Source organism: Pseudoalteromonas sp. G5_S1_14_S5, assembly GCF_054968605.1.
Map to the genome: position 1 here is coordinate 1 of NZ_JBQKUM010000037.1, position 50,837 is coordinate 50,837.

The 50,837-nt window shown below is 45.1% G+C and carries 48 protein-coding genes; 18 read left to right on the plus strand and 30 right to left on the minus strand.

Annotated features, from left to right (window positions below; genetic code table 11):
- The 14 genes from ACTRWI_RS12460 to ACTRWI_RS12525 form a co-directional block, all read right to left on the minus strand.
- Positions 1-494: flagellar basal body-associated FliL family protein (locus ACTRWI_RS12460; protein WP_499131798.1), on the minus strand; the 494-nt coding region annotated here is incomplete at its 3' end.
- Positions 495-516: 22 nt separating this feature from the next.
- Positions 517-1,398: a flagellar hook-length control protein FliK gene (locus ACTRWI_RS12465; protein ID WP_499131800.1), complete on the minus strand. Its 882-nt coding sequence runs from the start codon at positions 1,396-1,398 to the stop codon at positions 517-519.
- A complete protein-coding gene (locus ACTRWI_RS12470) occupies positions 1,395-1,715 on the minus strand; it encodes a hypothetical protein (protein ID WP_499131802.1) in 321 nt (106 codons plus the stop codon). Before ACTRWI_RS12470 ends, ACTRWI_RS12465 begins: the two co-directional genes overlap by 4 nt.
- A complete protein-coding gene (gene fliS / locus ACTRWI_RS12475; RefSeq protein WP_150896197.1) occupies positions 1,699-2,085 on the minus strand; it encodes a flagellar export chaperone FliS in 387 nt (128 codons plus the stop codon). Before fliS ends, ACTRWI_RS12470 begins: the two co-directional genes overlap by 17 nt.
- 19 nt (positions 2,086-2,104) lie before the next feature.
- The gene (fliD, locus tag ACTRWI_RS12480; RefSeq protein ID WP_499131803.1) at positions 2,105-3,442 is read right to left on the minus strand and encodes a flagellar filament capping protein FliD; all 1,338 of its coding nucleotides are present in this window, start codon (positions 3,440-3,442) and stop codon (positions 2,105-2,107) included.
- Between the two features lie 482 nt (positions 3,443-3,924).
- Complete coding sequence (lafA, locus tag ACTRWI_RS12485) at positions 3,925-4,848, minus strand: lateral flagellin LafA (RefSeq protein ID WP_499131805.1); 924 nt, start codon at positions 4,846-4,848, stop codon at positions 3,925-3,927.
- A 226-nt stretch (positions 4,849-5,074) separates the two neighbouring features.
- The gene (locus ACTRWI_RS12490) at positions 5,075-5,872 is read right to left on the minus strand and encodes an EAL domain-containing protein (protein WP_499131807.1); all 798 of its coding nucleotides are present in this window, start codon (positions 5,870-5,872) and stop codon (positions 5,075-5,077) included.
- Complete coding sequence (flhA, locus tag ACTRWI_RS12495; RefSeq protein WP_499131809.1) at positions 5,865-7,955, minus strand: flagellar biosynthesis protein FlhA; 2,091 nt, start codon at positions 7,953-7,955, stop codon at positions 5,865-5,867. The genes ACTRWI_RS12490 and flhA overlap by 8 nt, the downstream gene beginning before the upstream one ends.
- 30 nt (positions 7,956-7,985) lie before the next feature.
- Complete coding sequence (gene flhB / locus ACTRWI_RS12500; protein ID WP_063525595.1) at positions 7,986-9,113, minus strand: flagellar biosynthesis protein FlhB; 1,128 nt, start codon at positions 9,111-9,113, stop codon at positions 7,986-7,988.
- Entirely contained in the window at positions 9,110-9,886 is a 777-nt protein-coding gene (gene fliR, locus ACTRWI_RS12505) for a flagellar biosynthetic protein FliR (RefSeq protein WP_063525596.1), read from the minus strand. The genes flhB and fliR overlap by 4 nt, the downstream gene beginning before the upstream one ends.
- On the minus strand, positions 9,886-10,155 hold the full coding sequence (fliQ, locus tag ACTRWI_RS12510; RefSeq protein WP_499131810.1) for a flagellar biosynthesis protein FliQ: 270 nt from the start codon (positions 10,153-10,155) through the stop codon (positions 9,886-9,888). Before fliQ ends, fliR begins: the two co-directional genes overlap by 1 nt.
- Positions 10,156-10,164: 9 nt before the next feature.
- On the minus strand, positions 10,165-10,896 hold the full coding sequence (gene fliP / locus ACTRWI_RS12515) for a flagellar type III secretion system pore protein FliP (RefSeq protein WP_499131868.1): 732 nt from the start codon (positions 10,894-10,896) through the stop codon (positions 10,165-10,167).
- 55 nt (positions 10,897-10,951) lie between these two features.
- Positions 10,952-11,320 carry a flagellar motor switch protein FliN gene (gene fliN, locus ACTRWI_RS12520; protein ID WP_499131811.1) on the minus strand — a complete coding sequence of 123 codons (369 nt, stop codon included), beginning with the start codon at positions 11,318-11,320 and terminating at the stop codon, positions 10,952-10,954.
- The gene (locus ACTRWI_RS12525) at positions 11,317-12,135 is read right to left on the minus strand and encodes a FliM/FliN family flagellar motor switch protein (protein WP_499131813.1); all 819 of its coding nucleotides are present in this window, start codon (positions 12,133-12,135) and stop codon (positions 11,317-11,319) included. Before ACTRWI_RS12525 ends, fliN begins: the two co-directional genes overlap by 4 nt.
- Before the next feature lie 401 nt (positions 12,136-12,536).
- Here ACTRWI_RS12525 and ACTRWI_RS12530 point away from each other — a divergent pair, with 401 nt between their 5' ends.
- The 13 genes from ACTRWI_RS12530 (at position 12,537) to ACTRWI_RS12590 (ending at position 27,811) form a co-directional block, all read left to right on the plus strand.
- Positions 12,537-13,469, plus strand: a complete 933-nt coding sequence (locus ACTRWI_RS12530) for a MotY family protein (protein ID WP_499131814.1) — start codon at positions 12,537-12,539, stop codon at positions 13,467-13,469.
- Positions 13,466-14,800, plus strand: a complete 1,335-nt coding sequence (locus tag ACTRWI_RS12535) for a sigma 54-interacting transcriptional regulator (RefSeq protein WP_499131816.1) — start codon at positions 13,466-13,468, stop codon at positions 14,798-14,800. The genes ACTRWI_RS12530 and ACTRWI_RS12535 overlap by 4 nt, the downstream gene beginning before the upstream one ends.
- A gap of 14 nt (positions 14,801-14,814) precedes the next feature.
- Positions 14,815-15,168: a flagellar hook-basal body complex protein FliE gene (gene fliE / locus ACTRWI_RS12540; protein ID WP_499131818.1), complete on the plus strand. Its 354-nt coding sequence runs from the start codon at positions 14,815-14,817 to the stop codon at positions 15,166-15,168.
- Positions 15,169-15,171: 3 nt separating this feature from the next.
- Positions 15,172-16,908, plus strand: a complete 1,737-nt coding sequence (fliF, locus tag ACTRWI_RS12545) for a flagellar basal-body MS-ring/collar protein FliF (RefSeq protein ID WP_499131820.1) — start codon at positions 15,172-15,174, stop codon at positions 16,906-16,908.
- Positions 16,871-17,890 carry a flagellar motor switch protein FliG gene (locus tag ACTRWI_RS12550; protein ID WP_499131821.1) on the plus strand — a complete coding sequence of 340 codons (1,020 nt, stop codon included), beginning with the start codon at positions 16,871-16,873 and terminating at the stop codon, positions 17,888-17,890. Before fliF ends, ACTRWI_RS12550 begins: the two co-directional genes overlap by 38 nt.
- Before the next feature lie 4 nt (positions 17,891-17,894).
- Entirely contained in the window at positions 17,895-18,650 is a 756-nt protein-coding gene (gene fliH / locus ACTRWI_RS12555; protein ID WP_499131823.1) for a flagellar assembly protein FliH, read from the plus strand.
- Positions 18,651-18,654: 4 nt separating this feature from the next.
- On the plus strand, positions 18,655-19,995 hold the full coding sequence (gene fliI / locus ACTRWI_RS12560) for a flagellar protein export ATPase FliI (protein WP_499131825.1): 1,341 nt from the start codon (positions 18,655-18,657) through the stop codon (positions 19,993-19,995).
- Between the two features lie 8 nt (positions 19,996-20,003).
- Positions 20,004-20,444, plus strand: coding sequence for a flagellar export protein FliJ (fliJ, locus tag ACTRWI_RS12565; protein ID WP_150896210.1), 441 nt, complete (start codon positions 20,004-20,006; stop codon positions 20,442-20,444).
- A 325-nt stretch (positions 20,445-20,769) separates the two neighbouring features.
- Positions 20,770-23,145: a S8 family serine peptidase gene (locus ACTRWI_RS12570; RefSeq protein ID WP_499131826.1), complete on the plus strand. Its 2,376-nt coding sequence runs from the start codon at positions 20,770-20,772 to the stop codon at positions 23,143-23,145.
- 9 nt (positions 23,146-23,154) lie between these two features.
- The gene (locus ACTRWI_RS12575; RefSeq protein WP_499131828.1) at positions 23,155-23,520 is read left to right on the plus strand and encodes a hypothetical protein; all 366 of its coding nucleotides are present in this window, start codon (positions 23,155-23,157) and stop codon (positions 23,518-23,520) included.
- A gap of 108 nt (positions 23,521-23,628) precedes the next feature.
- Entirely contained in the window at positions 23,629-24,675 is a 1,047-nt protein-coding gene (locus tag ACTRWI_RS12580; RefSeq protein WP_499131830.1) for a hypothetical protein, read from the plus strand.
- Between the two features lie 241 nt (positions 24,676-24,916).
- A complete protein-coding gene (locus ACTRWI_RS12585) occupies positions 24,917-25,975 on the plus strand; it encodes a hypothetical protein (RefSeq protein WP_499131831.1) in 1,059 nt (352 codons plus the stop codon).
- Positions 25,976-26,407: 432 nt separating this feature from the next.
- A complete protein-coding gene (locus ACTRWI_RS12590; protein WP_499131833.1) occupies positions 26,408-27,811 on the plus strand; it encodes an SPFH domain-containing protein in 1,404 nt (467 codons plus the stop codon).
- A 210-nt stretch (positions 27,812-28,021) separates the two neighbouring features.
- Here ACTRWI_RS12590 and ACTRWI_RS12595 read toward each other — a convergent pair whose 3' ends face one another.
- Positions 28,022-29,713 (minus strand): glycoside hydrolase family 13 protein, encoded by a 1,692-nt coding sequence (locus ACTRWI_RS12595; protein ID WP_499131834.1) that lies wholly within the window; start codon positions 29,711-29,713, stop codon positions 28,022-28,024.
- 60 nt (positions 29,714-29,773) lie between these two features.
- Positions 29,774-30,793: a LacI family DNA-binding transcriptional regulator gene (locus ACTRWI_RS12600; protein WP_499131836.1), complete on the minus strand. Its 1,020-nt coding sequence runs from the start codon at positions 30,791-30,793 to the stop codon at positions 29,774-29,776.
- A 303-nt stretch (positions 30,794-31,096) separates the two neighbouring features.
- On the opposite strand from ACTRWI_RS12600, the gene ACTRWI_RS12605 reads away from it, so the two are divergent.
- The 4 genes from ACTRWI_RS12605 to ACTRWI_RS12620 all read left to right on the plus strand — a co-directional run bounded on the left by ACTRWI_RS12605 (position 31,097) and on the right by ACTRWI_RS12620 (position 35,889).
- Positions 31,097-32,452: an ABC transporter substrate-binding protein gene (locus tag ACTRWI_RS12605; RefSeq protein WP_499131837.1), complete on the plus strand. Its 1,356-nt coding sequence runs from the start codon at positions 31,097-31,099 to the stop codon at positions 32,450-32,452.
- A gap of 103 nt (positions 32,453-32,555) precedes the next feature.
- A complete protein-coding gene (locus tag ACTRWI_RS12610) occupies positions 32,556-33,566 on the plus strand; it encodes a carbohydrate ABC transporter permease (protein ID WP_499131839.1) in 1,011 nt (336 codons plus the stop codon).
- Positions 33,566-34,765, plus strand: a complete 1,200-nt coding sequence (locus tag ACTRWI_RS12615; RefSeq protein WP_499131841.1) for a carbohydrate ABC transporter permease — start codon at positions 33,566-33,568, stop codon at positions 34,763-34,765. Before ACTRWI_RS12610 ends, ACTRWI_RS12615 begins: the two co-directional genes overlap by 1 nt.
- A 32-nt stretch (positions 34,766-34,797) precedes the next feature.
- Positions 34,798-35,889 (plus strand): ABC transporter ATP-binding protein, encoded by a 1,092-nt coding sequence (locus ACTRWI_RS12620; protein ID WP_499131842.1) that lies wholly within the window; start codon positions 34,798-34,800, stop codon positions 35,887-35,889.
- Between the two features lie 162 nt (positions 35,890-36,051).
- Here ACTRWI_RS12620 and frdD read toward each other — a convergent pair whose 3' ends face one another.
- From frdD to frdA, 4 genes are read right to left on the minus strand one after another with little or no spacing between them, the layout of a single operon-like run.
- Positions 36,052-36,429 carry a fumarate reductase subunit FrdD gene (gene frdD, locus ACTRWI_RS12625; protein ID WP_499131843.1) on the minus strand — a complete coding sequence of 126 codons (378 nt, stop codon included), beginning with the start codon at positions 36,427-36,429 and terminating at the stop codon, positions 36,052-36,054.
- 12 nt (positions 36,430-36,441) lie between these two features.
- On the minus strand, positions 36,442-36,825 hold the full coding sequence (frdC, locus tag ACTRWI_RS12630; RefSeq protein WP_499131845.1) for a fumarate reductase subunit FrdC: 384 nt from the start codon (positions 36,823-36,825) through the stop codon (positions 36,442-36,444).
- Position 36,826: 1 nt separating this feature from the next.
- Positions 36,827-37,606 (minus strand): succinate dehydrogenase/fumarate reductase iron-sulfur subunit, encoded by a 780-nt coding sequence (locus ACTRWI_RS12635; protein ID WP_499131847.1) that lies wholly within the window; start codon positions 37,604-37,606, stop codon positions 36,827-36,829.
- Entirely contained in the window at positions 37,606-39,456 is a 1,851-nt protein-coding gene (gene frdA / locus ACTRWI_RS12640) for a fumarate reductase (quinol) flavoprotein subunit (protein ID WP_499131848.1), read from the minus strand. Before frdA ends, ACTRWI_RS12635 begins: the two co-directional genes overlap by 1 nt.
- A gap of 417 nt (positions 39,457-39,873) precedes the next feature.
- On the opposite strand from frdA, the gene epmA reads away from it, so the two are divergent.
- Complete coding sequence (epmA, locus tag ACTRWI_RS12645) at positions 39,874-40,848, plus strand: elongation factor P--(R)-beta-lysine ligase (protein ID WP_102478593.1); 975 nt, start codon at positions 39,874-39,876, stop codon at positions 40,846-40,848.
- 61 nt (positions 40,849-40,909) lie between these two features.
- Here epmA and ACTRWI_RS12650 read toward each other — a convergent pair whose 3' ends face one another.
- From ACTRWI_RS12650 to ACTRWI_RS12695, 10 genes are all read right to left on the minus strand, one after another.
- Complete coding sequence (locus tag ACTRWI_RS12650) at positions 40,910-41,797, minus strand: DMT family transporter (protein WP_499131849.1); 888 nt, start codon at positions 41,795-41,797, stop codon at positions 40,910-40,912.
- Positions 41,798-42,099: 302 nt separating this feature from the next.
- Positions 42,100-42,906: an ETEC_3214 domain-containing protein gene (locus ACTRWI_RS12655; protein WP_499131851.1), complete on the minus strand. Its 807-nt coding sequence runs from the start codon at positions 42,904-42,906 to the stop codon at positions 42,100-42,102.
- Between the two features lie 2 nt (positions 42,907-42,908).
- The gene (locus tag ACTRWI_RS12660; protein WP_499131853.1) at positions 42,909-43,079 is read right to left on the minus strand and encodes a hypothetical protein; all 171 of its coding nucleotides are present in this window, start codon (positions 43,077-43,079) and stop codon (positions 42,909-42,911) included.
- Positions 43,080-43,157: 78 nt separating this feature from the next.
- Positions 43,158-44,651 (minus strand): transglycosylase SLT domain-containing protein, encoded by a 1,494-nt coding sequence (locus ACTRWI_RS12665; RefSeq protein ID WP_499131854.1) that lies wholly within the window; start codon positions 44,649-44,651, stop codon positions 43,158-43,160.
- An 84-nt stretch (positions 44,652-44,735) separates the two neighbouring features.
- Entirely contained in the window at positions 44,736-45,347 is a 612-nt protein-coding gene (locus ACTRWI_RS12670) for a lipoprotein (RefSeq protein WP_499131856.1), read from the minus strand.
- Positions 45,348-45,350: 3 nt separating this feature from the next.
- On the minus strand, positions 45,351-46,358 hold the full coding sequence (locus ACTRWI_RS12675) for a hypothetical protein (RefSeq protein ID WP_499131858.1): 1,008 nt from the start codon (positions 46,356-46,358) through the stop codon (positions 45,351-45,353).
- A gap of 54 nt (positions 46,359-46,412) precedes the next feature.
- Positions 46,413-47,201: a hypothetical protein gene (locus ACTRWI_RS12680; RefSeq protein ID WP_499131859.1), complete on the minus strand. Its 789-nt coding sequence runs from the start codon at positions 47,199-47,201 to the stop codon at positions 46,413-46,415.
- 752 nt (positions 47,202-47,953) lie between these two features.
- The gene (locus ACTRWI_RS12685; RefSeq protein ID WP_499131861.1) at positions 47,954-49,834 is read right to left on the minus strand and encodes a methyl-accepting chemotaxis protein; all 1,881 of its coding nucleotides are present in this window, start codon (positions 49,832-49,834) and stop codon (positions 47,954-47,956) included.
- Between the two features lie 378 nt (positions 49,835-50,212).
- Positions 50,213-50,377, minus strand: coding sequence for a hypothetical protein (locus ACTRWI_RS12690; RefSeq protein WP_499131864.1), 165 nt, complete (start codon positions 50,375-50,377; stop codon positions 50,213-50,215).
- Positions 50,378-50,453: 76 nt separating this feature from the next.
- Positions 50,454-50,642: a hypothetical protein gene (locus ACTRWI_RS12695; RefSeq protein ID WP_499131866.1), complete on the minus strand. Its 189-nt coding sequence runs from the start codon at positions 50,640-50,642 to the stop codon at positions 50,454-50,456.
- Between the last annotated feature and the right edge of the window lie 195 nt (positions 50,643-50,837).

Below are 50,837 nucleotides of genomic sequence, written 5' to 3' on the forward strand. Positions count from 1 at the left end.
GGGGTCAATATAACGTCATCAATATTTCGTACGATGTCAGTTTTATCGAAAGCCGAAAGTAAGGTACTTTTAATCTCAGCTTGTAGGGTGTCGATGGCTCCTGGTTGCTGTAGATCATCGAAGGTTTTGTTACTAAACAGCTTAAGTAATGCGTTCTGCACCATGGGCATATAATCATCGATATTTTTTATGCGTCCCAGACGACGTGTTTCTATGGCAAGTTCTAGCATCACAAAGTGGGTTTGTTTTTTTCCTTTGATGGTTAAAACGACCTTTTCGAGTGGGTGAAAACTGGGTCCACTTTGGGCTGACTCATTGGATGCTAGGAACGCTAATGGAGAGGTTTCTAAAAAGTCATTGATCCCAGTTCCCGACGGACTGGATTCTGCGCTTTTCTTTAGATACCAAACTCCCCCAATGACTGTCGTCGCTGAAACGAGGGCACTGGTGATGATCATGGCGATAAACAGCGTGATCATTTGTTGTTTTGTCATAACCTTTTTCCTCGATGGTTAATTAGGCTTGAGTGTTCAGCCAGTGTTCTGAGTAGTTCGCTGTTGTACCGGATTGCAATGGCTGAGCTTCTCGTGCGGCAAGAATGGTGATTTCATCTGATTCTGGTGTGTGGTGTGAGCGTTCATGACCTTGTTCTGAACCGACGTTCACATCGACATGGACGAAGTTTTGCTCTTGCAGTTCAGCACGTAAACGTTCTGATTCTTGTATTAGTGCTTCGCGTGTTACCGCGTTAGTGGCGTTGATTTGCACGCTCAAACGATCACCTTCAACCCGAACTAATAAATCGAGTTTGCCGAGTTCGGGCGGGTCGAGACGGATTTTTGCTTCTTGCAAGTTTTGTTGCGCTTGTACTGTCACGCGGTCTTGTAGCACTTGCAACATTTGCTCACCCCACTTACCGGAACCGGTATCCACGCGAACGGCGGCCCACTCAACACTTTGAGTTGCAGCAAGTTGTGAGGCTGAATTGGAATGTTGCGTCGCCGGTATTTGCGATAGCATGTTGCCTGCTGATATTAGATCGTGAGTGGGTAGGCTTAGCGACGGTTGCAAATCATAAGTAGAAACTTTAAGTGAGAGTAGTGTGTTCGTTTGAATACCACTTTGGTTGTCTTGTGCAGGGACAGTCGTTACAGGCATGAAAGTTTGCGCTTGCGTGCCTAGGTTCATTGAGGGGGCTGTATTACCGAATAAAAGTTCATCAGAGCTGTCCTCCGTATTGAGCTCAATTGAGCTGACGTCAGATTGCTCCGCTTCCGAGGATGAGACTGGCGTATGTAAGCGAAATCCAGCATTGGTTGGCTTCTGTTGGGTGACCGTGACTGGTTTTGCTGGCGATAAAGAAGGTGAATACGCAGATATTGAGTTAGTGACCATCATTGCGCTAGCTCCATTGTCATCGCGAGTTGATATGTCATGGCACGTTCTTGTTGGTCGTTGACCATGCTCATTGTTTGCTGTAGTTCGCTGGTGGCTTTTGCAAGCACTGCAAATGCAGCGGCATGCACGGCTTTTGCTCGCTGGATTTCCGGTGCGAGTTTCGGATCTTTCAAAAATGGCTTATGGCTGATCAGCAGTTCACGTAACTGCAAATCGTAGCGATTAAGCGCTTGCCAATCGGCTGTATTGGTCGCAACTTGGATCCGTTTTGATAAGTGGCGAAATCGATCCGGCGACACTTTATGCTTGCTGTCCAAAATTCATCCATCCTTCTCGAATGTTGCCCATTACGCGCTCAACGTTGTCTAAACGCAGGGCGTTATTTTGTACACTGGTGTGGTACAGCTCAGCTTGGCAAAAATCATAAAGTTGGCGTAAGTTTTCCGCTACTTCACCACCATTTTCCTCATCTAAGGCACTGGTGAGGCCAATGAGAATGTTCATGCATTTATTAATACCAGCGCCTTTTTCTGCGAGACGGTTAGCCGCAAGGTGGCCGCGTACTCGTTCGACTTCATCAAGTAGGCCATCAATGAGCATCACCACAAGTTGGTGCGGATTAGCTGAGGCGGCTTGTGCATCAAGATCAACCTGCTGGTATGAGTCATAGCCAGAATCCATGAGCATAAATATTTCTCCGTTAGAGTTAACCAAACATCGACATGGTTTGATTCATTTGATTCATTAAGGTATTCATTTGAGTAAATTGCTTGAGGTAGCGGTCGTAAGACATCTCGTATTTTCGTTCAAGCGTTGCTTGCTTATCTTCAACACGATCTAAGTTGGATTGCAGTGCCTCTTTACGCGAATTAAACGTACCTGTTGAGTATTTTAGAAAGGGGTCCATCATGTCATCTAATGAGTCTAATAAAGCGCCTTCACCGTTAAACATTGCTTCTATTGCTGCGCTATTATTTTGCTGAGCAGCATCGAACTTTTCTTGGTCTATGACCATTTTTCCCGAGCGATCGAGGGTGATACCGACTTCACTGAGTCGCATTTCGCCATGCTCTCCGCGCACTAAACTGGTTAGTTGGCTCTCAATTGAGCGTAGAGTTGGGTCACTGGCTAATGCCCCTCGGGCTTTAGTTTCGCTCCCAATTTGAGTATGTTCATCGAGGGTTGAAACGAGCGTGTTGTAGGCTTCAATAAATTGGTCAATTTGTTCTTTTGTGCCTTCCGTATCGGTACCGATCCCGAGAGAAATGGGGGTATCTCCCGTTGATTGAGCCTTATTCACAGTGATGTCAACGCCTTCAATCACACCTTCAAAGGTATTACTTGAATTGGTGAGCTTCAGGCCGCTACTTTCTGCACCTAGCCAGATCACTGCGTCTTGTGGCTTGCTTATTTCTGTTGTATTGCTAAACGCGTTTTCAAACCAGTTCTCTCCTGTACCTGAAGCATTCACGTTGATGGTATTTGCTGTGCCAGTTTCAGTACTCGATAGCATAAAGTGCGTTTGACCATTTGAGCGCACTAAGGTGGCATTAACCCCGGGGTTGTTGGGATTATTGTTGATGGTGGTGACTAAATCGGTCATGGTGGCTTTTCCGTCGCCATCGTTATCAATGGAAGATAAGTCCAGCGTCATCGTTTCGCCGTCAATGGTGACTTCTAATACGCCTGTGGTTGGCACTTCTGTTGTAGCATCCAAGCTTGCAGGCATCCCCGTAGAGATTTGATGTGACGTCGCAACTTGTTCGACAAAAATCTGATAGTTACCTGATATCGCATTAGCATCAGTGTTTGCCGTGAAGTAGCCATCTTGAGAGAGTGTTGCCGAGTTTTTAATGATGCTATTGGTGTTACTGTTGATGTCATTTATTGCAGTACGGAAATCACGTAGTGCGTTTTCCACTTTTCCAAGTGCAGTAAGTTGAGCTTGGTATTTGTCTGCTTGCAATTGGTAGCGCTGTTGAAACGGCTGTACATCGTACGTGGCCAACTGGGTTGCCATGGTTATTGGATCTAATGAACTCATCAGGTCACTCCCTCTCTCATTTATATTTGGCGTATTTATGCCGTCAACTAATCTCTAGAAGCAAGAACTGAGCCTGATACTTAAGTTCTTATTTATCAACATTTTATGTTGATCTCCTGAGCTTGGGCGGAAGCGTTTTTTCCACCTTTACCGTTCCTTCTTTCCCCTTAATAAATAGGGAAGGGGTTACTCAATAAAGGCGACCGAATACAAGAGAATATTTAATCGAGACTCGCTAAAAGTGTATTGTTTTACTTTTTTGTGGAGGTTGGCTTTTACGAGTTACTGTTTAAGGGGAGAAGTTATGTAATACCAAAGGTACCGTAGCGAGTGTTTTGGCTTTCAGTCGATTGAGTCACTTAATTAATCAGATTTTTAATAAGCTTTGATGTTCGTCAGCGATGACGATTGATTTTATCTTCAGCATAAATAAAAGCCTCCCTGAATTTAGAGAGGCTTTAACGATGAATCTAACAGTAAAATTAGCGCAGTAGCGACATAGCCATGCCTGGCAACTGGTTCGTTTGAGAGAGCACCGTTGTGCCGGCTTGCATCAGCATTTGGTTCTTCGTCATATTTGAAGACTCTACGGCGAAATCAGCGTCCATGATACGGCCTTTCGCTGCCGATGTATTTTCTACCATGTTACCTAGGTTGGTCATGGTGTGTTCTAGACGGTTGATGCTCGCACCTAAATCAGAACGAACAGCACCCAATTGACCGATAACACCGCCGTCGGCAGCGCTACCAGCACCACCAGTACCTGAGTCAGAGTTGACTGACAGTGCATCCATCATATCTTGAGGAGAGTGACCAGCACCAGCTGCTGTGAAATCAGCCGTTTTTGCATCAGCAGCAAAAGCTTTCAACGCAGCCAAGCCCTTTTTACTTGCGGAGTCTGTACCACCAGGTGCCCCACCAATGGTCATGGTTTCTGCCTGTGATGAGCCAATTTGGAATGTAATACCTGAACTGATTGCACCAGTCGCATCAAGCAGGTTATTGCCACCAAAGCTGGTGTTGGTGATGATGTTTTCTAGCTCTGTACCTAGGGCTTGGAACTCAGAAGATAGAGACGCCAGGTCAGCGTCTGAGTTTGTGCCATTGGCCGCTTGCGTAGCAAGGTCGTTCATTCGGTAAGCGATGTTGGTCATTTCGTCCATCGCACCTTCGGCTGTTTGCATCATTGAGATGCCGTCTTGTGCATTACGCATAGCGACACTCATCCCGCGAGTTTGTGCTTCTAGGCGGTTAGCAATTTGTAGGCCCGCAGCATCATCGGCCGCTGAGTTAATACGTAGACCCGTACTTAAACGCTCCATGGAAGTATTTAATAGGTCATTAGTTTTGGTGATGTTGTTTTGTGTAACTAGCGAAGCGTAGTTAGTGTGCATTGATAGAGCCATAATCTGTTCTCCTTGATTGTTCAATGTGGGACTATCGCCCCGCTCAATAACTAGAGGCGGTCGGTTAGTTTTAATGATTAATTGGAATATTAAAAATTTTTTCGAAATCGCCTAATTTGATGATTTTTAGTGATATCTATTCCAGAAAATTCGTATTTTAACGCTGCTCAGACATAAAAAAGGGCGAGTACTTATTGCTGAACTCGCCCTTTTTCTTTAGCCCGGTTTAATCATCACCGAACGATTTAAACGACAATGAAGTAGGAATATCACTGAAATAGCCGAAATAATAACTCGCACCAAGTAAGCGGTAACGATTGAGCTCGTTTTGGCTTGCGACTCTACCAGCCATCCAAGCGAACTGATTACGACGTAGGAAGCGTGCGATGGGAAGGAACGCATGCTGATCTTGCTTGTTTTCCATGGTGACAGATAGCTTGATCAGATCGGGTTCAAACTCGGCAATGCGTTCAAAGTGTGTTTGGCTGGTCGCAATTTCAAACCACAAGGCATACGCATTGCCTTTCAGCTGTTCAACTAAAGCAGCAACGCGTTCATGGAGGCACAGAGTTTCATCGGCTTGCAAAGCGGGTACGACATGTTGAAATGCTGCCTTGTGGAATTGAATCGTCTGATTCAAAAAGTGACGCCCTGCTTGCCATAGTAAGGCGTCGACCCGGATAGGCACCACGACATTGCTGATAAGGTCCGAATGAAAGGTATCGAGCTGGAACTGAGTTTGACGCAGGGCTAAAAACAAGCTGTATAAATCTAAGCAATATTGCATTTGCTCAGACAGTTTAAACTGATAAACACTCTGCTCGCCACGCACACCAAAGCGCAAGGTAAGGTGCTGGTATTCCACCTCACCGGTTTTTGTTTTACGGATGGCCTGACAGGCGTGTTGAATGTCTTTGTGTTTGAGCGCATCAAACACCAGTTGGTCGTCGTCTGTGACAATGTGTTGTCGTGCGAGATCGCACAAGTAGTCATACATCGCTTTTGTTGAGATGAGATTAGCCAAGGTTTCCTACTACATTGATCTGTTTATTTTCTGGGATTTCATTATACGACAGTACCGCTAAACCTTGAGTAAAGGTGCGGGCATAACGAGCCAGTAATGGGCGCAGTTGAGGCATGACCAGTAAAATAGGAGGTAAACCTTGTTGCTTCAGTTGCTGGCGAATTAACGGTAAATTTTGTTGGAATTGGTTTAAAACGTTTGGTTCAATCGGGAAGCTATCGAGCATCACAGGCCCTGCGGCTTGGGCTTGCTGCAGCGATGACATCAGCATTTGCTCGAGCTCGTCAGACAATGCATAAACGTTGAGCTCACTCTTCTGCCCAATAACTAAATTAACTAGGGTGCGTTTTAGGGCGCAGCGAATATCCGCAGCAAGCAGAATAGGATCTTTTGTATTGTCTGAAGATTCCAACATAGTATTGGCTATGGTTCGAATGTCTTTTAACGGAACCTGGTCGAGCAACAGTTGACGGTAGACCTTCAGTTGTTGAGCTGGTGTTAATGCGGCCACTAAGGCCTCGGCTAATTTAGGAGCTTGTGCAGAGAGCCGTTGAATCATTGCCTCAACATCATCATGTGTAAATAGTTCAGCTAAGTTGGTTTTTATAATTTTGCTAATATGTGTAGCGATAACGGTGCCATCATCAACCACTTGATACCCCATATTAAGTGCTTTAGCTTTATCTTTATGTTCTATCCATACTGCCGGTAATTGGTAGGCAGGATCACTGCCTAAAATGCCGTCGATTTCACCATAGGTCTCGCCAACGGCAATCGCCATCAAACGTTCTGGTTCAATAAAACCTTGTTCAATCACTTCACCATTGAGAGCAAGGGTGTATTGATTGGGTTTTAGACTGAGGTTGTCGCGGATACGCACTTCTGGTAGTAGGAACCCAACCTGTTCTGAAAGATTTTTGCGAACGCCACGAATACGCTGTGCCAAGGGGGCACCTTGTTCTTTGTTGACTAAGTGCACTAAGCGGTAGCCTAAAGCGAGAGACAAAGTTTGAACATGAGGAATCATATCCCAAGTGAGTGTGGTCTCTTCTTCTTGCATCGTTTGAGAGAGCGCTTCCACTTGATCCATTTGAGGTGTCTGAACCGACCGTTTACTTTGTCGCCAGCCAGCAAAGGCTAGCGCGGCGGCGAAACTAAAAAAGGCCAAATGCGGCATACCAGGCACGATACCAATTACGATCATAATACCTGCAACAGTAAATAAGGTTGCAGGTGTTGCTAGTAGCTGTCTGTGCATGGTTTCTGACATGCCATTGTCGCTATCATTGATGCGGGTCACGATGATCGCGGCGGCTGTTGCCAATAGTAGCGATGGAATTTGCGCGACTAAGCCATCACCAATGGTGAGCAACGCATAGGTTTTGAAAGCTTCTGAAGCGGGCAACCCATACTCGAATACACCAATGCTGATACCACCAATGATGTTGATAAATAAGATCAATAGCCCTGCGACGGCGTCGCCACGAACAAATTTAGAAGCACCATCCATGGAACCATGGAAATCGGCTTCATTGGCGACTTCCTTACGACGTAAGCGGGCGCTTTCTTGGTCAATTAAACCAGCATTGAGATCGGCATCGATCGCCATTTGTTTGCCCGGTAAGGCGTCCAAGGTAAAGCGAGCCGATACTTCCGAAATTCGCTCACCACCTTTAGTGATGACGACAAAGTTAATGATCATCAAAATGATGAAGACCACCATACCGACGACATAATTCCCACCGATGACGACTTCACCAAAAGCTTGAATGACTTTACCTGCCGCATCGCCGCCATTGTGACCTTCGAGTAAGACGATTCGGGTTGAAGCAACGTTCAGCGTCAGCCTGAGTAATGTGGCTACCAACAAAATAGTGGGGAAGACCGAAAAGTCTAGCGGTCGCTTCGCTGTGGTACTGACCAATAATACTAAAATCGCTAACACGATGTTGAAGGTAAACAGCGCATCCAAGAGTAGTGGTGGCAATGGCAAAATCACCATGGCTAAAACCATGAGTAAGACGATTGGAATGCCAATGTAGCCTTTGGTGGAGGTATGAAGTTGTTTTAACCAGCTAAACATGTTGTCGTGTCCTTGGGTAAACGCGGTTGATCAGTGTTGTAAGTGTTTTGGAATTGAAAAGTGAGGCAAAGGTGTCGGTTCTTGTCCTTGCCCTTTACGAAAGGCTTTCAATTGCAAAACGTAAGTCAGAATATGAGCTACTGCGACATAAAGTTGATTTGGGATCGCTTGCTCAATGGCTGTGGTGTGATAAATCGAACGCGTCAGTGGAGGAGCGTTGATGATCTCGATGTCATTATCTCTGGCAATACGTTGAATATGCATCGCCGTCTCATCTACTCCTTTCGCGACGAGAAAGGGAGCGTCTGAGATGGAAGGATCGTACTTTAATGCAACGGCATAGTGAGTTGGGTTCGTGACAATCACATCGGCTGTTGGCACCATCTTGTCAATTTTACGACGTGCGAACTGTTGCTGAATTTGTCTAATACGCTGCTTGACCTCAGGACGACCCTCGTTATTTTTGTATTCCTCTTTAATCTCTTGTTTGGTCATTTTGAGCTCTTTAAGGTGCTCCCAACGCTGATAAGGAATGTCAATGACGCCAAACAGCAATAAGGCAACTCCCATAAGCAAGACACCTTCGAACAAGATCGACATGATTAAAGTAACCCCTTGGTTTAGCGGTAAAGTTTGCATTCCAAGTAGAGACTGAAGATGATTGTCGAGATAGCCATACAGGATTCCGAAAATGACCAGAACTTTAACGGTAGACTTGATCAACTCGACAATCGACCGAGTTGAGAAAATACGTTTAATGCCTGAAATGGGGTTTATTTTACTGAATTTGGGCATGATATTGGCTGGTCGGAATATCCATCCTCCCAGGGCCATAGTACTGCCAAATGTCACGATGATAATGACAATGAACAGTGGTAGCAGCATCTCAATGATGACTGCTAAGCTTTGACCGATATGCTCTACAAGTCGGCTTGGGTTTTCCAAATCAGCTTTGGTCAGGGACATGTTGTAACGAAAGATTCCCGACATACTTTCCCAGATCGCACTTAATTGTGACTGAAAAAATAAAGCGACGGCTAAAAAAATAGCGGCGGTTGTGAAGTCTTTAGCTCGTGGTATCTGCCCTTCTTGGCGGGCTTTTTTTACTTTTTGAGGAGAGGCTTTTTCCGTTTTATCCTGTGATGATTGCTGGCTCATGCGCCCCCCAACATAAAGTTGTTTAAGTAGCGGATAGTGTCATGAACCAAAGCTGTGTAGCGGCTAGGCACGCCAGAAATGGAAATTAATACGCTGAAAAGGCCCAGTAGCATGGTCATAGGAAACCCAAGCGCGTAGACATTTAGAGAAGGAGCGGCGCGATTCATAACGCCAAAGCTCACGTTCGCTAGTAGCATAGAGACGATAGCTGGTAGCGCTAGCGCCAATGCAGAGGCGAACATCCAACCGAAAATACCGAGCACCCCTTTGAGGGAGAGCATAGTGAGCCCTGAGCCAACGGGCCAAAAGACAAAGCTTTGGATAATAATATCAATAACTAATAAGTGACCTTCTAGAGCAAGAAACAATAACGTCGAGAAGATCAAAAAAATACGGCCAAGTATGGCGACAGAAAGGCCGTTGACTGGATCATTCATCATTGCCATACCTAAGCCCATTTGTAGGGAAACGATTTGACCCAGCATGGTAAATACATTGAATAGCATATGAAGGATGAGGCCAAATACCAGTCCCCAGATCGCTTGCTCGAAGGCTAAGAAGAGTGAGGTTAGAGAAAAAAGTTCAACTTCTGGCATCGCAGGCATGAGAGGGGCGGTAATGACGACGATAGAAAGTGCGAGTAAGCTACGAACCCAAACCGGAATGAGCGCATCACCGAAAAAAGGCATAGAGATAAATACGGCTCCAATGCGGAAAAATGGCCACCAAAATTGACCAAGAATCATGGATAGCTCCGCAAACGTGAGCGCCATTAACCTATCATCCCAGGAATGTTATGAAAGAGGTAATCGAACAGGTCCATAATTTTACGTAGCATCCAGTGCCCTGCGAAAATCACCATCAGCAGTGTAACGAGCAGTCGTGGCAAGAAGCTTAAAGTTTGTTCGTTAATTTGGGTTGCGGCTTGAAATACTGCAATACACAAACCAACAATCAGGCCAGGCACAACCAACACGGCCACCATTAAGATGATTAGCCATATTGCGTCAGAAAATAGCGAGACAGTTAACTCCGGTGTCATAGTATATTTCTATCCCCCAAAGCTCGCTGACAAGGTGCCTACTGTCATTGCCCAACCATCGACAAGAACAAAAATAACTAATTTAAAAGGCAGGGATATGATCAAGGGAGATAGCATCATCATCCCCATCGCCATCAACACACTGGCGACGACAAGATCGATGATCAGGAAGGGTATGAACAGCATAAAACCAATTTGAAATGCTGTCTTAAGTTCACTAATGACGAACGCTGGGAGGACAACAGCAAATGAAATATCTGCAACATCTTGATTAACCGGTTCATTCGCAATACGCAGCATTTGCTCTAAAGAGCTTTGATGTGTTTGCGCTAGCATAAAATCTCTAACCGGCTGTTCAGCAACTGAAAAAGCCTGAATTAAAGTGATTTCACCGTTATCGTATGGCTTGAACGCATGCTCGTAGATATCCGTCCAAACTGGACGCATAATCAGAAGGCTTAGTGTCAGGGCAATACCGATTAACACTCGATTAGGAGGACTTTGTTGCAGGCCCAATGCTTGGCGTAAAATGGCTAATACGACAATGATGCGTGTAAAGCTGGTGGCCATCAGAATGAACGCCGGCAAGAAACTGAGAGCGGTCATCAGCAATAATATTTGCAGTTTTACACTGTATTCTTGTTGGGTGTCACCATCGGAAACCGACAAAATGGTCAGGCCGTTATCTGCCGCCATTGCCGGAAACGCAAACAGTAGACTAAGTAAAATGAGCGCGCCCATAGGCAGCCTAATTTGGCTGACGTTCTGAACATTCATGGTACAACCCAATTTGACTCTATCGGCCAACGACATTGAGTGCTGAGTCATAGACATCAATCAGACGAAGTCCATATTTATCATTGATAACAACGACTTCTGCTTGCCCCATAAGAGAGCCATTCACTTTCACATCCAAAGGTTCGCCGTTAAGTTTATCCAACTCAATAACGGTACCTTCACCCGCTTTCATCAAATCACCCAGCGGGATTTCTTTACTTGCAACTTCCAGAGTTACTGTCACAGGGATATGTTTAAAAAAACTTAAATCGCGTTCTGCGGTTTGCTCTACTTTGAGTTGAGTGTCTGCGTCAAAATCATTTAACTGAAAATCATCAAAGTCTAATTCATCGGCGTCGAATGCTTTGTTCTCGTGCGCTTCGCTCATCGCTGAGATTCCTTATCTGGGTTAAAAATCAAAACAAGCTGGCCGTCTTGTTCGGCAATGCGACCAGTGAAAAGAGGATGTGGACCGATACTGACAGGCACGGTGTTTAGCAGTTCTATGGGTAAAATATCGTCTGGTTGTAACTTAACGACATCACATAAAGTCATTGTCTTTTTGCTGAGTACAGCATTGAGACGAACAGGGGTTGACTCTAGAGAGCGACAAAATGGTTGGAAAAGGTCCTTAGCTTTTTGCAACTCCAACTGCTCAATCATGGTTTGAATCATTGTGTTGTCGATTTTTAGATGAATAACACCTTGGTAATCTTCTAATGTAATTGAGAGTTCTGCGTGCAACCCAATGCCGCAAGGTGCTTCATAGTCACAGGATTGCCACATTTCTTGAGGAGCGAGCCAATTAGCGATAATACGGCTGATCCTTTCTTGTAAGCGTAAATCACTCGCCGTCAATAATGGGGTAGGACGTTCTGAATTGGCGCCATAAAAACGGTCAGCTAAGCGGCTGAGAGTTTCGACATTGCTATGGATATAAAGTGTTCCCCCATCTCGGTGTCGATAGGTAGAAGTCTGCGTTTTATCCAGTGATGTTGTACAAAATCGATACAGGTCTAAAGAGGTTAAGCGAGTCTCAATTTTGTTTGAGTTCAGCCATGCTTGCAATTCATCTGTAAGGTTAGAGCACGACTCTAAAATCAATTTTTTGAGCTTTTTTCGAATAATATGGATTGGTTTGCCTAACAACTCAACATCAAGCGATTTTATATGTGAGATTGATTCAGTGACACTGTTTTTCATTTGTATTTTACCGTGCCTTGACATAAGAGAAAATCAAGATTTAATTTTTTATAGGATACACATAAATTTTTCTAACCTTTTAGCTTTAGTTTTTAATATTGTGACTTTCGTTCATATGTTGATTGTAAAGGATGTTCTGGCACTTTTAATATGAAATTTAATTCGTTAATTTTATCTATTGTTCCCCTTGTTAATAATTCAATTATTGAACAGGGTTCATTTGACCTAAATGGTTCTGGTTATTCTTTATTAGAATTTTTTTCTTATTGTTTAAGCTTAATTTTTCTTTTTTCAGTTTGTATATATGAGAGCTTTTAATGATATGGTGCATATTCGATGATGACTAGCTTTTGGCGAGTTAGACGACCGTTCAGGTATGGTTGTTTTATGGTATTAACTCCATGAAAGGCTATGTATTAAGGTTGTTGATTTTAAGTTGCTTTTTATCCATTAATGCAGCGTTAGCTATAGAGGATCTAAAGATTCCTATGGACCTTTCTACTTGGTCATATAAAGGTGAAAAGTTTGAGTGTAACTTGAATCATTCGGATGTTCCGCAGGGGAAGTTTTATTTCCGCTCGGAAGCTGGAGGGCGGAACTTATTTTTTGTTGATGTTAAAGATAGCAAGTGGAATAAGGTACTGCTTGAGGGTAAGAGCCCGCCATGGGAAAAGAAAGTTGTCATAAAAGAGAAAGCATCATATTCATCGACAAGGAAAAATCATCGGATTATCTTTTCTGAAGGTGTCAACTCTCTTATTGAAGATATTAAGTCAGGTAGCTGGATTCAATTATCATTCAGTGGAAATGAATCTTATGTTACTAAGCGTATAACATTACCGACCATTCAGATTCAACAGGCGTTAACTTTCTATCAACAATGCCGTGAAAATTTACCAAAGTTTTCATTTACTCAAGCTCGTGATCAAAACATTTATTTTCAGCTTGGCCAAACGACACTAGAACCTTCTCAGGAAAGCATAATTGCTGATCTATATCGTTATGTTGAAGTTGATGATCGTGTTGCCGCTATTCTGATTGATGGCCATACAGACAATGTCGGGTCTAAGTTTACAAACTTAAATATATCGCGCCAACGAGCTGAGGAAGTCGCTGAGGCTCTGATTCATTTTGGTATAGATCGTAACATCATTCAAATCAGAGCTCATGGCGACCGATATCCTATTGCCAGCAATGCTACTCCTGTAGGGCAAGCGAAAAACAGACGGGTTAGGCTAAGGCTGGTAAGAGACAATGAACGTATTACTGACATAGAGAAATCGGAAGTGAAACAACCCTCACCCCTAAAACAAGAGAAGGTACAGGTTCAATGACGATACCAATGGATATTTTGTTGGTTGAGCCCAATGAAAAACTGGCTCAACCCATGCTGGATATACTTGGGCATGCGGGCTATTCGATACGTTACTGCCGTACCGGCCGCAGTGCGCTTTTAGAAGAGCGTGCAGGCATTACTTTGGTTAGCACAAATTTAACCGATATGTGCGCACGTGAGTTTGTTGCATGCCATCAGAAACAAGCGCAGTTGGGGGTTGTGATTGCTGTTGTCGAGCAGGACCAAGGTATGTTAGCCGCTGAAACTATGCAATCGGGTGCGACTGATTATTTACTTCGCCCATTTGAGTCTAACCAGTTACTCACCTTGTTGAGACGAGTCGAAGATCTAGGTAAACCATTAGCGAATATAGTGACTGAGTCATGGCGGAGTAAACAAGTGCTTCAATTAGCACACCGAGCGGCGCGCACTAATGCGAGCGTACTGATCACTGGGGAGTCCGGTACCGGAAAGGAACTATTGGCACGCTATGTTCATGAGCAATCACCAAAGGCCAATGGTCCTTTTGTGGCGGTAAACTGTGCTGCAATTCCAGAGTCTATGTTGGAGGCTGTACTATTTGGTCATGTGAAAGGGGCATTCACAGGGGCCGTTAATTCTCAACATGGGAAGTTTGAAGAAGCGAATAATGGCACGATTCTTTTGGATGAAATAGGGGAGATGTCTCCTTCGGTACAAGCCAAAATATTACGAGTCTTACAAGAGCGTGAAGTGGAGAGAGTGGGTAGCCATAAGTCGATTCAACTTGATATACGAGTGATCGCGGCAACGAACAAAGACTTACGAGAGGAAGTTCAAAAAGGTACTTTTCGCGAAGACCTTTACTATCGTTTAGATGTTTTACCTTTACACTGGCCGTCGTTACGTGAACGAGAAGAGGATATTCTTCCAATCGCCCAATTCTTTATTGGGAAATACCAAGATGGCAGTCGTTGCCATTTATCACAAGATGCTATGTCTGCACTTTGCCAATACAAGTGGCCAGGAAACATTCGCGAACTCGAAAATGTTATTCAACGAGCCCTCGTGATGCGTCACGGCGATTATATTACTTCGAGTGACTTGATGTTACCGATGGAATCCTCGACATCAGAGCTCTCTTTAGAGCCTGCGCCAAGCTTTAGTCACATAGAAGCTAAAAAGCATGCTGAATTTCAATTCATACTCGAAAAATTACGTCAGTTTGGTGGAAACCGAACTAAAACCGCTAATGCCTTGGGTGTATCGACACGAGCCCTCCGTTATAAGCTTGCAGCTATGCGTGAGCACGGCATTGATTTGCAGTCAGAGCTCGGCTCGGCTGCCTAAAAGGAGAATAATTGATGGTAAGTCAACCTACAAATGCGGTATCAGCAGAGCAATTAATGTTGTCTAAAATGGAGGCCATGAAAACGCAGGCTCAGCCAACAGAATTTGTCGTGAGTGTAAACCCTTTAGACCAAGAGAACACCACCACCTTGTCTTTTTCAAAAGCGATGACTGGTGTTTTGGATACGGTGAACCAACATCAATCGCTTGCCAGCCAAAAAATGACTGCAGTTGAAACGGGCAAGAGTGATGATTTAGTTGGTGCGATGGTCGCTAGTCAGAAAGCGAGCCTGTCGTTCAATGCTTTGATGCAAGTACGTAACAAAGTTGTGATGTCGTTTGAAGATATAATGAAGATGCCGGTGTAATCAATGTCAGAATTAACCACGCAAGTTGCCGGAAGTCCAGTTGCTCATCCCGAGTCTACATATAAAGGTATGGACGAGGTAACCAGTAAGTTGAAACACTTATGGTCGAGTAGTCAGCGTAACCTTGTGTTATCTGCCGTTTTAGCAGCCATAGTCGCCGCGATTATTGTCGTTGCCCTTTGGAGTTCATCTCAGAGCTTCCGTCCGCTTTATAGCCAACAAGAACGTTTTGATATTGGTGAAATCGTTTCTGTACTAGAAACGGAGGGCATTAGTTACCGCATGCAGGAACAAAACGGACAAGTATTGGTTCCAGAAGGTGAAGTCGCACACATCCGTATGTTGCTCGCTTCAAAAGGTGTTAAAGCTAAATTACCGACTGGGCTGGAATCTTTGAGTGAGGACAGTTCACTGGGTACCAGTCAATTTATTGAGACGGCACGTTATCGACATGGACTAGAGGGTGAGTTAGTTCGCACTATCATGTCACTTAATGCGGTATCAAATGCGAGAGTGCATTTGGCGATACCCCGCCAGACCTTATTTGTTCGTCAAAATACCGAAAATCCGTCTGCTTCAGTTATGTTAGAGCTGAAGCCGGGAAATAATTTAAAAAGTGAGCAAGTTGAAGCAATCATTAACTTGGTTGTCGGTAGTGTAACAGCAATGAAACCTGAGTTTGTTTCAGTTATCGATCAATATGGCCGTTTGTTGAGCGCGGATGTCGCGTCTCCCGAAGCGGGTAAGGTCAATGCAAAGTATCTTGAGTATCAAAAGAGTGTTGAAAAGCAAATCATTCGCCGTGCGGCGGACATGTTAACGCCTATTGTCGGTCCGAGTAATTTCCGCGTTCAAGTTGCAGCTGATATGAACTTTAGCCAAGTAGAGGAAACACAAGAGGTTCTCGATAATGCTCCTGTTGTTCGTAATGAACATACCATACAAAATAGTTCGATCGATCAAATAGCGCTTGGTGTTCCTGGCACGCTGAGTAACCAACCCCCAGTCACCGGCGAGACATCAACGAATGATAGCCAAAATTCTAATGCACGTTCCGAGGTGAATCGTCAATATGCGGTGGGCAGCAGTATTCGCCGTACTCAATATCAACAAGGTCAAATTGAAAAGTTAAGTGTCTCCGTATTACTGAATTCACAGGCTGCACCGGATGGCGTCGCATGGAGTGAAGCGGATAAAACGCAAATCTCAGCCATGATCATGGACGCGGTCGGTATCTCAAATGCACGTGGTGATAGTTTGAGCCTGATGAGCTTCAACTTTACACCAATTGAGATTGATGCACCGCCAGCTCTGCCATGGTGGCAAGATGCGACGGTACAACAGCCACTACGATATGTGATTGGTGGAATGCTTGGCTTAGCGATGATTTTCTTTGTTCTACGTCCACTGACTATGCATCTCACCGGAAAGGATATACCGATTCAAGAGCAGAGTTCGACGGAGCCAAAAATCGAACCGGAATACGACAATTTACAGACTCGTGAAGAGCGCGAACGAGAAGAGCGACTTAACCGAAAATTATTAGAGAAAGGGATTGCCGTCTCATCAGGTTTGGATGTCAACAGTGACATGCTTCCAGCTGCGGATTCTCCTCTTGAGACTCAATTGAAGCATCTACAGCTTATTGCTAATGAAGAGCCAGAGCGTGTAGCCGAAATTCTGAAACAATGGGTAAACATCAATGAACACAACACCGTCGACCTCAAAGCAGACGCTTAGTTATGTAGAACAAACCGCACTTGTGTTGCTGGGGATGGGAGAAGATGCGGCCGCGAAAGTTCTTCAGAGTTTCACCCGGGATGAAACCCAGCGTGTGACACGTGCAATGGCTAAGTTGAATGGCATTAAAAGTGACTCAGCTCGTGGTGTCATCCAGAATTTTTTTGACGATTTTCGTGAGCATAGTGGTATTCGTGGAGCATCAAAAGAGTACTTGTCCAATACGTTACGTAAAGCACTAGGTAACGATTTAGCGAAAGGTTTACTCAACCATTTATACGGTGATGAGATTCGAAATAATATGCAACGCTTACAATGGGTTGAAGCAGAGACGTTAGCGCGTTTCATCTTGAATGAGCACCCGCAAATGCAAGCTATCTTTTTAGCGTATTTACCAGCAGATAGCTCCTCAGCTGTTTTGAAACATCTTCCTCAGGATTACCATGATGAGATCCTTTTCCGTATCGCTCAATTACAAGATATTGATCACCAGGTCGCCAACGATTTACATGAACTGGTAGAACGTTGCATTGATAAAGTATCAGCCAGTCAGAGCACACCATTGTCGGGAGTGAAACAAGCCGCTGACATCATTAACCGCTTTGAAGGCGACCGAGCATCGTTAATGGAGATGCTTAAGTTGCATGATGAAAATGTGGTGAATGAGATCGAAGAAAACATGTTTGATTTCTTGGTATTAGGAAGGCAGCGTGAAGAGACGATGGATATATTGGTTCAACAAGTTCCTCTTGACCTGTGGGCTGTAGCACTTAAGGGAGCCGATATTTCGTTGCAGCAAGCGATAAAGCGCTCTATGCCTCAACGTATGATCAAAGCACTCGAGGATGATATGGAGGTACGTGGAGCCGTGGTTTTGAGTCGGGTTCAGCGTGCTCGTCAAGAGATTATGCAGATGGTACGTGAGTTAGATGAGGCAGATGAAATTCAGTTAGTGCTCTATGAAGAGCCAACCTTGGAGTAAGGGTATGGCAGAAAAAGTTAACAGTACGATGCGATTACCACCCAGTGGCTATCGTCTACACCGTTTTCCTCCTTTGGCACAGCCTGTGAATGTTGAAAGTGATCTCACAATGGATAGTCAGAGTTGGCAAAATACTCAGGCTGATGTTCAAGAGCAACTAGAGGCGGGCTTTCAACAAGGCTTACAACAAGGTCATGATGAAGGTTTACGTCAAGGTACTGAACAGGGGAAACAGCAAGGCCTACTTGACGGACAAAAAGAGGGTTTTCAGAAGGGATTTGTCTCTGGAGAGCACTCTGGTAAGCAAGCTTTTGTTGAAGCCGCCAAGCCTGTTCATGAATTATTCCAAGCTTTATCTCGTTGGCAAAGTGAAAAGGAACAGCAACAGCGGCATATGATTTGTGAATTGGTGCAAAAGGTCGCTCAGCAAGTTATTCGCGCTGAATTAACTTTGATGCCACAGCAGATTTTGGCGTTGGTAGACGAAACTCTATCGGCAATGCCAAGCAAAGCAGAGTCGGTGGTTGTGCACCTAAACCCGCAAGATCTCGATCGAATTGTACAAATCAATACCGATCTACCGGCGGCTTGGAAATTGGTGGCGAATGTGGAATTACCCATTGGTGGCTGCCAGCTCGTGACTGAAGATGCGGAAGCTGATGCAAGTTGTGATTCTAGACTACAAGCTTGTATGGATAACGTGAAACAGCATTTGCTTGATGAAGTGACCTTGCCACAGGTAGATGTAGCGAATGAGTAGCTATTTGAATCACGATTTACTCAATGAACGCTTGAGTGATGCATTAGCTTCTCTCGACTCTGTTCCTGTGGCGAAAGTAACGGGTAGGTTGATCAAAGTTAACGGTTTGATGTTACAAGCTGTAGGTTGCCGATTTAAGTTAGAGCAACGTTGCTTAATTGAAACCGCAGAAGGCGATTTAATCGAAGCGCAAGTCGTTGGTTTTGAACATACGGTCGCGTACTTAATGCCAATTCGTCGCTTAGGAGGGTTGTTTGCAGGGGCAAAAGTTATTCCGCTTGAAGGTGACAGTACAATACAACTAAGTTCACACTGGTTGGGTCGAGTTGTTAATGGTTTAGGGGAGCCTTTCGATGATGGTGCACCACTGAAAGGTGGTGATCGCGTCTCTCTTGAGGCTAGACCTATAAATCCACTCAAACGTCGCCCAGTCGACACCCCACTCGATGTTGGTGTTCGTGCCATTAACGGTTTACTGACTGTAGGTAAGGGACAGCGCATTGGTTTGATGGCCGGTAGTGGTGTGGGTAAAAGTGTTTTAATGGGCATGATCACCCAAAATACTCAAGCCGATGTGATTGTTGTTGGTTTGATTGGCGAGCGAGGTCGAGAAGTTAGAGAGTTTATTGAACGCAATTTGACCCCTGAAGCGCGAAAAAAGGCAGTCATTATTGCAGCACCAGCCGATGAATCGCCTTTGATGCGTTTGCGTGCGACTTTACTTTGTCATCGTGTAGCCGAATATTTTCGTGATCACGGTAAGGACGTATTATTACTGATGGATTCACTGACGCGTTATGCTATGGCGCAGCGTGAGATAGCTTTGTCATTGGGCGAGCCTCCAGCATCACGAGGTTACCCACCTTCGGTATTTAGTGTTCTCCCGCAATTGTTAGAGCGTGCTGGCAATAGTGACAACCCTGATGGAAGCTTAACGGCAATCTATACAGTACTGGCTGAAGGGGATGATCAGCAAGACCCTGTTGTTGATTCAGCTCGAGCTATTCTTGATGGGCATGTGGTATTGTCTCGTCAATTAGCCGAGCAAGGTCATTATCCTGCGATCGACATTAATGCTTCTATTAGTCGTTGTATGAATGCTTGTACCCATGAAGCGCACAGCCAGCTTGCTAATAACTTTCGTCAGCTTTACTCCAACTACTTACAAGTCAAAGAATTGTTACCATTAGGGGGGTATCAGCCGGGACAGGACTCCGAGCTAGATCTATCTGTATCTATGTATCCACACCTTCGATCGTACTTACAGCAATCGGCTAGTGAGCCTGTCGACTACTCAACCAGTTTGAGTGCTCTGACCCAAATTTTTAATAGCGATCAATCATGAGGTAAGCTTTGGAATCGAAGTTAAAAGCTGTTGGCAAGCTTTGCCAAGTGGAAGAAAAGCAAAGAGATAGGGTTTGTCAGCAGCTTGATGTCATGCGTTTGCGCCATTCTCATTTAACCTTGCAGTTAGAGCAGCTGTCGGCGCTGAAAGCTAATGTTGGGCAATCGGCAATCACTACTTCTGATCTTAATAGTGCTAGCTTAATGAACTTAAATCGTGTCGATCAGATGCTACAAAAGATGTTATATCATCATGAGCAGGAGCAGGCTGTGATGTTGGCTGAGTGTGCATCGATACAAAAGCAGCTAGAATCCAAGCATGCTCGTGTTAAAGGGTTAGAAAACGTTCTTGAGCGCTGGCGCAATAAGCAAAATTATCAGAAAGCACAACAAGAGCAAAAATTAGTAGAAGATATTATCAATTCACGAGTTAAGCGAAGAAGCTTATAGCCTTTCCCCTCAAATTGAACTCATTAGTGGTCACCCCCTATTGTTATATGAACGTCTGGTAAATGGTTGACCTAGGTCCACGATAGCTCAACTTATGTATCACTATCATAGATTAAGTTTTCTTTCCTGCATTTATTAACAGTTCACTCTTTAAGTTTTACTTGTGATTCTTGATCAAATATTAAGCAATTTAATTTTCTCAGCCTTGATTTGTTTGATTTTTCTACAAATATTGACGAGCCAATTGTGTTTCATGTCAATGATTCACAGGGCTAATGGTTTATTGTCTCAACGATGTCGTTGGGATGCTAAAGGAATAGAGTAGATGCATCAAAATAAAATCAAATTAAAGGGTATGGTTTCATTGTCTGCCGTGGCTGTTGCGATAACATTTTCGCTGTCAGCGCATGCGGTTCCTCTGACGGGGTTCGACGAGTCTCACTTACCGACCAAACACATCGTCAAATTTAGAGAAGACGCGTCCAGTGCTTCCGAGTTAGGTAGAAACTCATTCTGGGGTCCCCGCATCGTGCAAGAGTCGGTTCTAGATCAGCTCAAAGCGCGCAAAGTAGAGAAGCTAGGTAACCGTGCGATTTACAGTGTCGAGATGGAAGACTCGGAGCTGGGAAAACTGCGTAACCGTAGTGATGTGGAATACGTGGAAATTGACCCGCCGCGTTACCTGTTAAGTGAGACTATCCCTTGGGGCTACGAGGCGGTGAATGCTCAGCGCCTGGATGACTCAAGTGCCGGTAACCGCACGGTGTGTATCATAGATTCGGGGTATGATCTGGCGCATAACGATCTCAGTGGTAACCGCGTATCGGGTACAAACGATAGCGGTACCGGTGCTTGGAGTATTCCGGGGAATAACAACGCTCACGGTACGCACGTTGCAGGAACCATCGCCGCGATTTCTAATACGGAAGGCATTAAAGGTGTTTTGCCCAACCAAAAGGTGAATTTGCATATTGTTAAGGTATTCAATGAAGCGGGTTGGGGCTACTCATCGAGTTTGGTAAAAGCGGTACAAACGTGTGCTGACAACGGCGCGAACGTGGTCAACATGAGCCTCGGTGGTAGCCAATCGAGTGTGACAGAGAAAAATGCGTTGCAAACTATCTCTAATCAAGGTGTGCTGTTGATCGCGGCTGCAGGTAACAGTGGTAACACAGAACATAGCTACCCAGCGTCTTACGATTCGGTAATGTCAGTTGCAGCGGTGGATGACAAAGGTGATCACGCGGCGTTCTCTCAAGCGACCGACCAAGTTGAAATTGCAGGTCCGGGGGTAGCGATTTTGTCTACGGTGACGGTGGGCGAGGGTAAGCTGTCAGACATTCGCTTGAACGGTGTCAGCCAGTTTGAACGTGGCATTGTGCCTCATAATCGTTTGACCCAAGCGGGAGGCCGTTATGGGGCAGATCCTGTTGTTGGTTCTATTACGGCGACACTAGCAAGCTGTGACGTAGAAGGTAGCCGCTTTAGTTGTGGCGATATGTCGGGCAAGATCTGTTTGACTGAACGTGTGGGTAACCAATCATCAAGCAGCTACCCAGAAATTGATGCCGTTCAAGCGTGTTATAACGCAGGCGCGAGTGCGGCGATTGTGTATAGTAACTCCGATTTACCGGGCTTGCAGAATCCTTTCCTTGTCGATCAAAACAACGAGGCGCGCATGCTTTCGGTCACGGTGAATCGTGACTTCGGTCAGGAGCTGTTGGGTTACGTTGGTCAAGAAATTACGGTATCGACTACTAAGGGCGAAGACTACGAATACTACAACGGTACTTCGATGGCAACGCCTCACGTAACCGGTGTGGCGGGCTTGGTTTGGAGCTATCATCCAACTTGTACGGCTGCGCAAGTTCGTAGCGCGCTGATCAAAACCGCAACCGACATCGATGTAATGGGCCGTGATAACCGTACGGGTTATGGCCTAGTGAATGCCGACGCAGCCAAGCAATATCTGGATGCTGGCTGTAATGGCCCAGATGGTGGTGGCTCTGGCAATGAGAATGTTTTAGATAACGGTGAGTCGAAATCACCACTGTCTGGCGACCGTCAATCAAGTACGGTATTTGTGTTTGACGTGCCTGCAGACGCAACGCAAGCGACATTCAACATGAGTGGCGGCTCTGGTGATGCAGATCTTTACGTACGCTTTAATGGCACACCAAGTACCAGTAGTTACGACTGTCGTTCATGGGCAAGTGGTAATGGTGAAAGCTGTAACTTGAACGTATCGGGCGCTGGGCAATATGAAGTTTTGGTTTACGGCTACCGCGCTTACTCTGGCGTCTCTCTTGTTGCTACGCATAATGGTTCAAACGATTCATCCGGCGGTGGTTCTGAACCTTCTAGCTATACCAATTCGGATGCCGTTGCTATTCCTGATAATCAAGTGTCTGGCGCAGTGAGTACACTAGATGTATCTCGCTCTGGTGATGCCAGTTCAGTGACTATTGATTTGGATATCACACATACTTACATCGGTGATCTGTATGTCACGCTAACCTCGCCAGAGGGGGGCCAAGTGGTACTGCACGATAATGCTGGTGGCAGCGATAAGGACATCAAAACTCGTCTCCAAGCGGATTTCTCTGGCTTTGAATCGCAAGGCAAATGGGAACTGAAAGCGGTGGACAGTGCTAGAAGAGATACCGGCACCATCAATAGTTGGACTTTGACTTTTGAATAAGGAGTAACGATGAAGAAGTTGACCTTACTTTCTTTGTTTGTCATAGGCGTTAATGCACTATTGGCCATCGGAATGAGCTCAAGCAGCTTGGCTAACAATCAAGGGTTTCCTTTTGTGGATCAACGCCAAGATCAAGCTGAACAGCAACCCGCACGTTACTTCGTTAAGTATTACCAAGGGAGAGAGAGCGAGGTGAGGTCGCTTCTTCGTCATCACAATATTCAAGTGGTTGAATTTCTGGGGGAGCAGCGCGTGTTGACTGTAATCGGTGAAAAGTCGGAAATCGATAAACTTTCCGATTACGATGCAGTGGAATACACCGAGCAAGAGCCGATAAGACAGTTAATGTATCAAAAGGATCATGGCCTGAATTAAGGCGCGTTATTGTGATAATAATTCTCGGCGTGTCTAGAACAAGTTAAATGCATAAATTTTTAACAATAGAGATCAACAGAACCCTACTATTAAAAGGTTACAAACATCATGAAAGAAATGCTGAAAGTCGTTCTATTTGTTGTTGTATTCTTGTTGCCTGGCGTTTCTCACGCTGCGATTGGCAATTATAAAGTCGTTCTTATTCATGGCTTCCAGCCAAGTCAATTACAAACAAAACCTTCACAACCCCAAGTCGCTCTGGAAGGAGCGGAGGTGTGGGAGGATTATTGGCTGCAGTACGCCGATGCTCGTATTGATTGGCCCTCACACGAGCGGATAGAAGGTAAAATTGCCAGCGATTATGTGTGGCCTAAACTTCAAGAGTTATCGAGAGCGGGCACTTGCCAAATGGGGTGTGTTTTTGTGACGCACTCTGCTGGCGATCTGATTGCGCGGTATGTGCTCGATAATCAAGAGAATTGGCTCGTTAACGCGGGTCTGGAACCGCTTAATGTTGTTGCAACGTTTGATTTTGCAGGAGCGGGTGGTGGTTCAGAGCTGGCTGATATTGCCATCAATATTACGGAAGGTGCGGGCTGGGCAAACAGTGCCATGCGCTATGCGATTTCACTTTGGCTAGGGGAAATACCGAGCAAGCGTAACACTGGCGTATTGAACGACCTTAAAGTGTCTAACGCTCGTAAAATCAGCATGTTGTCCGACCATCGTATTCCTAGAATTCGTTTCGTTGGTAATGGCAGTGACTTCCTAAAATCGACGGCGATCTTGCTCCCGGGCAAAGATGATGGTGTCGTTGCCGCTCACTCATCATGTGGGGCGTCAAGATCCGGCTCATTTGATAGCTGTTCAAATCGCCTTGCAATGAATGGCAAGGTGGGTGTTCAGAGTAAAGGTGTGACGAGTTTTATGCCCAATCACTATCCTTTGATTATGGGCGATCATTATAGCCACAGTGAGGTGATTGGGACGCAACATAAAGGCAGAGTGACGTCCGCGAATGCATCAATCACACTAACAGATGGTCGTTCGGTTAGTGTGGATACATACCAGCAAGATGGTTGGTTTGGCGCTCAATACATTTATGTGCGAGGTTCTCAGCAAGATACGCTTTCTGAGATTGCCGCGGGACTGTAATGACGGCGAGCTGATTTTTATGCTCCGATGTTTGGTTTACAGTCGATGAGTTGGTTATTTTTATAAGGCCTCTCTTTTTGACAAGAATGTTTGGTAAGTTTTTGTTCTAAAATCAAACATTCTTGGAAATTGATCGAGATTTATGTCAGCTAGGGTACCCCTTTATCGATTACGATGGATATAAGCCAAGCCATGATTCACTTTCTCATTATGGATTCTAAAGAGGGTTCAGAGGTTTAATATGGAAAACACAATATGGCGAGTAGCAGCTTTAACTATAATCCTGGTTATTATTACTGTTGTTTTAACCCGCTTTGCCGACGAGGATTCTACTGTGCCTTCATCTGTCGTCGCGCAGCCGATAGTACTCAATCCGCCCACCGCTTCAATCCTTGAGCAAACCGGCGGGAAGTCGACGTTAGTCTCGGATAATCCAACGCTTATCCCAATGAGCGAGGAGGTGACACCTGCTCAATCACTGGCACTCATTACGCAACGGCACCAGCAGGTTTTACAGTTCCCCCCATACTCTCGACCTATCATTGATGAAAATAGTCCGTATCTACATTGGAATCATTTCGAGGAGGTCTCTGTTCCCGTTTTGGATGGCCAACACAGTGCCGCGCTGAGCTTAAAGCAGTATCGTTATTTCTATCCCGACGAAATTGAAGTCGGCTTAAAGACCTCTCTTGAAGTCGTGACAGCTTCATTAGATATTGAGGATGTCATCAATCAAAAAACACTCGCGACTTTACCCATAGACAATAATGTCTGGAGGATTCGTCCTGATAATGCTTGGCCTGAGGAGTTAAGGTTAGTCGCACGCATCAGTTTTATTGAGGGTGACGATATTATCAGTGCAGACTTACGGATTTATCATTCTGTCGCAAGTGTCGTCAGTGTCGGCGTTGGAATTCCAGACAATACAGATATGGTCGTGCCGCTCACATTACAAATTGATAAATCGGGCATCTATAGAGTGACGAGCAATCTTTATCAATCGGACGGTTCTGCTATCGCGTCACTGGTTTTCAAGCAACACTTGTCGGAAGGCGAGCAAACCATTGAGCTTAAGGCGTTTCATTCATTGCTACCCAAAAGAGAAGTCGATTATACACTGAGTGATATCGTGATCGAGCGTATGTCTGGTTTTCCGGGAGAGAAGGCGCAATATGGCAAAGACTCCAAGGAGCGTTATCACATTGGTACCTTTGACGGGAGGTTGTTGTCAAATGAGCCTTATCAAGCGAGTGATAGGGAAAAACAACAACTTGAATTTCTACAACAAGCCTTCAATTGATGGGCATGGGAGCAGAACCGCTTCACCCAATCCTATTTTTCGCTTGTTTTCTGTTAAGGAGTTCGAAATTCGCTTGTTCGAATCCAATACCAACTCTGAGTTCTGAACCCGCTATGGCTTAATCAAGCTAAACACTAAAGCGCTGACAACGACTACCCTCACCAATAAGACGAATATGCACGACAGATCACTGCGATTAATCCTGTCACTATGGTTCCCAACAGCGACTCTCGCCTAGCTTGGTTAACCATAAAGCTGTATTCATAAATACAGAGATTGTTTGTATTTTTCGGTAAAACCTTATTTATTCGATGAATCTTTCGATTATTCCTAAGTGTAACAATTTGATACATTAGCACTCGTAGTCGGTGAGTTGCATATCAGTTTGATTTATTTAGATTTAACTCAATGACAACCCTAAAGGAGAATGACATGGAAAATCGAGGCTTAGGAAGAGGTTTGAAAATAGAAGAACGACGTCAGTTACTACATAAAGGGCTGAAGGCGGCAGTATTCGGCGTTCCACTGCTGGCTTTAGGCTTAACAATTAATAGCTCAGTTTTGATGACCGATGCCGGTTACAGCTACGTGCATCAAAACAATATTACTGGTGAGTTGGATGTCTTTACCGAGCCCGGTATTCATTTCCGAATGCCATTTTTATCCAAGATAACCCAGTACGATCAGGTGATTACGGTCTCTTTTGGCAACAGTAAAGGGGAAGATTTTTATCAGAGGTTAGATCCGGTGCAGGTGCGTTTTGCTGATACGTACATTGGTAAGATTCCGGTGACATTCCGCTTTAAGCTCAGTAATGACCCGAAGGCAGTGGAAAAGATGCATAAGGAGTTTCGCAACAACAGTAATTTGATCGATGCATTGTTGGTTAAAAATGCGCGTAATGTGACAGTGATTACGGCGACTCAATACACGGGCGAAGAGTTCTTCCAAGGTGGCTTAAACCAATTCAAATCTAAATTGGGCGATCAGCTACGCGAAGGCATTTACCTGACGGAGCGTCGTCAGGTCGAAGTGGAAGAGTTAGATCTTGCGCCGGTCGGGGTCAATCAATCGAACTCGAATCAATTGCAACGAACCAATCAACTGGTTTGGAAGACAGTGCCGGTGGTGGATAACACGGGTCAGCCTATCCGTCAGGACAACCCGTTATCACAATACGGCATTCAAGTAACCCAGGTCACGATTGGTGATCCGCAGCCAGAGAAGCAACTTGATCAGTTACTGGCGGATAAGAAGCGTTTGGTGGCCGACCGTATCCGTGCGATTCAGGAGCAAGAAACATCAAAGGCGCAAGCTGAAACCGAGCAACTCCGCAAAGAGATTCAGCGTACTCGAGAAGTCCAAGACGCGCAGCGAGGCAAAGAGTTAGCGATTATTTCCCAGCAGAAAGAAGTGGAAATAGCTCGTCAAATTGCTGAACGTGAAATTGTCGAAGTCGAGAAGACTAAGCGATTAGCTGAAGTTGAAAAAGAGAAGGAACTGGCAACCGCAGAAGCCAATTTGGCGATTCAAAAGGCCAATGCATTGTCTGCTGAATTTGAAGCAAGAGCGATTCTTGAAAAAGGTCGAGCGGAAGCGGAAGTGTTGAAAGCGAAATATGCCGCGCTAGGCGCCAACCGCGAGGTGTATCTGGCCGAACTGAACCGTGAGGTCGCTAACTCGCTGTATAACAACCTGCAGAACTTCCAGGTTCAAATGCCACAAAACTACATCGGCGGCAGTGATGAAACGGGTTTGAAAACCAACCTCGATGTCATTACAGGCTTCGGAGCGTTGGGGTTAATGGACCAAACCAAGAAGGTTACACAGCAATAAGATCATGGGTGGTCAAAAGCTCTAATTAACCAGATCTCAGGTTCATTAGTGTTAGCAGTATTAATGGTGGTGTGAGCAATATAAAGGAGGGGGGGGGGGAGCAGTATTGATACTCCCATCCCCCCTTTGTCATCTGAAGGTCTAATCACATACCCACGCATTGATCCTGTTCGGTAGAGTGATACCCATCGTAGTAAATAACGGTTCAATCTAGCTTGTTAAAACCTCGATGACCAGTGCCTGATACGGCTTGAGAACCAGGTTGAGCATAGAGCTTGGAGCGTCATGATAATTATTGATCACCACTTGTTTCAAGCCGTATGGGTAGCTTCTCTCTAGACTATTGGCGGTAAAGTTGGCAATGATTAGTAAAGTGGTTTTACCGTTTGAGCGAAGGTAGGCGTAGACGTCACTGTCTTGCGGGTCGAGCAAGGTGTGATTGCCATAAACCACGACGTCTTTATAAGCGTCGCCTTGGCGTACTTTAATCAGCTGGCGATAATAGTGATAAATGGAAGCGCTATCGTTAACGGCTTGTTCTGCGTTGATTTCCATGTAGTTTTCATTCACTGGTAGCCAAGGTGTGCCGGTCGTAAACCCCGCATGTGCTTGGGTGTTCCATTGCACTGGGACACGGGCGTGATCTCGAGAGAAATGATTTAAGTATGCTAGTGCATCATGATTAGAGACGCCGCGATCCATCATTTTTTGATAGTGGAACTTGGCCATAAGATCATTAAACTCTTCGATACTGTTGAAGTGCATATTGGTCATGCCGATCTCTTCACCTTGATAAATGTACGGCGTGCCGCTCATCATGTGTAAAACCGTACCGAGCATTTTGGCACTGATCACGCGATATTCAGCGGAGTCACACCCATAGCGTGATACGGTTCTTGATTGGTCGTGGTTACTCCAATACAAGCTGTTCCACCCTTTTTGAAACAAGTCATCCTGCCAGCGCGACATGATTTCTTTATACTTAATTAAGTCGAAATCTTTTCTGATGGCATTATGTTCTTCACGATCTATGCTGACGTGCTCAAACTGAAAAATCATATTCAGCTCGTTACGTTTGGGGTGAGAGTAGTAACGACCGTCTAGTGTGGTCGTAAAAGGCGTTTCACCGACGGTCAGTACATCGTAATGTTTCAACACTTTATCGTGCATTTCACGCAAATATTGGTGAGCGAGTAAGTTATTTGACCAATGCTCCCAACCGGCGACTCCGGCATCAAAAATGGTGGCATCTGGATAATCAGACGGTTTGCCAATCATATTGATGACGTCCATTCTAAAGCCGCCGACCCCTTTTTTCAGCCAAAAGTGCATCATGTCGTAGACGGCTTCACGCACCTCTGGATTGGCCCAGTTTAGGTCAGGTTGTTTGTTGCTAAACAGATGCAAATAATATTGGCCTGTCGTTTCATCTAGCGTCCACGCTTGGGGTTTGAAGAAAGACTCCCAGTTATTAGGTGCACTGTTATCCTCTTTGGGATCTTTCCAAATATACCAATCTCGTTTTGGGTTATTGATACTGCTCTTTGATTCGATAAACCAGGGGTGTTCATCGGAGGTGTGATTGACCACCAGATCCATGACGATTTTGATATTGCGTTTATCCGCTTCATGAATCAGCGTTTCCATATCGGCCATAGTGCCAAATTCGGGCGCAATTTCGCGATAGTCAGAAATATCATAGCCGTTGTCATCCATCGGAGATTGGTACACTGGGCTGAGCCAAATGACATTGGCACCAAGACCCTGGATGTAATCCAGTTTTTCTACAATGCCTGGGATATCACCGACGCCGTCGCCGTTAGAATCATTAAAACTTCTTGGGTAGATTTGATAAACGACCGCGTCATGCCACCAACGCTTTTCCAGTTGTTCCGTGCTCATCGCGTGATTCTCCTTAATGATTGATATCGAATAATAAATCGCACCAAAATTCAACAGCTCTTAACTGCTGGTACGAACAATCAGCTTCGTCTCCATTTGTATAGATTCGTAGGGGAGTTGGCCGAGTGCCATTTGTGCGGCGATTCGACCTTTATCTTCAATCGGCTGTTGGATCGTCGTCAGCCCTCGGTCTTGTGATTGTGGTATGTCATCGAATCCAACGATACGAAGGTCCGCATTCACTTCTTTCGCTACATCAATCGCCGCTAATGCAATTTTGTCGCTCATGCACAGCAGGACGTCGATCGATTCTGGGCCGGTCAGCGTACCCCTGAGCATGGTCTTTAATGTGATTTCATCTAATTCGTGTATTTGCCAAACGTTCTGATAGTTCAGTTCGATCCCTTTTTCTGCGAGCGCTTGCTGGTAACCTTCAAATCGACAACGGGAGACGGATTCCTCCAAGGTATACAGATTATCGAGACTGTTGAGTAATAGTGACGTGGAAGGTTCGAGGCGCAGAGCTAGGATGAGAACATTGTCATTAGCGCTATGAATCGCATGCTTAGCAATGTCGTAGCTCGCTTTAATGTTGTCAATGTTCACTGAGGGAACGTCGGGCAATGTGAAATCCACGGTCACTATGGGTTTATGTTGACGCTGTATCAAGTCGAGAACCCCTGTGTCTACGGGTTTACCGTAGATGATAAAACTATCCGGAATGGTTTCAGCTTGGGTAAATTGGTAATTTTCTCTATTGGTTGGTAGCAGCAACATATTGATGTTTGAGTCATCGAGTGTTTTTGATATTCCAGCCAAAAAAGTGGTGGCTACGGTATCGGTAAAGCTGTGTGCAAGGGTGTCTGCCAGTAGGACACCGATGACTGCGGTTTTTCCTGTACGTAAACTTCTCGCGGTGATACTCGGCCCGGTGTATCCCAGCTTTTCACACTCTTCTAGGATTTTATCCCGCAAGGTCTGCGACAATTGACTTGGACGGTTAAACGCATTCGACACCGTCGCTGTTGACACCCCCAGTCGTGTAGCAACGGTTTTTAAATTCGGTTTTTTCCGTTCCATATCGATGTTCTCATTTTTTGTTCGTTCTAAAAATAGTCAAAATTTAGCTAATCCTAAAACGATTAAGTTGTTTTTTTAAAATAAAAGAAGTAATCAATTAAATTTTCATGATCTATATTTGGAAAATGACTGGTCAATTTGTAAGTAAGATGCTCTACATCACAAAAATAAGCATAAACTGTGTATGAAATTTGTACAGGTTATAATTTGTACAATATTAACTTAACCGATTAAGAGGTCTGTGATGACGCTGTAAACGAACCTAAAGATAATTGAATTTCCCTGTTAAATGGAGTTAAAACAATGAAAACCTTAACACTTCTCGCCAGCGCGCTGACATTGTCCGTCGCCGCATCGTCCAGCCTTGCCGCTGATTTGAAATACAAACCTGGAGCCGATGATCGCTTTGACTGGAAGAGCTATGAAGCTTTAAAAAGTACTAATCTAAAGGGTGAAAAAATCACGATTTTTGGCCCTTGGTTAACGAAGGATAAAGATCTTGTTGAGAGCGTGATTGCTTATTTCGAAGAGGCGACTGGTGCGGAAGTCGAGTATTCCGGATCAGACTCTTTTGAGCAGCAGATAGTGATTGATGTCCAGGCCGGGAGTGCTCCTAATATCGCTATTTTCCCACAGCCAGGTTTGGCTCAAGACCTAGCCGCAAAAGGTTTCCTAGCGCCACTCGAGTCTGAGACCGTAGATTGGGTGAAAAATAACTACGCGGCTGGCTCGTCTTGGGTTGACTTGGGCTCTTTTCCTGACAAATCTGGCAAATCACATCTTTTTGGTTTCTTTTATAAGGTAGATGTCAAATCTTTGGTTTGGTATTCACCTGAAAACTTTGAAGATTCTGGATATCAAGTGCCTCAGACTATGGAAGCACTTAAATCCTTGACCGAAAAAATGGTTAAAGATGGAAAGACACCTTGGTGTATTGGTTTGGGCTCTGGTGGAGCGACGGGTTGGCCTGCAACCGACTGGGTAGAAGACTTGATGCTTCGCACACAATCACCGGCTGACTACGATAAGTGGGTGACAAACGAAATGAAATTTAACGACCAAAAGGTGATTGATTCAATCGAAGAGTTTGGTTGGTTTGCTCTCAATGACAAATATGTAGATGGTGGTGCGAGAGCGGTAGCAACGACGGATTTCCGTGATTCTCCTAAAGGCTTGTTTACTTCGCCACCAAAATGCTACATGCACCGTCAGGCCTCCTTTATTCCGACTTTCTTCCCTGATGGTACAGAGCTTGGTCAAGACGTCGACTTCTTTTATTTCCCTGCGTATGAATCTAAAGACTTGGGCAAACCTGTACTGGGTGCCGGGACGATGTGGAGCATTACTAAAGATTCGAAAGGGACTCGTGCTTTCTTAGAGTTCCTACAATCACCGCTCGCTCATGAGATCTGGATGGCTCAGTCAGGGTTCCTTACTCCTCACAAAGGCGCAAATGTTGAGACGTATGGCAACGACACGCTCAAGAAACAAGGAAAAATTCTGCTTGATGCGACAACATTCCGTTTCGATGGCTCTGATTTAATGCCAGGGAAAATTGGTGCGGGAGCATTCTGGACGGGCATGGTTGATTACAGTGGTGGTCAATCTGCAAAAGAAGTGGCTGATGGCATTCAAGAGACTTGGGATGCGCTCAAATAACCGATGACGCTCGGTTATCACTTTGAGTAAACGGTGCCGATAGACCACTCGTTTATCGGCACTTAATAAAAGAGACCGCACTTTATTCTTCAACGAGGTTGCAATGGAACAGCTCTATCCCTCATTACTCATTATGGTGCTTGGTGTGGCAGGGTGTGCCACTTATTTTGTTGGCACTAACTGGCTGTTAGGTATCATTTTTCCTACGAGAAATGTTTCAAATCGAACTATGGCGCGAAATCTCAGGCGAGCGGCCATGTTTAGGCCGTGGCTTTTTCTGGGGCCATCATTAATATTTTTATGCCTCTATTTGGTGTATCCAGTGTTTGATTCATTTTATCTCTCTCTCTATGACAGAAACGGCGATAAATTTGTCGGGCTCGGTAATTACCTTTGGTTGTTTAATAACCCAGAGTTCAGGGAGTCACTGTTCAATAATGTACTCTGGCTGTTGATTGTGCCCGCTGCGTCCACTTTTTTGGGGTTGGTTATTGCGGCGCTGACAGACAAAGTCAGTTGGGGGAATATAGCGAAAAGTATGATATTCATGCCAATGGCCATTTCTTTCATCGGTGCTTCTATTATTTGGAAGTTTGTTTACGACTATCGCGCGCCGGGCTCGGAACAAATTGGTATTTTAAATGCCGTTGTTGAGTACTTTGGCGGTACTGCCCAACCCTGGATCACTTTACCTTTCTGGAACAACATTTTTTTAATGGTCATCCTTATTTGGATTCAGACGGGTTTTGCTATGGTGATCCTGTCTGCGGCGCTTCGTGGTATCCCTGAAGAAACGGTTGAAGCCGCTGTGTTAGATGGGGCCAATGGCGTACAAATCTTCTTCAAAATTCTCATTCCTCAGATCTGGGGCACCATTGCGGTGGTGTGGACAACGATTACGATTCTTGTGCTTAAGGTGTTCGATATCGTATTAGCAATGACGAACGGCCAATGGAGTACTCAGGTTTTGGCAAATATGATGTTTGATTGGATGTTTAGAGGGGGCGGTGATTTTGGTCGAGGTGCGGCGATCGCTGTCGTGATAATGGTGGCTGTTATCCCTGTCATGGTTTGGAATATGCGTCAAGCGAGTGCGCAAATGGAGGGAAGGTGATGTCTGAACAACTTCACTCTACATCGTCTGTGACAGCGAGTGCAGCTCAGTTTAGCTTAAGTCGCTTACGTCGATCGCCGTTGACGCTTCTGTTACATGCATCGGTATTATTGATCGTCATTTTATGGACGCTTCCAACTGCGGGGTTGTTAATCTCTTCTTTCAGAGACAAAGACCAACTCGCATTATCAGGCTGGTGGACGTCGTTGACCGCCTCTGAACAAAATTTAATGGCGCGAACTGGAGGTGCAGATAGACAAACGCAACAAGGGGACCTTTTTGTTTTAGAAGGTCAACTGACCGTGGGTGGTCAAGCTGCAAACGTGCTGGCTTTTGGTTTCTCTTCTAATGAACCCAAAAAGTTTCGTCCTGGTGAGACGGCTGAGATGAAACGAGGCGGCACATTAACCCTGACCGCCAGCGGAGCATATAGGATGACTTCCCTTGAGCCTTTTACAGGCAACCGAGGGAAGCGAATATTTTACACCGCAGTTGTACCGCCTAAATTTGGATTAGACAATTATCAGACCGTGCTTAATGCCGAAGGGATTGGTCGCTCTTTCATTAACTCTCTGACGGTCACCATCCCTGCGACAATTATCCCTATCCTGATTGCAGCGTACGCGGCTTATGCTTTGTCTTGGATGCGTATGCCAGGTCGCAATATATTGATCGCGGTGGTCGTCGGCTTGTTGGTTGTTCCTCTTCAGATGTCGTTGATACCTTTGCTACGCCTTTATAACGATATTGGTGCGTTCTTCGGAGTGGGGGCGAAAACCTATTTGGGGATCTGGCTTGCGCACACGGGGTTTGGGTTACCTTTGGCGATTTATTTGCTGAGAAATTATATATCAAGTTTACCGAAAGAGATCATTGAGTCAGCTAAAGTGGATGGTGCGACTGATTTCGATATTTTTATGAAAATCGTGTTACCTCTCTCTTATCCAGCGCTGGCTTCTTTCGGGATCTTCCAATTTCTCTGGGTTTGGAATGATCTTTTAGTGGCCACTGTATTTTTGGGGACAGGCGAAGAATACATGGTGCTTACGGCAAGATTGCGTGAGCTACTGGGCTCTCGTGGAGGCAACTGGGAAATATTGACCGCATCGGCCTTTGTTTCTATTGCGGTACCATTGATTGTGTTTTTTACGTTGCAACGTTACCTGGTTCGTGGATTACTTTCTGGTTCTGTTAAATAAGCAGGGCCTGATTAAAGGATGGGAAGAAGTAAATGGCAGGATTATCATTAACAAATGTTAAAAAATCGTACGGTGAAACTCAGGTACTGCATGGCATTGATTTGGATATCGGGCAGGGTGAATTTGTCGTATTTGTTGGGCCATCGGGTTGTGGTAAGTCTACGCTGCTGCGAATGATCGCCGGCCTTGAAGACATTACTTCTGGTGATCTGTGTATTGAGGGGGCTCGCGTTAATGATTTGCCTGCTGCAATGCGTGGTATTGCGATGGTATTTCAGACCTACGCGCTTTATCCACATATGACCGTCTATGACAATATGGCGTTTGCGATGCGTATCGCTAAAGAGTCTAAAGAAGAGATTCATGAGCGTGTCATGGAAGCGGCTCGTATGCTGCAACTCGAGCCTTATCTTGATCGATTACCCAAGGCGCTCTCCGGGGGGCAGCGTCAGCGTGTTGCGATTGGTCGAGCGATTGTACGTCATCCGAAGGTTTTCTTATTTGACGAGCCGCTGTCTAACTTGGATGCGGCGCTGCGTGTTCAAACTCGAATCGAAATTGCTCACTTGAACGAAGCGTTAACCGAAACCACGATGATCTATGTGACACACGATCAGGTAGAGGCGATGACACTCGCAGACCGTATTGTGGTTTTGTCTGCGGGTAAGATTGAGCAAGTCGGAACGCCACTTGAGCTCTATACGAACCCCGCTAATGTGTTTGTGGCTCAGTTTATCGGTTCACCGGCGATGAACATCAGTAAAGCACAAATGCAGAGAGCGGGGGCTTTCTCTTTGGTGAAGGCAGAGAGCGGTCATTGTGTGGAAGTGCCGATCGCGTCGGCGTCAGAGTTATCTGGATGCGCATTGCAATTAGGGATAAGGCCAGAAGACTTTTTAGTGGCTGAAGAGTCCGATGCACTCCTCTCAGGAAAGGTGTTGTTTGTGGAATCATTGGGGGAGGTCACTCTGATACATGTCAATGTGGAAGGGTACGACGAAGCTGTTGTGGCGAAGCTCCCCGGCATCCTTGATTTCTATAAAGGTGAACGCATTCACTTAAAGGCGCAACCCGATAAAATCCATTTGTTTAATGAACACGGGATTTCGTTGAAATATCTCTAAATAGAGGGGTTCTTACTCAGAGCCTTGCATTGCAATGTTACTTGAGTGACCCATTCATATCATTAAGCCATGATCGTACGATTCACTTTAAAGCAGAGCACGATGTTATTGCTCTGCTTTTAAGCTCCTGGCATATCGATGACTCGAATCCCGAATCTGCTTTTAGAGCATAAAGATGAAAATCATAGACAATCCGCTGATTAGGCCTGCAAAGAAGTAGCAGCCCACTTTACCAGCAATGCCGACGTGAAATTTCAGGTCGTGCATGCCGTGGTGAAGACGGTGCATAGCATGCCACATTGGCAGTGCCAGCGTAGCGATGATAAACAGTGCACCTATTATGCTGGTGGCAAATTCAGACACACGCTCGTAGCTCATGGCTTCTGCATCGATGATGCCCATCGGTACTAAGATACCCAACACTAAGATAGTGACGGGGGTGATCATCGCAAACCAAGTACCGCCAGCGCCGAATAGACCCCACCAGATCGGCTCGTCAGAACGTTTAGGAGCACGGTTTACTTTGTAGTTTGTATTCATAACGAAGGCTCCTTACACCACAACAAGAACGATTAAAGAAATGAAAGCCACCGCGGCCCATTGAATCAGTACGATGACTCTTTTATCAATCAATTTTCCTTTCAGGCGGATTGGCATGACTTGAGGCATCATGCTGAAGAAGGTTTGAGCATGCATTAAGCTGCCTAGCAGAGCCACGATATTAATACCGACAATGGTAGGGTTCGCCATAAAACTCAACCAACCAGCCCACGCTTCTGGGCCTTTCACTAGGGCACCCAAACCAAAGGTTAGGAATACAGTGAACAGGATCAAAGGCAGTACTGTTGCTTCACGTAGCATGTAGAAGCGGTAGAACGGATGGTTGCTCCACCATGTTCTCTTCATCTCACGAACATAAGGCTTACGATTGCTCATCTCATGCCTCCTCTGCAGTTTTAACTTGGTTCTTGCTAACAGATGTACCGTCTGGCTTGAACATCGAGATAACGAAGTCCATTGAAGACTCAACTTTGCCTTGGTTAACCGCCGCAGCTGGGTCGACTTTCTTCGGGCAGACTTCAGAACAGTAACCCACAAACGTACAGCCCCAAGCGCCGTTTTGACCGTTGATAAGCTTCATGCGCTCATCTTTGCCGTTGTCACGGCTATCTAGGTTGTAACGGTGAGCTAGGGTGAGTGCTGCAGGGCCAATGAACTCAGGGTTTAGACCGAATTGAGGACACGCCGCGTAGCAAAGACCACAGTTGATACAACCTGCGAACTGTTTGTATTTCGCCATTTGCTCAGGTGTTTGTAGGTTAGTACCGTCTTCCGGCTGACGGTCGTTACCAATAATGTAGGGTTTGATCGCTTCAAGACGCTCGATGAACGGCGTCATGTCGACAATCAAATCTTTCTCGATTGGGAAGTTGGCTAATGGCTCGATGGTCAGGCCGTTCGGGTAGTCACGTAAGAAGCTCTTACACGCTAGCTTAGGCACGCCATCAACCATGATGCCGCAAGAACCACAGATCGCCATGCGACAAGACCAACGGTAGGAAAGGTCTTTGTCTTGGTGGTCTTTGATGTAACCAATCGCGTCAAGTACCGACATGGTCTCATCGAAAGGCACTTCGAAAGTCTGCATGTAAGGTTCTGCGTCTTTCTCTGGGTCGTAGCGCAGAATGTCTACTTTTTGGATTCGATTCGCTGACATTATGCATTCTCCTCTTCAAGGCTCTCAGTCGGGGCGACCGTCGCTGCTGCCGCTTTTTCAGCGGCCGCGGCTTTCTCTGCTGCTTCACCGTAAAGGCGTGCTTTGGGTTGAGACTTGGTGATCTTAACGTTGCTGTAGTCTATGGTTGGTGCTGCACCTTCATTGAAGAAAGAGAGTGAGTGTTTTAAGAAGTTCACGTCATCGCGCTCGGTGCAGTTGTCGTCTAGGCGTTGGTGTGCACCGCGAGACTCTTTGCGAAGGATTGCTGAGTGAACCATGGCTTCTGCGACTTCTAGGCCGTAACCCACTTCGATAGCGTAAAGTAGGTCAGTGTTGAACACTTTGCCTTTGTCTTTAATGCTGATTTTCTTGTAGCGCGCTTTCAGTTCAGTGATCTTGTTGATGGTCTCTTGCATCAGGTCTTCTTGACGGTAGATACCACAGCCAGCTTCCATGGTGTGACCCATTTCAGTACGGATATCAGCCCAGTTTTCATCGCCCTCTTGGTTCATTAGCGCTGCGATGCGATCTTCAACCGCTTTTACTTGCTGAGCGATAGACGCATCATTCCAGCCTTTGAATTCTGCTGCGCGTTTCACAGCGTGTTCACCGGCAACGCGGCCAAATACGACGAACTCAGCCAGAGAGTTTGAACCTAGGCGGTTTGCACCGTGTAGGCCAACCGACGCACATTCACCCACCGCGAATAGGCCTTTGATGCGAGTTTCACAAGTACCGTTAGTCTCGATACCCCCCATGGTGTAGTGAACGGTAGGGCGGATTGGGATTGGCTCTTTTGCTGGGTCAACGTTCACGTACGCTTTTGCTAGCTCACAGATGAACGGTAGGCGCTCTTGCAGATACTCTTCACCAAGGTGGCGAAGGTCTAGGTGAACGACATCACCAAGAGGGTGCTTGATGGTGTTGCCTTTTTGTTGCTCGTGCCAGAATGCTTGAGAAACTTTGTCGCGAGGACCCAGTTCCATGTATTTATTCTTCGGCTCGCCCACTGGCGTTTCTGGGCCCATGCCGTAATCTTGTAGGTAACGGTAGCCGTTCTTGTTGACGATGATACCGCCTTCACCACGGCAACCTTCGGTCATCAAGATGCCCGTGCCCGGAAGACCGGTTGGGTGGTATTGAACGAACTCCATGTCACGCAGTGGTACACCATGGCGATAAGCCATTGCCATACTGTCACCAGTCACGATGCCGCCGTTAGTATTGCAGTGGTAAACACGACCTGCGCCCCCCGTTGCTAGAACAACTGATTTTGCTTTGATGGTAACAAGCTCACCTTCAGACATATGAATCGCGATAAGGCCTTGTACTTCGCCTTCTTCAGCGCCGTCTTTGCTCTCCACAAGAAGGTCCACCACAAAGTACTCGTCAAATCGTTTGATTTGATCGTACTTCATCGAAGTCTGGAACAGAGTATGAAGCATGTGGAAGCCAGTTTTATCCGCTGCGAACCACGTTCTCTCTACCTTCATACCGCCGAATCGGCGTACGTTTACTTCACCGTTTTCTTTACGACTCCATGGGCAGCCCCATTGTTCCATTTGGATCATTTCGCGAGTCGCGTTTTCAACAAAGTATTCAACAACATCCTGTTCACATAGCCAGTCGCCGCCACCAACCGTATCGTTGAAGTGGTTGTCTAGGCTATCTTCGTCTTTAATTACCGCCGCTGAACCGCCTTCTGCTGCTACCGTGTGTGAACGCATTGGGTAAACTTTAGAAATCAGTGCTACTTCCAAATCAGGATTCGCTTCAGCTGCCGCAATAGCAGTACGAAGACCAGCGCCGCCTGCGCCGATGACTGCGATATCTGTGGTAATTGTCTTCACAGTGATTCTCCAGTGTGATGCGGAGTCTTCCGCTCGTTATTATTAAAAGCCTATTTAGAGCGCAGTAAACGGCATCAACCGATTATCATCTCTAAGCCTTAAGTGGTAGGTTCAGTGTATGAGAGGGTGTGATTTCAAATATTGATTTAATTAGGTTTTTGCTTCGGTAATGCATGTGGAGGCATAGAAATTCTAGGTTATGTGATTCTAATCACAGCAAGAGTTTGTTCGTTGCAAGAAGTAAAGAAACGTGTCGACAAATGTATCGATATTGAGTGCATTGTTGTTGATGTTGTTAATTGCTATTGACGTTCATCATCAATCTCAGTGTGGTGGGTCGAGTTTAAGAAAAGATGATTTTTGGCTAAACAAACGGTATCTTTCGATCCAGTTATTTCAGTGAGTCATTCTAAAATCATGAACCAAGCTAACTGGCAACCAGCTGCGCCGATCAAGCAGTTAAAACAACGTGCTTTACTGATTCGTCAGATCCGCGATTTCTTTTTTGAGCGTGATGTGTTGGAGGTGGACACCCCAGCCATGAGCCATGCTACTGTGACAGATGTGCACTTACATACTTTCAAAACTGAGTTTGTAGGGCCAGGATATGCGGGTGGGCAAAAGCTGTTCTTCATGACCAGCCCTGAGTTCCATATGAAACGTCTTTTGGCGGCAGGAAGCGGCTGTATTTATCAGATAGCTAAGGCATTCCGCAACGAAGAGAACGGCCGTTACCATAACCCTGAGTTTATGATGTTGGAGTGGTATCGCGTAGGTTTCGACCACCATCAGCTGATGGATGAGATGGATGACTTGTTGCAGCTGGTGCTGAATTCTCGGGCGGCTGAACGAATGACTTACCAAAATGCGTTTCTTGACGTGCTGGGTGTATGTCCATTAGAAGGTTCAATGGAAGCGCTAAAGGTTTGTGCTGGTGCGTTAGGTCTGAGCGATATTGCTGACCCTGAACAAGACAGAGATACTTTGTTGCAGCTACTGTTTAGCATTGGTGTAGAGCCTAAAATTGGTCAAACAGTGCCAGCATTCGTTTATGATTTCCCTGCGTCTCAAGCGGCACTGGCTAAGATTAATCCAAACGACTCGCGAGTAGCTGACCGTTTTGAGGTGTACTTCAAAGGCATCGAGTTGGCAAATGGCTTTCATGAGTTAGATAACCCGCAAGAGCAGTTGCAGCGCTTTGAAGATGACAATGCTAAGCGTATCGAGATGGGCTTATCGCCTCAACCGATTGACCATCATTTGATTGAAGCGTTAAAAGCAGGCCTGCCAGACTGTGCGGGTGTTGCTTTGGGTATCGACCGGTTGATCATGCTTGCTATGGGGCATGATCATATCGATGAAGTCACGGCTTTCCCCTTCCCGCGGGCTTAACATTGGTGAGTTAGCAGAAGTTAGCGAGCAGATCGATTAGCTGACAAGAATACCAGTGCCACTATCTGACTAGAATGCCAGTACCCACTACGGCAACAATGGCTCCGACCCAAGCATAGGCGTTTGGTCTCTGCTTGGTGTACAGCCATAGAATGGGCAGCAACATGATAGGTGTGGTTGAAGAGAGTAGAGCAACCATGCCGACATTCCCTTCCTGCAGCGCATACAAGATAAGCGTCATTCCCACAGCCATCGCGAGAAAGCCATTCACTGCGGTAATCGCGAATATTTGACCATTCATCGGATTCAGTGCGCGTGAAAGCTTAGCCCCTGTTAAACGAAATGCAGAGTGGGCGACAAAGGCGGTGATCATTCGAATCGCAGAGGCGGCTACTGGGTCGATATTGGTTTGCATCACAGGTTTGGCAATAATACCGCCCAATGCTTGGCAGATAGCGGCCGTGATGCCTAGAGCAACACCAATCCACACGGTACCCTTGATGGTTTCAAGCTGGTTGTTGGCTTGGCCTCGACGACCAAAGAAGATCGCAGTTAATACGCCACTAAACACCAAGGCTGAGCCAATAAGCTCGCCTGAGGTCATGCTTTCACTAAACAGGAAATAACCGAGAATCGCAGAGAATACGGCGTGACAAGAGAACAGCAAGCCAGCTTGACGCGGGCCCATTCGGTTCAAACAGGCAAATAGAGCGGTATCACCAATGAAGATACCAATCAGACCAGACAGCATCATTGGCGTGACAAGGCCTGTTTCGACGGTTGACCAGCCACCAGTAAACCAAGCCATGCTTGATAAGATGACCGCTGTGCAGCCCATGCGCCATCGGCTATAGGCAAAAGAACCTAAGTGTTGAGCAGGCTTTACGGACATTAGGCTTGCGATAGCCCAAAGAAAAGCAGCAGCGAGAGCCAACCATTCGAACCCCATCGATTAACAGTCCTTTTGTCTAGGATAAATTAGCTCATCAATATGCATCAAACCGAACTAGAGGACAAAGCGATTCTTATGAAAGAACGAGTTTGTATCAGTTATTAGAGCGTGATGACCTTTAATAAATATGCCAGTACGTATGCTAAAGATATCGCGTCATGATCTGGGAAGTCATGAGCTTGAATAATGATCCTTTATCACCATTAATCCGCTCTAGAAAATTTTCGAACTTTACATTTGCCATAGTACCGTAAATAGAATTCTAGCCTCATAAAAGGCTAGAACTGATGGTTCAATCATTAACTCTTGTTAATTAAATGATACTCAATATTAGACAGAATCGCTTCCTCTAGAGCGCCTAAACCTAATGTGCTGTAACCGTAGAAGTTCGGCTTCGCATTAGCGCGCAAAGACTGAACGCTTTCTACAACGTTCTCATCCATTGTTAAGGCGTCGACCACTTTAGAAAGTAGCTTCCTGTTCTCTTGCGACATCGGAGAAATAAACTCACTGGAACCACTTATTGACGAATACAAGTAGCCAAATTCGCCACCATTATTCTCCTCAATGTAGTAATTGCCAGTTCTTGCAAACGATGCCCTGACTTCATTAACACTCTCAATAGACCTAAACGGCTGAGAAAATAACTCCGAACCACCAGCATGCTCTTGAGTTTCTGGCTCAAAGCCTTTATTAGGGAAAACAAGATAGGCGACGATCGCATTGTCTCGGGTAATTGCAGAAAGAATGAAGTTATCGTCTTGGTAATATTTAATGACATCATCCGTTGAAGCACGCTTAATGTAGACTGGTGCACCAAATGTTTGATCCAATATTTCAGCCGATGAGCGAATATAGATTTTATCCAGCTTTCTATGTGATGGAATATCTGTCATTTGAGAAAGACCAAAATCAACCATCTTTTCAATCGCATCAAAACTATCGTTAAAACCACCCAAAGCAATCGAAATAACCGACACTAAGCCGATAGTGCGGGCTATCCCGCCCTTTTTCTGCTCTTCCAACAGAGACTCTTGAGTGTCTTGAAGTTCTTGTAACTCTTCCTGTATATCTTTTTGAATATCCTTGTTTTGCTCTTCAGACATTTTTAACCTTTGATCTCGTCGATTTTATCCATTAGCGCATCTGTACCGTCTTCAGCTCTCTCTTGAACTCGCTTAAAAGCATCCGTGTCCATGATGCTTTCAATTTCATCGCTGTAATTAAGACCAAGATAGATACCGACACCGATAAATACTAAAGCGAAAATTTTAAACATTGCTACTCTCAATTCATTAACTGGTAAACCAAGTACATGCTAATGACATGTGCTTGGTTGTTTTGCTTACCTGATGTATTACTTATACAAAGCGATACGACTGTTTACTTTCTTCAAGTAATTTTTGGTTTCGTCATACGGCAGATTAACCACTAGCTGGTCATAGACTTGTTGAGGCGTCAGCTGATTGATAATCTTCGACGCTTTGCCAATACTGGTGGAACGATCTTTATTGAACGCTCTAGCCACATTACCCGCACCAGTGTTATATGCGGCAATGACACAGTACAAACGACTTTCGTCATTCTTTATCTTACGAAGATACTTACTGTTTAGGATGTCTAAATAAGCCGTACCTGTTTCTACGTTGATAACTGGTTGATACAGATCCGCCACTTTCATTGGCGCGTCAATATTGCGGACTTGTTTATTAACATCATGACCTGCACTGGTCGGTACCACTTGCATCAAACCAAACGCAGGCACGTGTGATTTCGCCTCCGGACGAAACGCCGACTCCGAGTGCATGATTGCCATAATCAGTGCAGCATCAACTTTCCAGTTTTTACTCTCTTTCTCAGCCAACGCACTGTACTTGCTCGCACGCGCTTTTAAGCTGTTCTCTGGGAGCTTAACTTTGTAACTGATAACCTTTTTCGGCTTAAGCGGTGCCGTCGCAACCTCAACGACTGGCTTAGGCTTTACCACTTCTGGCTGTGGCGTTTTTTCGACGACCTTTTCTACAACTTTTGGCGGCTGCTTCTCTGTTAGTTTTGGCTCTAGTTTGGCAACCTCTTTTGGTACTTCAACCTCTTCTGCTGGCTTTACGACCTCAACTTCTGGCTCTGGTCGTGTAACCTCAATACCATATTGGGCACGCATTTCGTCATACAGTTTGGTTTGCGCCGCAATACGCTCTTGAGCCTTTGCCAGTAGTGCCATTTTCTTATTATGAGCACGCTGGTAAATGAAGGAGTCTGGAATACCAGTATCAGATAGAATCAATCGTTCGGCTTGCACATCTAACTCATTCATCTGGCTTTGCGTCTGCTGGATAACGAAGCTTTTCTCTTCTTGCTCTTTCTCCAAGGAGTAAAGCACCGCGTGGTCTTCTGCTTTGAGCTCCGCTAGCTCAACGTTTTGCCCAGTAACCTCAACCGGAATGTTTTTAACAAGTGCTTTGATCTCTTCAGGACTACTATCTTCATCCACCAATACAGAGACGGTTGCTATATTCGTTTCATAATCGACGGAAGTCTTTACGTGATCGTCTTGAGAATATTCCACCTGTTTAGTTTGAGATGAAACCTCACCCTCTCCCCATGTCTTGATGAGATCGGTTCTACGCTCATCTAAGTTGTTAGTGTATTCATCACGCCACGTTTCGTACTCATCCAAATAAGCATTAACGTAAGCATGAAACTCTTTGATCTTGTCTTCCTGTGACTGGCTCGCTTTGACAACAGCATTGTTTAGCTGCTGCTTTTGATCTTCTGAAACAGCAAATGCCTGAGAACTGATGGCTGCAGAGATAACGACAGCTAACACAGTCTTATTGATCATTTTGTACATAGTTCACTCCCAGAGTGTATAAAGACAAAAGGCCACTCAAATGGCGGCCTTTTTCACTAATACTGATCGCGGTTCCGTTCGCGGTTATTTTTTCAATGCATTGAACGCCGCAGCAAGGTCCGCTGCTGCTTTTTCATTGTTGAACTGATCCCATAAAGCAGAATCTTCACCACCAACTTCATCGATTACTTTATTCATATTCGCGTCGTATGCTGCTTGGTCCATACCAACCAGAACGTACAGGCCACCCGATGGGCTTGCTTGGCTTACGATAACGCGGCTGTTGGTTAGCGTTTTATTTACGACTGTCTTAGTAATGTTCTCGAATGTTTCTTGAACATCTTCAGTTACTAGCGTTACACCTTCAGCTGCTGAAGTAGAAGTCACACCTTCCGTCGCGGCTTGGAATAAATTGCTCACGTCAGTTTCAAACTCAGCGGCAAGGTTCACACGAGCATCATTAACCGCAATTTTGCGCATTACACCCATACCAGCTGCACTCTTCTTAGAGTAGCCTTTTGCCGCTGCAGCGATGTCACTTGGGATCACATCACAAATCCAGCCCGGTGCAGATACGGTAGGTGCATCTGGGAAAGTACATGGTGCAAAGTTTTGTGCTTCCTTAACCGTGGCATTGTTGCTCTGACAGCCTGCTAGCACTGCTACTAATGAGGTTGCGATAAATAATTTTTTCATAAGTTATTGACCTACTGCGTCTAGTAGCGATTTCGAAGTGCAGTCAATATCAAAAACCGGGCAATCTCGGCTTGCTTCGACTTTACCCATTGTGCCTTTTTTCACCTTTAGTGAAACTTCTTCGTCGATCACCACCCAAGAGTACTTTTCAGTGACTGCATTAACCTCATTATTGACAACGTAGCCGTCACCGATTGGGAAAATCTCTGTGTCACCATCCATGTTTTTCATTGCGTTCGAAAATAAAATGTCAGCTCCAGGTTTGATTTTCTTCTGCTTACCCATACCAATACGAACTTGAGTACCGGCCTCACATTGACGCATTTCTACCACAGGAGCACTTGCCGCAAGTAATTTCTTAATTTCTACAGAGTGGTTCACCGCCTCTGAAGCCGCTTTTGCGGCCATTGATTCATAAGTTGCATTGCTTACAGGGCAGCGAGAGTTATTCGTTTCGGTTGATGAATACTCGTCGCCTTCAAGTTCGATTCGTTGGACTACATTCATAGCTGGTAAAGTGACGACTTTTGCAATGGCTTTTACATCAAAGTCATAGCTACATGATGCTGGAATAACCTTAGTTTCACCTTCATCATTTGTATAAGTACGAGATTCACTGAATGACTTGCTCAGATCGGCATGAGTAATTTCAGTGATAATCGCGTAGTCGGCAATTGGCACCCCTTTACTGCTTAGACGGCCGCTCTGCTCTGCTAATTTAATTTCACCCTTAACTTTATTGGCAATTTTACGATCAACAAGATTAGCGCCAGTACCATCGACTTGCGTCTCCAAGGCATTACGTATTGCCGACTTCATTTTTTTTGATGCCGAGTTTTTAAAATCAATATCAACAGGCAGTACGACTACCTTGGTATCTTCTGAAGAAGGAAGTTGCACGTCTGCCTCTTCAATCTCTACACGAGTATTAGGCGGACATACCTCACTCACTGAAGCACACCCAGATAAGGTTGCTAATACAGCAGTAGCCATCAACGTTTTTTTTAACATTTGTTGTCTCCGAATAGATCCGTTTGTTTAGTTATTTATTGGATTAAAGGTGCGCTACTTTATTAGGCCCAGCGCAGTCCAGATCCCTTTTTCCTTGATTTGCTCATCAAAGTGGCGAGCAGCGCCTTCGTCAGCATATTTGTAGCTAATAACTGAGTTACCCGTAGAGATAATTTCGCTACTAGACACTGTTTTTGACTTTTTATTTATAATTTTGATATTAGAGACCAAGGTTGAAATATAAGCATCACCGACTTTGTTTCTTCGACGCTCAGAATCCACTTTCAACACATGAGTTTGGTTTTTATTCTTTGAAGTTGAGGTCGCAATATTGAACTCAGATAACTGGTTCCCCAAGAGTTCAATGGCTTTTCTTGACTCTCTATCAGAGGAGAGGCGGATGTTAATTTGACTGCTGATTTTTTGGTGTGTAATGGTCAGCTGTTCAATTGCGCTAATGTCAGCGTTATAACTAGGCTTCAGAGATGAAAGCATTGCGATACGCACTGAAGCATCGTGTTCAGTTTGATAAACATTACGATTGTCTAACCACCAAAGTAATTTGTCTTCGTGTGAAAGCGCATCAAGCTCGATTTGAGATTTACGGTTTAGGTCTTTTATTTCGCGAATCAGCTGTTGAGTCACGAGTGATTTTTTCACTCTTACTTCGACAAACGCACCAAGATCATTCTCTTCCATTTGTACATATTCGATACCATTCAAGGTCAAGGATTCAGTCTTAGTATTAACTTTGTTATCAACTAGACTATTTGAAAAACCCTTACCATTAGTTTCTCGAACTGTGTCTCTCATGTAGAAAGAAGACTCGACTTGAGTCCACAACTTTTCGTTGACGTTGTTTACAGCAATTTTTTTAGCGTGAGATAAAGTCCTTGCCTGAGAGACCGCATAAATATAGTTGTCATCGTCTGATTGGGGCTTTAGATACCACCCGGGCTTGGTTGATTGACATCCAGAAAGGACGCAGATAGCCAATATCGCTATGAAAAAGCTAGTAATTTTTTTATTTAAAAACATCTGGAACCAATGTCGAAAAATTTTGTCGCCATCTTATATCTTCAAAGTTAAACATTCAAACCAAAAGCTACGCAGCATTTAACTATAGGTTTGGTTAATATGTTACAAAAGACAAATCTTTAACCTGAAAAGTATCCGTATGTTGAATTAATTACAGTTTTATCAAAATATGTGTCTGGTTTTCAATGGCTCCATATAATTTTGAATGTAAACTATACAGGTGGTATTTAATTAATAAAAACGTGAACAAAGTCTTAAAAAAATAACTATTGAATGAAAATTCGCCTTTTAGCCGGAAATAGTGATGTTATTTCAATGAGAATGCGATGTTGGGGCGTGTTGATCTACCGTGAGTGATTTTTTAACAGTATACTAAATGGTTAAAATTTTTTAGCCAAAAGTAAAAACATAACTAATACCATGCCAAGAATTAAGCAATGTCTAATTATTTCAAGTAGGTAAGGTGGAGAGGAATTATGCCAGCATAGAGTCGCTGGCATTTATGGTTATGTCGATGTCGCTTGCTGGTGTGGTTCAGTGACTTTGCTTGGGGCGTGCTAAACCTTAAAGCGCTCCACGTCTTGGCGCATCGACTCTGCAGCATTACTCATTTCATTTGAGCTATGACGGCTGCTTTCCGCTTGTTGGGCGAGGTCGTCAGAGGCATCTTTGATTCCTTGTGTATTGCGACTGATGTCTTCGCTGACTGCTCGTTGCTCCTCGGCTGCGCTGGCTATCTGCAGTGCCATATCGTTGATTTCACTGATGGCTTGCGTGATTTTAGACAGGCTGTCGTGCGCTTGCTCTGCGAAGTCAACACTGTTTTCTGCCAGTTGAGTGCTGGTGGTCATGCTATCCACCGCATGTTCAGTGTTCTTCTGGAGGGTATCGATCATCACACGGATCTCTTCCGTTGAGCCATGCGTTCTTTGGCTAAGCACGCGAACTTCATCGGCGACAACCGCAAACCCACGACCTTGCTCGCCCGCACGTGCCGCTTCAATGGCAGCATTCAATGCCAAGAGGTTGGTTTGCTCAGCAATGCCTTGAATGGTGGATAAGATCTGGTTGATGCTTTGTGCGTTGTTTTCCAGCTCTCGGATCACATTGGCTGCGTCTTCCACTTGGGTCGCAAGGCGAGTGATGGCATCACGGTTTTGTTGAATTACTTCTTGGCCGTCATTACAGGCTGTTGCAGAGGCTTGAGAAGCGGTTGCGGTTAATTCTGCATGGCTCGCTACTTCGGCGGCAGTTGCTGACATTTCATGAATTGCAGTGGCAATCTGGTTGATATCGTTTTGTTGATTTTCTACTCGCATTGAAGACTGAGCCGCAAGTTGGTTGGCTTTCTCTGCATGGTTGTTTAAATCATGGCTGTGCTCAACGACGCCTTTCAGCATGCTCTGCATCTGACTTAAGAATTGGTTCACAAGTTCAGCAAGCTTACCGATTTCATCCATGCGGGTGATATCGATACGTTGAGTAAGGTCACCTCGACCTTGAGCAAGCTGGGTTAGCGCCTCTGACAAGGTTTGTAATGGGTAAAGCAGTCGGTTGATGACCATGGTGCTAGCGATTGAAATCACGATGTACAGAACAAGTGAGGTTAGTGCGATGAATTGAATCGCATCTGTTACCGCAGAGAATGCTAGTTCTTTATCGATAACAATGCCCAGGGACCAATCGGTGTTCGGAACTTTAGCTATGTAAACCATCTTATCTCCCTGACCAGGCCAAGCCAATGTGGTGATAGTTTGGTTCTGAATCAGTTGTGACACTCGATTTGCGGTTAATTCTGGGTTTAAGCTTGTGAGTGGCTTTTGACTTAACGCTTCATCGCTGTATGCAACGATGTTGTTGTTACCATCCACCAAGAAAGCGAAGCCATCGTTATCCAGTTTTACGTTGAGAACTGTATCGATAATGCTTGTCACGGTTAAGTCAGCAGCCAGTACGCCCTGCTTTTGGCCACTGAAGGCTTTCGCAAAGCTGATGACAATACTGCCATCGAAATCTTGATACGGTTCAGTAATGATCAGGTCTGATGCGGCGTTGGCATCTTTGTACCATGGACGGGTACGAGGGTCGTAGTCTGCTGGCCAGCTTTCCGTTTTATCACCATAAGCGCTCGTGCCGTCACTAAAACCCGCATAAACCGATAGGAATTGTCCGGCTTGTTTGGTGAGCAATAACTCACGGTCTGAATTACTGTTGCTTGAAATGGTTGGCTCATTGGCCAACATCATGTCACTGCGAGTCGAAAGCCAATCGGCAATGTAGTTGGTTGTTCCTACACTTACATTTTTCATTTCATGGTTGATCGCGACTTCAGTTTCTTGGGTTAGCTGGGTAACCGATATCCAGGCTTGAGTGCCACTCACGACGGCGATAATGATCGCAATGGCGAGCTGAATCTTAAATTTAATAGTATGTCTCAAGGTCCATTCCTCCTGATTAGACAAAACCTAACTACGGTAACGTACTTAATAATGAATTGAGATGTCTTTGATAGGTGTATAGTGCCGCTCCCAGCCAGTTAAGGAAAGTATTTAAAATCATCAATTCTAAATATATTGATACTGTTTCTTGACCGTTAGTGAAGTGAAATCACAATTGGATGTTAATTTAAATATCAATTAGATACATGTAGTGAAGCGGCACAGCTCGAAAAGCGCTAAATTTACATTTAGCGCCTTAGTCAAGGTTAAAGGGAAGTCTTAGCGTCTATTAGGTGATGATAAACAGGGCGAGGTAGACCAAAAGCAAGCCGACAATACCATCGGCGACTAGCTACAACACATCCCAGTTGATCAGTTTCAGACCTTCTTACCTTTGATGCTTGTCAAAGTGAAGACCGCCAGTGGAATGATAGAGACCACATAGGTGAGCTCTTTTTTAGGACGTACTACTGGACGTCGATAGACAGGTACCACATAACTGCGAGGGCGCAGGGCAAGACGAGTCGTTTCTTTGTCATCCATCACCTTATATTTATCGGCCTATTCTCCTTCCAATTCTGGAGCAGAGAGTTCGATAATTTTGCGTGGAGTAGATCCATCAAAGCGTAGACCGAAAGTGCAGCCCTTTGTCGGAAGTCATCACCAGTTCAACTGCAATGATCAGTATCGAGGTGGCGAAAACCGGAACGGGCTCAAGTACCCAAAGTAGGGCAGCAAGTAGGAATATCGCTAGCAGGCGGTGTTGAATCAGCGTCAGGTCATCGATAGGTATTAAATCTATTGGCATGAATAACACACCCAAGAGAATCGCAAAAAATCAACAGCTTGACCAGAACGCCAACATTGAGTTTAGGTATGTACAAAGACCCTATGAATAAAGCGTCTTCAAATAGAGAAAGTTATCGGAATTTTTGGTACTTGGAGACGGGGTGGAAAGTCAAAAATTTATTTAAAGTTTCGGCAAATGTTTTGTTTTTGGTCC

Bases quoted from the DNA above. Each gene is read 5' to 3' on its own strand.
- ACTRWI_RS12615 (WP_499131841.1), top strand. From the start codon at position 33,566: ATGTCTGAACAACTTCACTCTACATCGTCTGTGACAGCGAGTGCAGCT.
- ACTRWI_RS12605 (WP_499131837.1), top strand. From the start codon at position 31,097: ATGAAAACCTTAACACTTCTCGCCAGCGCGCTGACATTGTCCGTCGCC.
- ACTRWI_RS12585 (WP_499131831.1), top strand. From the start codon at position 24,917: ATGGAAAACACAATATGGCGAGTAGCAGCTTTAACTATAATCCTGGTT.
- fliF (WP_499131820.1), top strand. From the start codon at position 15,172: ATGTCAGAATTAACCACGCAAGTTGCCGGAAGTCCAGTTGCTCATCCC.
- ACTRWI_RS12525 (WP_499131813.1), bottom strand. From the start codon at position 12,135: ATGAAAAACAGTGTCACTGAATCAATCTCACATATAAAATCGCTTGAT.
- ACTRWI_RS12665 (WP_499131854.1), bottom strand. From the start codon at position 44,651: ATGTACAAAATGATCAATAAGACTGTGTTAGCTGTCGTTATCTCTGCA.
- fliD (WP_499131803.1), bottom strand. From the start codon at position 3,442: ATGAGTTCATTAGATCCAATAACCATGGCAACCCAGTTGGCCACGTAC.
- ACTRWI_RS12655 (WP_499131851.1), bottom strand. From the start codon at position 42,906: ATGTCTGAAGAGCAAAACAAGGATATTCAAAAAGATATACAGGAAGAG.
- flhB (WP_063525595.1), bottom strand. From the start codon at position 9,113: ATGAGCCAGCAATCATCACAGGATAAAACGGAAAAAGCCTCTCCTCAA.
- fliS (WP_150896197.1), bottom strand. From the start codon at position 2,085: ATGCTCATGGATTCTGGCTATGACTCATACCAGCAGGTTGATCTTGAT.
- frdC (WP_499131845.1), bottom strand. From the start codon at position 36,825: ATGAGCAATCGTAAGCCTTATGTTCGTGAGATGAAGAGAACATGGTGG.
- fliQ (WP_499131810.1), bottom strand. From the start codon at position 10,155: ATGACACCGGAGTTAACTGTCTCGCTATTTTCTGACGCAATATGGCTA.
- ACTRWI_RS12535 (WP_499131816.1), top strand. From the start codon at position 13,466: ATGACGATACCAATGGATATTTTGTTGGTTGAGCCCAATGAAAAACTG.
- ACTRWI_RS12530 (WP_499131814.1), top strand. From the start codon at position 12,537: ATGAAAGGCTATGTATTAAGGTTGTTGATTTTAAGTTGCTTTTTATCC.
- ACTRWI_RS12670 (WP_499131856.1), bottom strand. From the start codon at position 45,347: ATGAAAAAATTATTTATCGCAACCTCATTAGTAGCAGTGCTAGCAGGC.
- fliR (WP_063525596.1), bottom strand. From the start codon at position 9,886: ATGGCGCTCACGTTTGCGGAGCTATCCATGATTCTTGGTCAATTTTGG.
- lafA (WP_499131805.1), bottom strand. From the start codon at position 4,848: ATGGCTCTATCAATGCACACTAACTACGCTTCGCTAGTTACACAAAAC.
- ACTRWI_RS12590 (WP_499131833.1), top strand. From the start codon at position 26,408: ATGGAAAATCGAGGCTTAGGAAGAGGTTTGAAAATAGAAGAACGACGT.
- ACTRWI_RS12595 (WP_499131834.1), bottom strand. From the start codon at position 29,713: ATGAGCACGGAACAACTGGAAAAGCGTTGGTGGCATGACGCGGTCGTT.
- ACTRWI_RS12550 (WP_499131821.1), top strand. From the start codon at position 16,871: ATGAACACAACACCGTCGACCTCAAAGCAGACGCTTAGTTATGTAGAA.
- ACTRWI_RS12660 (WP_499131853.1), bottom strand. From the start codon at position 43,079: ATGTTTAAAATTTTCGCTTTAGTATTTATCGGTGTCGGTATCTATCTT.
- epmA (WP_102478593.1), top strand. From the start codon at position 39,874: ATGAACCAAGCTAACTGGCAACCAGCTGCGCCGATCAAGCAGTTAAAA.
- ACTRWI_RS12465 (WP_499131800.1), bottom strand. From the start codon at position 1,398: ATGATGGTCACTAACTCAATATCTGCGTATTCACCTTCTTTATCGCCA.
- ACTRWI_RS12575 (WP_499131828.1), top strand. From the start codon at position 23,155: ATGAAGAAGTTGACCTTACTTTCTTTGTTTGTCATAGGCGTTAATGCA.
- fliP (WP_499131868.1), bottom strand. From the start codon at position 10,896: ATGGGCGCGCTCATTTTACTTAGTCTACTGTTTGCGTTTCCGGCAATG.
- fliH (WP_499131823.1), top strand. From the start codon at position 17,895: ATGGCAGAAAAAGTTAACAGTACGATGCGATTACCACCCAGTGGCTAT.
- ACTRWI_RS12570 (WP_499131826.1), top strand. From the start codon at position 20,770: ATGCATCAAAATAAAATCAAATTAAAGGGTATGGTTTCATTGTCTGCC.
- fliE (WP_499131818.1), top strand. From the start codon at position 14,815: ATGGTAAGTCAACCTACAAATGCGGTATCAGCAGAGCAATTAATGTTG.
- ACTRWI_RS12635 (WP_499131847.1), bottom strand. From the start codon at position 37,606: ATGTCAGCGAATCGAATCCAAAAAGTAGACATTCTGCGCTACGACCCA.
- ACTRWI_RS12650 (WP_499131849.1), bottom strand. From the start codon at position 41,797: ATGGGGTTCGAATGGTTGGCTCTCGCTGCTGCTTTTCTTTGGGCTATC.
- flhA (WP_499131809.1), bottom strand. From the start codon at position 7,955: ATGTTTAGCTGGTTAAAACAACTTCATACCTCCACCAAAGGCTACATT.
- ACTRWI_RS12620 (WP_499131842.1), top strand. From the start codon at position 34,798: ATGGCAGGATTATCATTAACAAATGTTAAAAAATCGTACGGTGAAACT.
- frdD (WP_499131843.1), bottom strand. From the start codon at position 36,429: ATGAATACAAACTACAAAGTAAACCGTGCTCCTAAACGTTCTGACGAG.
- fliN (WP_499131811.1), bottom strand. From the start codon at position 11,320: ATGAGCGAAGCGCACGAGAACAAAGCATTCGACGCCGATGAATTAGAC.
- ACTRWI_RS12610 (WP_499131839.1), top strand. From the start codon at position 32,556: ATGGAACAGCTCTATCCCTCATTACTCATTATGGTGCTTGGTGTGGCA.
- ACTRWI_RS12695 (WP_499131866.1), bottom strand. From the start codon at position 50,642: ATGCCAATAGATTTAATACCTATCGATGACCTGACGCTGATTCAACAC.
- ACTRWI_RS12675 (WP_499131858.1), bottom strand. From the start codon at position 46,358: ATGTTAAAAAAAACGTTGATGGCTACTGCTGTATTAGCAACCTTATCT.
- ACTRWI_RS12580 (WP_499131830.1), top strand. From the start codon at position 23,629: ATGAAAGAAATGCTGAAAGTCGTTCTATTTGTTGTTGTATTCTTGTTG.
- ACTRWI_RS12600 (WP_499131836.1), bottom strand. From the start codon at position 30,793: ATGGAACGGAAAAAACCGAATTTAAAAACCGTTGCTACACGACTGGGG.
- ACTRWI_RS12690 (WP_499131864.1), bottom strand. From the start codon at position 50,377: ATGGATGACAAAGAAACGACTCGTCTTGCCCTGCGCCCTCGCAGTTAT.